Here is a 41,467-nt window from a genome sequence, read left to right on the forward strand (position 1 = left end):
GGCCAGCTCGGCACCGCACTGCGCGCCGCTTACCGTGGCCAAGAGCACGTGGAATTTTGCTCACGAGAAGAATTCGACATCACCAATCCCCCGGCGCGCGACTGGCGCCAGTACCAAGCAATCATCAATGCGGCTGCGTATAACGACGTCAATGGCGCTGAATCCGACCGCGCTGGCGCCTGGGAAGTCAACGCCACCGCCCCAGCAAGACTCGCTGCGATCGCCAACGAACATAACCTCACGTTGGTGCATGTCTCCTCGGATTATATTTTCGACGGCCAACACGAGGTGCACACCGAAGACGAAATCCCTTCGCCGCTGTCGGCTTATGGCGCCAGCAAGGCTGCTGGCGATACCGCCGCTCAGACCGCCCCGCGGCATTACGTGGTGCGCACCTCCTGGGTGTTCGGCGACGGGGCCAATTTCATCTCCACGATGGCCAAGCTTGCCAACGACGGCATGCAGCCCAAAGTCGTGTGTGATCAGCGCGGGCGGCCAACCTACGCCCAGGATTTGGCGCGCGGAATCGTGCATTTGCTAGACAGCCAGGCACCTTTTGGGGTCTACAATTTGAGCTCCGATGGCGATACGGCCTCGCGCGATGAGATTGCGATGGCTGTGTTCATCGGCTGCGGTGGCGATCCCGCAGATGTTACCCCGGTGACCAGCGAGGAATATGGCCAGGATCAGGCTGCGCGACCGGCGGAGTCCACCCTGGACTTGACCAAGATCAAAGCCGCCGGGTTTAGCCCCAGCAATTGGCGTGCCAGCCTCGCACTCTATTTGGCTTGATGCGCAGCTGCAGGCCAACCCTGCGGCGGCGGTGCGAAAACAGTGGCGCATGCGATCTAGCAACCTAGATCTGGCAACATAGATGACTATGAAAGGCATCATCCTCGCCGGCGGTTCCGGCACCCGGCTCTACCCCATTACCCAGGGGATTTCGAAGCAGCTCATGCCGATCTACGACAAGCCGATGATCTATTACCCTTTGTCGACACTCATCCAGGCCGGCATTCGGGAGATTTTGCTCATCACCACCCCGCAGGATGCTCCTGCTTTTCGACGTCTGCTTGGCGACGGTTCGCAGTGGGGCCTGCTGCTGGACTACGCGATTCAACCGCGCCCCGAAGGCCTGGCGCAGGCGTTTTTGATCGGCGAAGACTTCATCGGAGACGACGATGTGGCCTTGGTTCTCGGTGACAATATCTTCGACGGCCATGGGTTTTCCGGTGCGTTGCCACAATGCCATCACCCCGATGGTGGAATCATCTTCGCCTACGAGGTCGCTGACCCGCAGCGCTATGGCGTCGTCGAGTTCGCCTCCGACGGGCGTGCGCTGTCGATTGAGGAAAAGCCTGCCCATCCAGCTTCACCCTATGCGGTAGTGGGGCTGTATTTCTACGATAATTCCGTCATCGAGATCGCCAAGTCGATTACGCCTTCAGCGCGCGGCGAGCTCGAGATCACGGCGATTAATGAGGAATATTTGCACCGGGGGCAATTATCGGTGCAACGCATGCAACGCGGTGATGTGTGGTTGGACACAGGCACTGTTGATTCTATGTCTGAAGCCGCAGCGTATGTAGAGGTTTTACAAAAACGCACCGGTGCCATCATTGGTTCACCGGAAGTTTCTGCCTACCGCGAGGGATTTATTAGCGCCTCTGCGTTGTTAGAGTTAGCGCAACCATTAATCAAATCCGGCTATGGCACTTATTTAGAGCGCGCAGCCCAGGAAGATTAGTGTGCTCGCAGGCCCAACCCGCCTGTCAGACCCCGATAGACGAAGGTTGTTATGTCCTCTTCACGCAACGCTTTCCAGCGCAAACCCGCGCTGCTCTGGACGCTTATCGCCCTGGTAGTGGCGCTGGCAGTGCTTGTCGTTGTTGCTATCGTTCGTTCTGGCGACGACGATTCCACGAGCGCGAGTGACCAGGATGCAATGCACGGCCCTCAGGCTCCTGATTCTGCTAGCTCTGGCGATTCCGATGCCCAAAGTAGCCCCATGCACGGTGGCGAATACTCCCCCGAGAAAGCCCGCGAACTTGCCGAGCAGGTTGAGCCCGGCACGAACTTCGCTACCCCCGATTCCCCGAATGCCGAAATCGTCGGACCGGGAGCGGAAATCACCTCGAATGAAGACATCCTGAACGTGCACCGTCGTGATGCGCAGGATCCATTCGCCATGGGGGCACTCGATGCCCCGGTTGTGCTCTCAGAGTTTTCCGACTTTGAATGCCCATTCTGTACGCGTTTCGCCGTAGAGACCGCACCGAAGTTGAAAGAGAAATTCGTCGACACCGGTCTGCTGCGCGTCGAATGGAACGATCTGCCGGTCAATGGACCGCAGGCAGAAGTTGGCGCGCAAGCTGGCCGCGCTGCCGGTAAGCAAGGTAAGTTCTACGACTTCCACGACGTGCTCTACAACAACACCTACGAAAACCAGTCGGGTGGCCACCCCGGATACTCAGTCGACGATCTGGTGAAATTTGCCGAAGAAGCTGGCGTGAAAAATATTGCGCAGTTCCGCAAAGATCTTGAAGACGAAACCTACAAAGATGTGGTGCGCCAAGCGCGCAGTTACGCCACCTCGGTCGGACTCAACGGCACCCCGGCGTTTATCCTCGGCGACCGTTTCATTTCTGGCGCGCAGCCCTATGAGGTCTTCGAAGACGAGGTTTACCGCCAGCTGGCCAAGGTAGCCGACGGTACCGTGCCGCGCGCGGGTGCGCAGGCCGGACCACAGGCTCAATAGTGCAAGAAAGGTTCTTACGGATAAATGATTGAAGTAGGCCTTTTTGGTGCGCTCTTGGCAGGTGTGCTTTCGCTGATTAGCCCCTGTTCAGCGTTGCTTTTGCCTGCGTTTTTCGCTTATGCTTTTGATTCGCTACGCCACCTGGTGTGGAAAACTCTGATCTTTTTGGCCGGGCTGATTACCGTCCTCGTCCCTATCGGCGCTGGTGTGGGCAGCATCGGCGCGTTCATGGTTGATCACCGCTCAACGATCATTTTGGTCGGTGGAATCATTATCATCGCCCTGGGTATCTACACGTTTTTTGGCGGTGGGTTTAATCTGCCGTTTTCTAACCTGTCGTCGAAGGCGAAGGGCTCTGGCCCCGGCGCGGTGTTCTTTTTAGGCGCTGTCTATGGCTTCGCTGGCTTCTGTGCTGGGCCACTTCTCGGTGCGGTGCTCACGACGGCGGCGGTCTCTGCCTCTGCGTGGTACGGCGCGGCAATCATGGCCGCTTACGCCGTTGGCATGGCCATCCCGCTGTTTATTCTGGCGTTGCTGTGGGAAAAACTGGATTTGGGCTCCAAGATGCGCCCGAAGCCAATCACAATCGGCCCGTTTACCACGCACATGGTGTCCATGATCTCCGGTGCTCTGTTCGTCGGCATTGGCATTTTGTTCATCATCAGCCACGGCACCTCTGCCTGGGGCGGCCCGCTGAGCACCGATGCACAGGCGCGGGTGCAGGAATGGGTCATGCAATTCGCAGGCCTATCGGACCTCACCCTGGCGATCATCGCGCTGGTAGTAGCGATCATCATCGTGTTGATCGTCGGGCTACGCAAAAAAGACAACAACCACGAAAAAGACGCCAGCAAAGCTGAATCTTCAGCTGCTGACGCCTCTCAATAAGCGTCCTCTGGACGCGACCTGCGGCTTAGATTTAATTCTTAGTAACCGCGCTCGATATATTCGTCCAGGTGGGAGAATTCTTCTCCTACCGTGGTGAAATCACCGTGGCCGGGCAGGACTTCCGTCTCGTCCGGCAGGGTGAACACCTTAGATTTCAGCGAATCAATGATGGTGCCGAAATCCGAGTACTTTTTGTCGGTGGCACCCGGACCACCAGAAAACAGGGTATCGCCGGCGAAGATCTTTGCTTCGTCTTCGCAGTACAACACGCAGGATCCTGGAGAGTGCCCTGGGGTGTGCAGAACCTTCAGCGTGCTGCCTTCGACATCGAACGTGTCGCCGTCGGCAAGACGGGCGAATGAACGATCGCCGTTGGCTTCTTCCCACAGCATCTCGTCATCTGGGTGCATGTACATTTCCACCCCGAAATGATCCGCGACCTGCGGGGCAATATCGACGTGATCACTGTGGCCATGCGTCAAAATAATGCCTTTGACGTTGCGGTTTTCCACGGCACCGACGATGGTATCGAGTTCATGCGACGGGTCGATGATCCAGCAATCCTGGTCGCCGACGATAAAGACGTTGTTGTCGACGTCCCATTCATTGCCGTCGAGTTTGAACTTTCCAGAAGTCACTAGATGGTCAATACGCATGTGTGTTACACCTCTACTACGCTGCGCAGGACTTTGCCTGCCTTCATGGTTGAGAATGCTTTCTCTACATCATTCAGGGTAATGCGTTCGTCAACGAATTTGTCCAGCGGGAAGCGTCCCTGCTTAGCCAAATCAGCGTACAACGGGAAGTCACGCTCTGGCAGGCAATCGCCGTACCAGGATGGCTTCAACGCGCCGCCGCGAGAGAAGAAATCGATAGCTGGAATTTCGAATTTCGAATCTGGCCCAGGAACACCCACCATGACCATGCGTCCGGCGTGATCGCGCGAATAAAACGCTTGCCGGGTCGTTGCGGGGATAGCCACGGCATCGATGGTGACGTCGGCGCCGAAGCCGTCGGTGAGTTCACGCACTGCTTCGATAACTTCTTCTTCCGATTTGCCGCTCGCATCAATGGCGTGGGTGGCGCCGAATTCTTCCTTGGCGCGCTCTAGCTTCGACGCATCCAAGTCGACCGCGATAATCTTGTTTGCACCTGCCAACTGGGCACCGGCGATGGCCGACATGCCGACGCCACCGACGCCGAAGACAGCCACGGATTCACCGCGAGTAACTTCACCGGTATTCACGGCCGCTCCGAGGCCGGCCATAACGCCGCAGCCCAGCAAGCCAGAAGCAGCAGCGTCGGCCTCCGAATCAATCACGGTGCACTGCCCTTCGTGTACCAGTGTCTTTTCTGCCAAAGCGCCGATACCCAACGCTGCGGTGAGCTCGGTGCCGTCGGCAAGCGTCATTGGTTTGGAAGCATTGTGGGTATCGAAGCAGTAACGTGGCTGCCCCTTCTTGCAGGCCCGGCATTCGCCGCACACAGCGCGCCAGTTCAGTACGACGGTGTCGCCAACTTTAACGTGGGAAACTTCGCTGCCGACAGATTCGACGACTGCAGTGGCTTCATGGCCCAATAGGAATGGGTAGGCATCTTCGATATCGCCATCGCGGTAAGCCAGATCAGTATGGCAGATACCACAAGTTTTCACAGCAACAACGACGTCATGTGCGCCAGGAGCCGGGATGACAATGTCGACGGTTTCGACTTCGGCACCCTTGGAGCGAGCGATAACGCCCTTAACGGTTTGTTGTGCTTCATCTACAGAATATTGATTCTGATTTTCAATAAGCGTTTCTTTATATGACATGTCTACTATTATACCGTGAATGCTTGAATTTATCCGCGGCACAATTCGCACCGTGCAGCCCTGATCTGCACGATGTAACAAGAAGTAACGGGAGGGACGATAGTTACGATGGTTATGGTGTAAGTTTTTATACAGAAACTACCCTCCTGGCATTCCCACCTCCGGGAATTCAAGCAGATTCCTCTCGGTGAATTTTCTCAGTTCCACTCTTGTCCGATTTTTGTCCGATTATTAAAGGTGTGATTTTGTGCCCCTACGTGACCAGCTCGAATACCTCGGAGCCAACGGCAAAGGACTGGTGCGGCTGCTTCCAACTCTGTGGAAATCCGGCATCATTTCGCCCAAAGACGGCATTCGCGCCTTCGTGCACGCACCCGGCATTCTCGCGCGCTATTGGCTCAGCACCGCCCGCGAAGTAGAACAAGCCACCCTCATTGAGCCGGATCGCCCCGCGCTTATCGACGACGATGGCACCCTTACGTACCGCGAACTGCAACAACAAGCCACAAATTTCGCCCGCTATTTACACCAATTGCCGGTCAACGAGATCCGGCTAGGCATTATGGCTCGCAATGGCCGCGGTATCGTCACCCCACTGATTGCCAAGGGCTATGCCGGAGCAACACTGTTTTTGCTGAATATCGGCTCCTCGGCTGAACAACTTGCCGGGTGCATCGAAGAAAACGACATCAACGTGCTTGTCATTGATAGTGAATTCGCCGACCGTCTGCCAGAACCTGACTCCGCCGCTGCAACTGGCCTGCATGTGGTGATCGCCCATGAAGGTGGCGAAGCTACCGGCTCGCACCCAGTTTTATCTGAGATCACCACCCGCAAGATCGATCAGAAGCTGCCACGCTTTCCCAAGCACGGCAATATCGTGTTGATGTCCTCTGGAACCACAGGTGTGCCCAAAGGTATTGCTCGCCCAGAGCCGAAACTCCCCACGGTATTGAGCACCATCCTCGATGCTATTCCGTGGGAAGCCGGCTACAACGTGCAGATGACCGCCTCGATTTTCCACACTTGGGGCTGGGCGATGCTCAACATCGCCTTCGCGTTGCGCTCCACCGTAATCACGCGCCGCATTTTTGATGCCGAAGCCTGTCTCAACGACATCCAAGAACACCGCTGTGAGGTTTTGGTGTCCTCGCCAGTGTTCTACAAATCCATGGTCACGCTAGACAACACCTGGGACTACGACGCTTCGTCGTTGCAGGTCATCGCCTCATCCGGCCATGCACTTTCGCCCCAGATCGCTGCCGACACCATCGAACGCTTCGGCCCAATCTTGGCAAATATTTATGGCTCCACCGAGCTCACCTTGGCCAGCGCCGCGACCGCACAGCAAATTGCCGAGGACGCAACCATCGGCGGATCCATCGCTAATGGCACAGTGCTGAAGATTCTTGACGACGACGGCAAAGAAGTTCCTCGTGGCAAAGTCGGGAAAATCTATCTGCGCAACGCGACCACGATGGTTGGCTACACCAACCCGAAGCACAAGCTCGATCGCGTGGGCATGCTGCAGTCGATCGGAGATCTCGGATACATCGATAACGACGGCATGCTTCACGTGCTGGGCCGTGCCGATGAGATGATCATCGTCGGCGGCGAAAACGTCTATCCTTCGTCGGTCGACAACACGCTGGATACTATGCCAGGCATTGCCGATCACTATTGCAAAGGCGTCGACGACGACGCCACCTTCAGCCGCATCGCAGCATGGGTCGTGAAAGATCCAGAAGGGCCAGACATTACTGCCGATGATATTCGCCAATGGGTACGTACCCGCTTGGCAGAACACTCGGTGCCGCGCGATGTGCACTTCGTCGACGATTTGCCGCGCAACGCCACCGGCAAGGTGATCCCGCGCAAACTCACTGCTTAAACGCCGCTCACGGCTAGTACCAGGGCGCCGCTGGCGATGGGGCTTGCTAGCTAACTCCGCTAGCTAGAGGTTTCTGCTTGCTATAGCGGGCCCTGCCATCACGGCCGCGGCCCGTACCGAGCTCACACTGCGGAGCCACAGTGCAAATTCCAGAACGCAGTTTCCAGACTGCAATTTTCAGACTGTAATTTACAGTGTACGTTTTACAATGTAAGCCAGTTTTGCACTGTCGTTTTACACTGTGACCTGATTTTAGGGTCTATCGATGACATATTGTCACTCGCAAATCAGAATACTCACTTTCGCCGAAGACGCCTACAGTCACAAAAACACTGGTAAAAACACCAAGGTATCATCCCGGCATCAACACTGAAACACTACTGACTAACAGTGCACATCACAGTGCAAAAGCACCCTGAGAGTGCTAGACACTTTCACATTGTGACTGTATTCTTTACAGTGTGAAATGGGACAGTGGAACTTTAATTCAAACATTGCACGAGATGCGGGAGTTTGGCGACGACTTCCTGAATGTCGAAGCAAAACGCGGCTCCTCTGTCCCAGACAATCTGCCTACAACGATCTGTGCCTTTGCGAATATGCCTACTGGCGGCACAGTCCTGCTCGGTGTCGATGAAAGCACAAACTTCAGTGTCACTGGAGTAAATGAGCCAGCAAAAATAATCAAAGCTGTGACAACCCAAGCACGGAACAGTATCGAGCCAGCACCACAGATTTTCTCAGACGTTGTCCCTATCGATGGCAAAAACGTGGTAGCCATAACCGTAAATCCGCTATCACCTGAGCATAAGCCAGCCAGATACCGTGGCAAAGCATATCTGAGGCAAAGCGATGGCGATTATGAAATGAACGCGAACGATTTGCAGCTCATCCGGAATGCATCACTCATAGCAGCAAGAAGCCACGAAACAGATTCTGAACCGGTACCTGGCACTACTCGCGCTGATTTGAATAGTGAATTAACTGCACGATATATAGCAGAAGTTCGCCAGTATTCTCGGCGTTTGTCCCAGGTAGTTAATGACACGGATTTGCTACGTACCCTGAAAGTTATTCTTCCCGACGGTTCATTAAGTGTTTCTGGCCTGTACGGACTCGGATTTTTCCCACAAGCGGCTGAGCCGGCTTTACGAGTTACAGCCGCAGTGCGAATGCCAGAAGGATTTGGTGGACCACGAAACCGTAATATCGAAACTTTTGAGGGTGCTGTTCCAGATCTTTTGGAAGATGCAGTTGCGTGGGTAGCGCGCAATGCAGACACCATCGACGAATATCAACCCAGTGGACATATGAAAAAACGTAGCGAATTTCCACTGCGCGCAATAAGAGAAACGATAGCCAATGCGTTGGTTCACCGCGATCTCAGCGCTGCCTCGTTAGGTGGTGGTAAAAGCGTAGAAATCCGATTAACTCGTGAACGTCTCATCATCACCAACCCAGGTGGGCTTCATGGACTCAGCATCGAACAATTAACAAGCTCAGACCTGGCAAAATCTGCAGTCAACCAACGTTTGTATGACCTCATGCGCCACGTCAAGACTTCAGACGGCAGCTCGGTGATCGAAGGCGAAGGTGGTGGCATCGCCGAAATCTTGCGAGCTTGCCGAGATAGCAATCTCACTCGTCCACAATTTTTCGATAACGGCGCACAATTCAAAGTAATTTTCCGTAGACAGCCTCGATTATCCGCGGAACAACGCCAGCACGCGCAAAAACTCGCACATAACCAAGAACTCTCACTTATTCAAATGGAGTTACTGCTTTCGTTAGAGCAAGGCGCGACTTGGTCAATAGGACAAATGCGGAAGCAATTTGCCCCACTCGGGCAGTCCGAAGCAGATGATCTTCTCACAGAACTAAGCTCACTCAAGCTAGCTTCCTACCAAGACGGGGTACTTCGTCCGCGAGATACTTCACACGAGACACCACGGGATAAAGGTACGCAGCAGCGTAGAACGTCAGATTTTTCATCAGTGCACGGCACGAATACCGCAGCTATCATCGCTCAGCTAAACCAGGCACCAATGAGATTTCCCGAGTTGGTAGAGGCAATACCAGAACTCAGTCCTGGCCAAATTCGGTATGCACTCAAACAACTACAAACAGCCGGAGCCGTGCTGATGGAAGGTCGACAAGGACAGCGCTCTACGCGTTATCGCATAAATCGATCTCCCAAAGAATAACCCAGCTGCGCCCCATAAAGTACATTATGGGAATCAGTCCAAGGCTTCTACGACTCAGACTTGCCCCGTGAAGTAGTCGAAGAAGACGGCGAAAAATTTCATCGTCTACGAACTTGAAAACGGTGGTGAAATTGGAACGCCGACGTCACTTACGCACGGACAATCACGTATCCGGGTTGGACCTACAATTAAGGGTCCCTGGGCTGAATTAACTCCAACGGAGCAACGAATGCTTATTGCCGGACAAGAAGCAGCACTCGTTCGCCTCATTTGTAGAACAACCCCTCAAGGTAGGGGAATATGCAGCATATCAACGGTTATTGCTTCTACAATGTTCGTATACCTGCAAGAAAATGGAGCGTGCCCAAATGACCAACGCCTCCTGATTGAACTAAATTGGGCAGGACGACTACGAGGAGCACAATGCCGTTAAAAGCTCGCGACTTTATACCACCACTGATTTTTCTAGGAATAGCACTCTATTTTGCAATCGAATGGCAGGTAATTGCAACGGTTATCCTTGTTTGGTTCGGCCTAGTGATCATTGAATATTTGGTCTCCAGAAAAAACCCAAGCCGCAACAATAAACAAGACTCTACCCCGTGAGGTTACCCCACTCAGTCCTAGCCAAATTCGGTATGCACTCAAACAACTATAAACAGCCGGAACCGTGCTGATGGAAGGTCGACAAGGACAGCGCTCTACGCGTTATCGCATAAAATAGAAATAGCCAGAAAGGAATAAACTTATAGCCACCCGCACTGCCATTAATAAGATGGGATATGTATCCCACTAGGAATGCTAGCCCCACCGATGCTACCGTATCACAGCTGTTAGCAAGCTCACAAAAATATTTCGGCTTTTGGTTCCAGCCTTCACCTTATCTTCAATGGCCACGCTTCGGCTGAAAGGTGAAAAACTCATGTCACTGCGCCAACCCCTATGGCACATGCATCAACAAAATCACAAAGGAATAAGAGTTTAAGTAGTGGAGCCATCTAAGGTGTCTGATTCCATGACATCGTTCCGCTCTGTCTCACGACATCCTTCCGCCCCTCAAGGCTCTGATGTGCCACAACATCGTTCCGCTGTTCCCACACAACCACCCCAACAGGGACAATGAGGACACACGCACCACCTTAGGATGTAGCGAGACATACTTCCGCCCAAAATAGAGCATGGGCAAGAAACACACTTCCAACAAAGTCATCGTCGAAACCATCCTCGCGACCGGCATGAGTCATAAAGATGCCGCCGCACTCTTTAACGTCAGCACCCGCTGGATCCGCGAACTACTCCACCGCTATCGAGAAGGTGGCTACCAAGCACTACAACCACGCTCCCGGCGCCCGCACTCCAACCCCAGACAGGTACCAGAGAGCACAGTCAAAACCATCCTCGAAATCCGACAACACCTTGAAAACACCGGCCAAGACAACGGCGCCCACACCATCCGATGGCATCTTCAACAACAAAAAATAACCCCACTACCAGCAGCATCGACTATCCACCGCATACTCAAACGCCACGGCTACGTCATCGAACAACCTCACAAAAGGCCACGCAGTTCCTGGAAACGATTCGAAGCAGACCAACCAAACGAAACCTGGCAACTCGACTACAGCCACTGCTACCTCAACAACAACCAACGCGTAGCCATCCTGACCATCATCGACGACCACTCACGCTTTGTCATCGCTTGCAAAGCCTTCGAACACGAAACCGGCACCAACGTCATCGACACCTTCATATCCGCAGGTAACAAACATGGATTCCCCAAATCCACCCTCACCGACAACGGCAGCGTGTTCACCACAAAGCTCTACAGAAAAGCCGACACTCGCAACGGCTTCGAACAGCTACTCCTCCAAATGGGCATCCAACAAAAGAATGGAACTCCATACCATCCCCAAACCCAAGGAAAAGTCGAGCGCTTCCACCAAACACTCCAAAAAGCCCTGCACGCAAGGCCATTCGCCCACAACATCGGCGAGCTAAACCAACAACTCGATGACATCATCGACTACTACAACAACCACCGACCCCACCGAGCACTCAACAGACAAACACCAGCACAGGCCTACAACCGACTACCCAAAGCCCAACCACTCGACATCCCCATTGGCACCGACAATCGCCTACGGCGAGACAAAGTCGACAACGACGGAAAAGTAACCCTTCGCTGGGCCGGCAACATGCGCAAACTCTACGTCGGAAGAAAACACCGCACCAAAGAAATCATGCTCATCTGCATCAACAACGACATCACCGCCATTAACCCCCACACAGGCGAAATCTGGGGCCGATACCACTTAGACAAAACCAAAAAATACCACCGCAACCAACTCGGTGAAATCTAGAAAACGAACCCCCAAAACGAAGAAAATCTCGAGACACCGAAATAGGAACGATGTCTCGAGACTTCACAGTGGAGCCATCTAAGGGAATCGAACCCTTGACCTGCTCTTTACGAGGGAGCTGCTCTACCGACTGAGCTAAGATGGCACGTTGCAATACAGCAACACTCGCATTCTAACCGATAACACAACGGGAAGAAAAACCGGCTGCAATCCCGCGCTTTAATGCACGCGGTAGGCGCAGCGTAACCTGCCCACCAGCCCGTCGAACGCGATCTGCGGTGAGACGTTGAAGCCCAAAAGTTCGCGGTAATGGCTGATGGCATCTTGGCATTCCACCAGCCCCTCTTCGCTCAAATGCTCCGCCAGCTCAGAAGCTAAAGGTTGGAAATCCGGATGGGTTAGCTCCACGCCAGCGTCCAACTTGACCATCAGCGCATCACGGTAAATCCCCGCGAGATCAACCAATGCCAAATCTAAGACATCGCGCAGCCGACGCGTCTGCCGCTTTTTCTGCAACTTTTCTAGCTCGCGCACATCACCGGCGCCACCAGAGACAGATTTTTGCGTTCCTTTGCCTTTCGCCCCCATTCCCAAGGCGTTTTTCAGACGCGCTACCTCAGCCTCATCTGCTTCGGCATAGCTTTCTTTAGCCTCTTTTTCCACAGCTTTGACCAGCTGCCCGACGGCCTGGAAGCCACCGGATTCGTGAAAAATTGCCTCCGCCAGGTTGATCGCCTGCGCGCGGCGTTGCTGGATCGCCGGAGTTTTTACCAGCTTGCGCGCGCGACCGACGTGCCGCAGTGAGGTGTGTGCCGCCAAGCGGGCATGGTTTTCGCTCGCGCCTTCGTCGACAAGCATCTGCACGATGGTCTCGACGGGTAGCGCGGGAATGTACAGGTGTCGACAGCGAGAACGCAGCGTCTGCGGGAAGTCCTCTGGGTCTGTCGACGGCGCGCACAGAATGATGACGGTGTGCGCCGGTGGTTCCTCGATGGTCTTCAACAAAGCGTTGGCAGCACCGTCGGTAAGCCGGTCGGCGTCTTCGAAGATCACCACACGCCATGCCCCCACGGTGGGTCGTTTCGCCGCGGACGCGACGACCTTGTCGCGCACAAAATCCACGCCGATCGATAATTCTTGCGGAACGACGTGGACGACGTCAGTGTGCTTGCCAGACATTGCGGTACGGCATGCCTGACATTCACCGCAGCCATAGACGCCTGGGGTCTCACAGAGCAGTGCGGCCGCGAAATTCAACGCGGTTGTCGAGCGGCCCGCACCCGGTGGACCTGTAAACAGCCAGGCGTGGGACATTGCGTGGGCGTCGGCGTACATTGCGGATTCATCACTGGAGCCACTGGCGTCACTGCTACCGCTGTTTCCGTGGGCGCCGCTGTGCCCGTGCGCCGTGCTCGCCCCCAGCTGTTTCTGCGCCGCTGCACGCGCGGCAGCCATGATGGTTTTTTGCACCCGGGGGTGATCACGCAGGCGCTCAGCGATAGTAAGAGCAGATCCAGACGACGCATCCATTGGGGCCAATGGTGCAGGTGTGGCGGTTGTAGATGTGGCGTCGTCTGCCATCGAGGCTCGCGTATTACTCACGCCACTAGTCTAGCCGGGTGCTGCACCATTATTGTATTAAGTTATGAACAGATTTCTGCGTGGCATCAAGTGGCTCTGGGGCACCTCATGGCCGCTGTTTGCTACCGCAGTTCTGGGTGCAAACATCACGGGCGCCATCGCGGTGATGCTGTTCGTGCGATTTTTCATTCCGATGCCAGAAATCGCTGATTTCACCGACGAAGTCCCCAACTTGCTGTCGGTCGGCATCGCCTATTTGGTGTTCGCAGTGCTCGTCGGGATGGGCGCCACGTATTTGTTGTTCCGGCCGGTACTCGACTGGCAACGCCACCCCGAACAGCACGACAGAAATATGGTGCGTTATCTGGTCATGCGCATACCGGTCTACCAGGCCGGAGTGGCGGCCTTCGTCTGGCTGATCGGCATTTTGGTGGCCACGATTCTCACCGGCAATTTCGCCGGCCGGTTAGGCTTGGTCGTCGCTGTTTCCACGTCACTGACCGGCATGATCACCATCCTGATCACCTACCTGCAAGCCGAACGCCTCGTGCGCCCGGTCGCAGCAGAGGCGCTGGCGCGCCGGTTTGAAGACTCCACGCTGGAACCACCGATCAAGGTGCGTTTGCTCACCACCTGGGTGATGACAACCGGGGTTCCCATTCTGGGCATCGTGTTGCTGCTGTTCGCCCACCAGGCTGATTTTTTCACCGATAATGCGGCCGATCTCATCCCGCCGGTATTGATCATGGCAGCCACCGGAATCGTGACCGGATTGACCGGCACCATGTTCGCCATGATGAGCGTGATCGACCCGGTCAAGGAACTACAGGATGCGATCAACCGCGTGCGCCGCGGCGAATCCAACGTGGCGGTGGATATTTACGACGGCTCCGAAATGGGTGTTCTGCAAGCCGGTTTTAACGAGATGATGAAAGGCCTGCGCGAGCGCGAACGCGTACGCGATATTTTCGGCCGCTATGTCGGCACGGAAGTCGCCACCAAAGCTCTGGAAGAACGTCCCGAGCTCGGCGGCGAAGACCGTGAAGTCGCGGTACTTTTCGTCGACGTGATCGGCTCGACGACCTTTGCCGTCAGCCACACCCCGGAAGAAGTCGTCGGCGAGCTCAACCAGTTTTTTGAGCACGTCGTCGAGTGTGTGCACCGCAACCGGGGGATCATCAACAAGTTCCAGGGCGATGCTGCACTCGCGGTCTTTGGTGCTCCCCTGCAGCTCACCGATGCCAATTCCCTAGCCTTGCAAGCCGCGCGCGAGCTGCGCGAAGAGCTCAAAGGACTAGCCTTGCATGCCGGAATCGGGGTTGCCGCCGGCCACGTCGTCGCCGGGCACATTGGTGGTTCTGATCGTTTCGAATACACCGTCATCGGTGATGCGGTGAACCAGGCCGCGCGTCTAACTGAGCTGGCGAAAGATACTCCTGGTCAGATCCTGACCAATGCCGCCACATTACGCGGGGCCAACGAAGTCGAACGCGCTCGGTGGACTTTCATGAAATCCATCGAGCTGCGCGGGCGCGGGGAAATGACTCAGCTGGCACGGCCGGTACGGGCCACTCTCGCAGATCGTTCTTAGCGGTTTTCTGCTTGTCGGTGCCTCACACCGCTACACTTTACGGTTGACCGCCTCGGCTAATCGTAGTTTTGCTAACCTACCTTTAGCGCTTGGATGGCGCCGAAATACTCAACTTTGAAGTACCCACGCTGGGAGCCTTTATGCAGAATCAGCCTGCACCACACCCGCAAACAAGTACCCCACCGCCGGAAAACCCGGCACCACAGAACCAGCCATCGCCTACCCCACGCATGATCGCACCCGATTTCGCCCGCGGTATCGCACTGCTCGGCATCGCCTTGGCGAATATTCAGACGGCATGGACACTAGAGACCTCCAACAAACACGCTGAGGGCATCCACGATTCTTATTTCGGCGGCTACGCTGAAGGCTCACTGATTGATGCCGCAGCCACAATGTTTTCCGCCATGTTCGTGCATGTGCGTGGCCTGCCAATGTTTTCCACGCTGCTGGGCTTCGGCATCGGGCTGATCACCATGAGCCTGTGGAAGAAGTCTTTTCCCCTCGCCCGCGCCCGCCAGGTTATTCTTCGCCGATATTTCTTCCTCGCAGTCTTCGGCTTGCTGCACATGGTGTTGCTGTTTTTCGGTGACATCATGTTGCCTTACGGCGTTGCAGGCATGCTGGTCGCAGCCATGTTGTCACTGCGCAATAAGACTTTGGGGTGGATCATCACTGGGCTTTTCGCATTCCATGCCGTGACTGGCATAGCCATGGTATTCTCCAGCATCGGCTCCTTTTTCGGTGATACAGTCTCGTTCACCACTGGATTCCCGGAAGGCACCACGCACACCGGCGATTACGGCCAATATGTATTAGAAAACTTTTTTATCGCCCTATTCTCGCCATTCATAGCTATATTTGTGGCTTTCACGCTGCTTCCGGTGATTCTGCTGGGCTTTGTGTGGGCGCGTCGTGGGGTGCTTGCCGACGTCGATGCGCACCGAAAAGAACTCGTAATTTGGGCAGTGGTCGCTGCTGCAATCTGCGTCGGCATTGGCGTGCCGTGGGGCTTGGCAGAACTGGAAATCATCAACCCAGATTTGGCTAATCAGCTGATGGCTGCCAATTCTTTCCTCGGCATTTTTACTGGCCCGGGCATCCTCGCTGCCATCGCGTTGGGTTGCAACCGCGTGCAGAAGCAATACGACAAAACCCAGCGGCTACCGATCTGGCTGCGCCCATTCATCGCGCTGGGCAAACGCTCCATGTCGGGCTATGTCGCCCAATCAGTGTTCTTTGTGCTCTTAGTACTGCCATCCACTCTGAACTTGGCAGAAGGCCGTACCGTCACCGGGTTAAGCGTGATCGCATTCTTGGTTTGGTTGGCTACCTTGCTGCTGGCTTGGCTTTGGGAGGCACTGGGCTGGAATGGCCCGCTCGAAATCGCCCACCGACGCTTGGGCTATGGCCCCGGCTCGCGCCCGCGCATTGAGTCCAAGCGCGACGAACGCAAACGGATTGCCGCTGCGTCGTCTACCTCTGCGAAGACTGCGGCGCCTGTTGCCTCTGCGAAGTCTGCTGACGCTCCTGACGCTCCCGGGGGTTTCGCAGCTCCCGGGAATTCTGGCTCCGCAAGCTAACTAGCTCCGGAACACTAGCCCCTCCCGGAGGGCTAGCTCCGGCGTGATCCTGCCTTCACCACGTTTTTCGTCCCTGGTGAAGGCTTTTTGGTTGCCTTCTTCGCCGATTTCTTAGCGGTCTTTTTCGCGGTCGATTTTTTGGCAGTTTTCTTCGCCGCAGTTTTCTTGGCGCTCTTTTTCGCCGCCGTCTTCTTCCCGGCTTTCTTGGTGGTCTTCTTGCCCACCTCACCGGCTGCCTCTTTCGCACGCCGCTCAGAGAGCAACTCATTGGCCCGCGCGTCAGTCATCGCTTCTGGCTTATCGCCCTTGCGCAGCGAAGCGTTGGTCTCGCCGTCGGTGACATACGGCCCAAACCGACCGTCTTTCACCGTCATCGGCTTACCGGAAACGTCGTTATCGCCCAACTTCTTCAGCGGCGGCTGCGCGGCAGCACGACCGCGGCGCTTCGGCTCCGCATAAATGCGGCGTGCCTCATCCAAGCTCACGGTGAAGATCTGCTCTTCTTCCGCCAACGAGCGCGAGTCCGAGCCCTTCTTCAGGTAGGGACCATAGCGGCCGTTTTGCGCGGTGATCATCTCGCCATCAGAAGGGTCAACGCCAACTTCGCGCGGCAGCGACAGCAACCGTAGCGCCTGCTCGAGAGTCACCGAAGCTGGCTCCATCGACTGGAACAGCGAGGCCGTCGCCGGCTTCAGCTTGGCTTCCACCAACTCACCGATGCGTTTTTCTTTTTGCTTCTCCGCAGTCTTGGTATCCCAGTTCTTAGCGCGCTTGCCTTCTTCTTTGCGCTGCGCGTCCTCGGCGGCGCGCTCTTCGCGGATGATTTCTTCGGCCTCAGCTGCGGCCTTTTCTTGCTCGTCGTCACGCACCTGCTCGGTGACGTAGGGGCCAAACCGGCCTTCCTTCGCGACGATCACCCTGCCGTTTTCTGGGTTTTCGCCCAGTTCACGGCCACCCTGTGGGGTTGCAAACAGCTTTTCTGCCATCTGCAGGTTGAGCTCATCCGGGGTGGTGGACTCCGACAAGTTCGCGCGCTGGTACTCCGGCTCGCCGTCGGCATCTGTGCCGATGCGGCGCTCCAGGTACGGGCCATAACGGCCCACCCGGACGACGACGGCACGGCCTTGTTCGTCGTCGAAAAGGTGCAGCGAGTTCACCGCACGCGCGTCAATCTTTTCCAGGTTGACGTCGATCAGCGATTTCAGGCCACCGTGGCGCGCAATGGATTCCGCCGTGTTCTTATCGTCATCATCCTGGGCATCGTTGCCGAAGTAGAAGCCGGTGAGCCACTCGGTGCGGTCTTGCTCGCCGGTCGCGATCTGGTCGAGTTCGTCTTCCATCGAGGACGTGAAATCGTAATCAACCAGCGGCGCGAAGTTGTTTTCCAGCAAACCAACCACGGCAAATGCCACCCACGATGGCACCAGCGCATTACCGCGAGCATGCACATAGCCGCGGTCCTTGATGGTTTTGATGATCGAGGCATATGTCGACGGACGACCAATACCTTGTTCTTCCATCTTCTTCACCAGCGACGCCTCGGTGTAGCGTGCCGGTGGGTTCGTGGAGTGTCCTTCGGCGCTGACCTTGTCGACGGACAGCTCATCGCCTTTATCCAGCTGCGGCAGGCGCTTTTCGCTGCTATCAGCCGAATCATCGTCGTAAGCACGCAAGAATCCAGGGAAAGTAATGGTGCGCCCGTTGGCTTGGAACTCGGTCTTTTCGCCTGTCGAGGCAGCCCCGGCCATGGTGACTTTCATCGACGTACCCTTGGCATCGGCCATCTGCGAGGCGATGGTGCGCTTCCAGATCAGCTCGTAGAGCTTGAATTCCTCGGTATCCAGCTGATTGTGCAGCGCACCTGGCGTCGCAAAAGACTCACCAGCGGGGCGGATGGCCTCGTGAGCTTCCTGCGAGTTTTTCACTTTCCGGTCATAGCGACGCGGCGCATCGGCCACAAAATCACTGCCATAAAGCTCAGTGGCTTGGTTCCGCGCGGCGGTCAGGCCCTGCTGCGACAGCGAGGTGGAGTCGGTACGCATATACGTAATGTGGCCGTTTTCGTACAGCCGCTGGGCAATACGCATGGTGCGCTCAGAGCTGTAGTGCAGTTTCCGGCCTGCTTCTTGCTGCAGCGTCGAGGTCATAAACGGCGCGTATGGCCGCCGCGTGTACGGCTTGTGTTCCACGGCGGTGACGCTGAGCTTTGCCTGCTGCAAACCGTCGGCAAGCCGGGTGGCTTGTTGCTTGTCGACGACGGTCGCCGAACCTTTCAACTGGCCGCGGTCGTCGAAATCGCGCCCCTGGGCTACGCGCAGGCCGTCGACGGTGGCCAAGCGGGCCGGGAACGTCGCGGGGTTTTCTGCGCTGTCGCGCCCACCGGTGTTGAGCGTGGCGGATAGATCCCAGTAGTCGGCAGAGATAAACGCCATGCGTTCGCGTTCGCGCTCGACAATCACGCGAGTGGCCACAGATTGCACACGGCCTGCCGAAAGCCGCGGCATGACCTTCTTCCACAGCACCGGCGAGACCTCGTAGCCATACAGGCGGTCCAAGATGCGGCGGGTTTCCTGCGCATCAATCAGGTCTTCGTCCAGCTCGCGGGTGTTGTTCGCAGCATCCAGAATCGCGGACTTGGTGATCTCGTTGAACACCATTCGACGCACTGGCACCTTGGGCTTGAGCACCTCTAACAAGTGCCATGCGATAGCTTCGCCTTCGCGGTCCGGGTCTGTTGCCAGGTACAGCTCAGAGCAATCCTTGAGCTTGGTTTTTAAGTCCGTGACTTTTTTCTTTTTATCCGGGCTGACCACATATAACGCGCCGAATCCGTTGTCGGTGTCCACGCCGAGCCGCGCCCACGGCTCTTTTTTGTACTTCGCGGGAACATCAGCGGCTCCACGTGGCAGATCGCGAATGTGCCCCACAGAGGCTTCGACCACGTAGTCGTTGCCTAGGTAAGGCTGGATCTTTTTTGCTTTGGTTTGTGACTCGACGATAACGAGCGTCTTGCCTGCCACGGGATCACGTCTCTTTCGTGCTTTATTAGCGTGCAGAGTATGTAGTGTGCGAAGTGCTTAGCGTGTACAGTACTGCAGCTTGCGGGAGTACTGCTGCGCTAGTTCATTTACACAGTAATATAGGGCGCTTCTACGCTAAAGCAAAAACCCAGCATGCCGGGTGGCGATGCTGGGTTAATGTTTTTACGCTTCTGGACGCTTTATTCAGCGACCAGTGTGGTTTTACAAACCGACGACCTGCTGAGCCTGTGGGCCCTTAGCGCCTTCGCCGATTTCGAATTCCACCTGCTGGTTTTCTTCCAGGCTACGGAAGCCGTTGCCCTGGATTTCGGAGTAGTGCACGAAGACATCCTTCGAGCCATCTTCTGGAGCGATGAAGCCGAAACCTTTTTCAGCGTTAAACCATTTAACGGTTCCTCTTGCCATGTTAAAACCTTTTCTTTTGGCGACGGATCTGCAAAGTGTCCGCGAATCTAACCTTGCTGCGAGCACTTCTCGAACTAACCTAGAAACCGCGTTCAGTGCTTAAGTCTCGCACGAATTAGGCAAAGAAGATACTCTAGCGAAAATATATTCACTTTTAACCGGCCTAACACACCCACAAGGGGGTAGAAATGGGCGTTTTGAGCCAACCAGATGCAGTTTTTGGCCAAGAGCTTCTCGACGAACTCACCGCAACCTTCCCCAATTCCACCCTCACCCACCACCAGATAATCCCGGCGCGCGCTGCCCGCTACGCCGAATGGCCGGAGTGGGTCAGTGCCTCGCTACGCGCCGGACTAGAACAACGCGGAATCTCGCAGTTATTTAGCCATCAGGCACAGGCGGCGGCAGCGATTCATGCTGGCCGCAACACGGTGATTTCAACCGGAACCTCGTCGGGAAAATCTCTGGGTTATCAGCTGCCCGTGCTCACGCGCTTGGGTTCTGCCGCGACACCGTGCGCGTTGTACCTCACCCCTACCAAAGCTCTGGGCTCCGACCAGTTGTTGTCGATCCAGCAGCTGTTGCGTGATGTGCAGGCGCATGAGTCGGAGGCTGCGCGGGAGACTTCTCATTTGGCTTCGATCGTGCCGGCTCCTTACGATGGTGACACCCCTAACGAATCCCGCGCAGGTATCCGCGAAAATTCTCGGTTTATTTTTTCCAATCCGGATATGGTGCATGCTTCCTTGTTGGGCGCACACCAGCGCTGGGCTCGCGTGCTGCGGCACCTGGAATTCATCATCATCGACGAATGCCATACCTATCGCGGGGTTTTTGGTTCTCACGTCGCCCTGGTTTTACGCCGCTTGCTGCGCATCTGCGCCCATTATGGTTCCGAGCCGACGATTATCTGTGCTTCGGCAACCTCAGCAGATCCGGTCAACCAGGCGCAGCGGCTCACAGGTCGCGCAATGCACGGGGTCACCGACGATGGCTCCCCACAGGGTGCACGCACCGCTGCGCTGTGGGAGCCGGGTTTTCGCGAGGATGTAGAAGGGCACAACGGCGCACCGGTGCGTCGCGCGGCGTCCACCGAAGCCGCTGCCATCATGGCGCACCTGGTGGCAGCGGGTGCGCGCACGCTGACGTTTGTGCGTTCGCGTCGGCAAGCCGAAACCACGGCGTTGCGCTGCGCCGAAGAGCTCAGCTCCCGCGGCCGGATGGATTTTGCTGCACGCATCGCTTCGTACCGGGCTGGATATTTAGCAGAAGACCGGCGAGCACTAGAACGCGATCTAGATAGCGGTGCTTTGCTCGGTGTGGCCACCACCTCCGCCTTGGAGCTCGGTATTGATGTCGGAGGCTTGGATGCCGTTGTCAGTGCTGGTTTTCCAGGGACCGTGGCGTCGTTTTGGCAGCAAGCCGGCCGGGCAGGCAGGCGGGGACAAGGCTCGCTTGTCGTCTTGGTCGCCCGCGATGATCCCATGGACACCTATTTGGTGCACCACCCTCCCGCTTTGCTGGATCGGCCCATTGAAGCCAGCGTGTTTAATCCGGCCAACCCCTATGTTTTGGAGGGGCATATCTACTGCGCTGCGGTAGAAAAACCTCTCACCTCCTTCGATATTGAGCAGTGGCAAGCCCACGACGTCGTCAAGCGCTTAACCGATGCTGGTTTATTACGTGCCCGGGCACACGGTTGGTTCGCCGCCCCGCTGCCCGATGGTCCCGTGCGCCCAGATACCGCCCACGCACAGGTCGATATCCGTGGCGGTTCGGGCCAGCAGGTGATGATTGTCGATTCTTCCGACGGGCGCTTGCTCGGCACGGTGGATTCTGCGCGCGCTGCCAGCCAATTGCACCCCGGCGCGGTGTATTTGCATCAGGGCGAAAGCTTTCTTGTCGACGAGCTCAATTTCGACGACTACATCGCCTTGGCACACCCCGAGCAGCCGGATTATTCCACCCAGGCGCTTTCCGATACACAGATCCGAATCGTCACCGCCCCGCCACAGCATCGTGTGCGACAGCTTTCTCCGGATATATCGGTGGCGTTGGTTGATGTTGAAGTTATCGATCAGGTCACTGGCTTTATGGTGCGGCTTCCCGACGGTTCGATCGCAGAGCAAGTGCCGCTTGATCTGCCACGGCAACGGTTGTTTACCCAGGCTGCGGCCTATACCATCAGCCCGCGCGCATTGGCAGCAGCCGGGGTTGACGAAGCCGATATTCCTGGCAGTTTGCACGCTGCGGAACACGCCGCGATTGGTCTGCTGCCGCTGTTGGCAACCTGTGATCGCTGGGATATCGGTGGAGTCTCCACCGCTTTGCACGTGGATACTGAACTGCCGACGGTGTTCGTCTATGACGGTTACCCCGGCGGTGCTGGTTTCGCAGAAGAAGGTTTCCGCCGTTTTCGCGATTGGATCGCAGCCACCCTCCAGGCAGTTTCTTCCTGTGGCTGTGATGCCGGCTGCCCATCGTGTGTGCAATCGCCGAAATGCGGCAACGGCAATGAACCACTCAACAAAGCGGGGGCTATCAAAGTGCTCGATGCTTTGTTGATCACGATCGATGCCAGCGTTGCTGGTTCCGACGTCGAGACCAGTGCTGATGACAGCACCGGCCCGAGCATCGAAAACGGCATGCCGCAGTGATAAACCACTAGAGAGGCCCGGCGCGCGCTTTCGCGTGTGCGCTCGCGGCTGAGACACCAGCTGTGACTTCCACCAACACATCACGGTGCTCGATCCGACAAAACGATACGCGCGCATGGTTCGCTGCGGCGATCCGTTCTGCTTCCGGGCAGGCGGGATGACCACGCGCCAGGCTTTCTGCCCCGGCAACCGCTGCCATATCCGCCGCTAATTGCCCTTGGTGCCGGGCGACCACGTGGCTGGCTACCCCAATGAGAGATAAAGCTACCGCCACGATGGCCACGATGATTCCGGCCGCAGCAAGGGTGGCATAGCCCTCGTCGTTACGGATTTTCATCGCGTCTCCACGGGGTAGACAGCGCTAGCACTGCGGGTGCCGAACACCGCGGGCACTTCTGCGGTCACGGTCACCAGACCAGACGATTCCGCGATCGTTATTTCCGCATCTCCAGTCGGCTGGTAATCAACACCAATCGCATGCGCCCGGGCCGCGGCGCTCGCGGCATCAATGGCCGCGATATGTGCGCTGACCGTCGCGATCGCACCGATGATCAGCGCGGTCACGATCACCAACGCTGCGAGTGCAAACGAGGCTTCGATGGTGACAGACCCCCGATCATCGCCTATCGCGTGTGTAAACCGTCGCCGTCGCGGTTGCAGGCACCAGATGGGAGATCCCCGGCGCGTTTTAGGACGGGGTATTAGACAGTGCATCGGTGATGATCGATTCAATAGCGTCGGTGACTCCCCCGCTGCTGACCACCAAATAGAGTGCTGCGGCTAGAGCTGCAGCAGCCAGCGACCCCATGGCGTATTCAATGGTGCTCATACCGGAATCGTCGGCAAGAATGCCCCAGCCACGACGCTTGGTGGCACCAGCGGTATCTGGTGCGGTGGGGTCTGTCGCGAGGGCATCTGGTGCCGTGACATCTGGTGAGGTGGCATCTGACGAGGTGATGTCATGCCCAGCACTGTGGTGCTGAGCGGTCTCGGATGTGTGAATTGCAGTGGCCATGATGAAACTCCTTGGTCGTTTCTCGGTTTTCTCTTGACTTGAGAGCCTTAAGAAGGTTGAGAAGGTTGAAAAGATTGTGATGGTTGCGATGTGAATGTGATGATTACGCTGCGTAGCGCATTCCCCGACTGTCTTAGCCAGGGGTCGCAGCCAGCAGGTCAGTTGCCAAACTGATCACCACCGGGGCAAGCCCCAGCAGGATGAACGCTGGCAAAAAGCACACCGCAAGCGGCAGGGCGATCAATACCCCGGCGCGTTCGGCTGCTGCACGAGCATGGTCGCTCGCATCGGCTCGCACGCTGTTTGCCAGCTCGCGACACCGCGGTGCGATACGTGCCCCTGATTCGCGGGCTGATTCAATAATCGATGCCAACTCAGAAAAACCGTCGTACGTGTGCATTTCCCGGAACACTTCCCGGTCGGCGATGCCAACGGCACTCAGTTGGTGCACCGATTGCCACAGGCGTGCGGTCTCACCCGTCGCTGCTTCGGCGACCACGCTGGTCGCGGTGTTCACGGCAAGTCCTGCCTCCACACAAGCAGCGAAAAGCTCGATATCAGCGGCGATGTGCAATGGATGTGGCACTGCTGGGGGCTCCCGCGGGTTTTTCGACGTGTTCATCGACGTTGTTGGGCTAGCTAATCTGCCGACCGCAGACACGCCGGGGATGCACACCGCTGCAGCAACGATGAGTAATGCGGTGGCGATGATGCCGTAGTCAGCCATTACTGCTCACCCACCGCTTTGTTGGTGATGCGCTGCGACCATACGAAACCAGCACACGACAGCCCTACTCCCGCAACCAGGCATATGCCTCCGAGCGAGGTCGTCAACAAAAATGTAATCGGTTGTGCCCCCATCGCCATCCCCATGACGATTCCTGCCAGCGGCAAGCACGTCAGGATGACCGCGGTCGCTTGTGGTCCTTGCAAACTGGCTGCGGTCGCGCTGCGGTGTCGCAAGCCACCGTCGATGCTGCGATGTAGCGAATCGAGCAATCCAGCCAGCGCGATGCCGTGACGTCCGGCTGCTGACCACAACACCGCCAGTCGGTGCAATTGCGGAAGATCGACCTGGGCACCGTGCTTGTTGTCACTATCGTGGCTGCCGCGGCTGTGCGCACCGACGTGGCTGCCGCGGCTGTACTGGGCAAAAGCGTGTGCCGGGCTGTGCCCAAACCGAGCTTGCGCCGCTGCCGATTCTGCGAGCATGCGCACCCGCGGTGAACTATCGGCATCCATCTGGACCGCCGCGGTTTGCACCGCCCGAAAATGGTGAGCACCAGAATCAATATCAGCTGCTAGCTGCCCGATATAGCTTCCCAGTGCCTTCGTATCGGCAATCCTTGTTCGACGACGTAAATACTGGCGCACGGTAATCACGATCGTCGCTGCCGCCATTGCGCCAGCGACAGCCAGCGCTACCGTGCCAACCGCTAATAACACGCTGACCACACAAAACACCACTGCGATGGTCAGCAAAAATTCCTTCGGCACGCGAGTTTTCTGCTCGACACCAATGCGAGCGCTCGCCGCAACCGGGTGGACCACGAGCGCCAGAGCTAGTACGCATAACGCAGTGCTCATGCTGCACCTCCTGCAGATACTTCCTGCGCGCCGTATTCCCAGATGGTGTCGATCCTGAGAGGGTCGGCGTGCAACGTCCCAATTTGAGAAAGCCGACGACTACCATCGGATTGCCGTTGCATCACCAGCACGACGTCCACCGCTGCTGTCAGCTGCGAATGCAACGCCGCGCGTTCTAAACCTCCCAAGGCACCGAGTGCTTCCAGCCGTGCTGGCACCTCTGTGAGTCGGTTCGCATGTAACGTTCCACCGCCGCCGTCGTGTCCGGTATTCAACGCAGCCAGCAGGTCAACGACTTCGGCTCCACGAATTTCGCCGACGATGATGCGATCTGGGCGCATGCGCAGTGCTTGTTTCAACAAATCAGAAATGCTGATCGCACCGCCTCCCTCACTGTTGGCACCGCGCGCAGTCAGGTTCACCACGTGCGGATGGTTCGGCGTCAGCTCTGGGGTGTCTTCGATGCACACCAATCGTTGCCCAGGGTCGATCTCACTGAGCATCGCAGACAGTAACGTCGTTTTTCCGCTACCCGTGCCGCCGACAATGAGAAAGGAACGACGCTGGTGGATGAGATCGGCGAGAAAGCTGCGCGAATAATCATCCAGGCTTCCCCGACGGTGCAACGAATCTAGGCTCGCGCTGTGCGAACGCAAAACACGCAGGCTAATGCATGTGCCTTGCTGCGCTGGTGGGCTGAGCACTGCATGAAAGCGCAGAGCAACATCACCATTGCTATCGTGAGCGCGCGATATTCTGCCATCGACGCATGGTTGGGCATCATCGAGGCGTCTGCCGCACAATCCAGCCAGGCGTACTGCCAACCGGCGCACTTCTTCGTCGTCACGAAACCGGATGTCAGCCTTTTCCAATCCGTCGCCGCGGTCGAAAAACACAGCCTCTGCGCCGTTGACGACGATGTCAGTGATTCCGGAAACTGACAGCAGCGGTTCTAAAACACCGATACCAGCGGTATCGTTTTTGAGCGCCCGCAGGATTTCTAGCACGTCATAATCACTGATAACCCCGGCTTCTTCCCGGATCAGACTGGCAAGTTGCGCAGGCTCGGAGGCGAGGTCGGGTTGCGCAGCGACCTGGCGCTGAACATTTTCTAATACGTGTGCGGCAATGGTCATGGTGTCTCTTTCTGCTGGTGATTCTTTGGTTTTCGTGCGTTTTCGACGGGTTTCGTCCGCTTTTTGACGGGTTTCGTGTGGCTAGCGGTATTCCGCGAGTACGGCATGGCTGATAATCGACAACGGCTTCGGCATGTGGCTAGGCAGGCCACCGCTTTCAGTAGTTTTGGTCAGCCCGCGAATAGTGCCGATTTCGGCGATAACATCACTGCGCACCAGGTTTTCAATGTCTTCCACGCTCAACGACGACCACTGGCGGTGTCGAACCACCAGGCAGCTCGGGATCTGCTCGGCCGAAAGCTGCGCACTGAGGTGTTCTGCTCTCGCCGCGCACCTCAGTTCGGCAGGGCAGACCAGCACTGCCGCATCGATTGCTCGCGGTATATGGCTGGGATGGGCATCAACCACGCTCAAACCTGGTTCGCCTTGGAGTGCAGACAACACGGTTTCGATGATCTCGTGGTCACGAAAGCTGGTGGTTCCTTCGCTGGATCGTCGTTCTGTGAGCACGGCGATACCGTCGTCGGTAGTAGGCAGGCATGAGCGCAAATCGCTGGCTGCAATGTGGCCTTCGCCCAAGTTAAGGTCAGGCCAGCGCAGTCCGTCGTGTTTTTCAACGCCGAGTAGTAAATCAATTCCGCCGGAATAGGCCACCGTATCGATCAACGTGACTGCCCCGGCGTATTCTTGGGCGGCAACGCGAGCGATTGCGGCCGCGAGGGTGGACGCACCAGCGCCTCCGCCAGTGGCAATGACAGCGATGGTTAGATGCGGTGGCGCGGATGCTGCCGCTGCCGTGGGAACCGGTTGTGGAGATCGTGCTGCCGGGTTAAGCCTCCGGGTTGGAGGACGCACCGGGCCCGGGGCAACGCGGTGTGGATCGCGCAATGCTGCTGCCGGCGCATCCGTTTCACGTCGCCGAGCATCAGCACCCAGTTGCTTCAGCAGATTTTTATTCTGTGCGGGAATGACGAAGCACTCATCGGCATCGCATGTCTCGATAAGCTCATCGACGAAGTCGTCCTCGCTGGGCCCAGGGTCTAAAAAGAGGAGATAAGTCGAGTTCGTCCAACGTGCCGGACGGGTAGACGTCGACAAGCCTGCTAGCCGCTGGGCGTAGACAGAGTCGATAAAGAGCACGGCAGCGCGGGTCGCTAACCGGGAGATATCGCGTTCATCGTTGGCGGTGAGCACGCGATGCCCGGTGGCGGCCGCGATATGTGTGGCCTCGGTTCGCAAGGTGGGATCGGCGACGGCGATGAGGATGGACGGATCGGTTGCGTTCATGGCTTCTAGCCAAGCCGCTAACAACGACCAGCTCAACGGCCCGCAGTGCTTCTGTGGATAACACGCAGATTTTGTTGTCGAATCAACTAAGCAACTGTGAATAACTTTCCCTTTTTCTGCCGAAGCCATCGAATTCGTAACAATTCGGCACATCATGCGGATAGACCAATTAAGATGGCGACCACACCAGTAGTCAACATTGGCCTACACAAATAACACGCGTTACACACGGCAGGTCTTTATGCACGATTCCACCAGCACCGCAGCTGACCATCCCGAACAACAATCAGGTCGGGTCGCAGCCTTTTTCGACCTGGACAAAACGATTATCGCCACCTCGTCTGCCTTCGCCTACGGGCGCGAATTCCTCCACAACGGCCTGATCACCCCACAAGACGCCATGAGCCTGTCTCTGGCCAAAGCCAGTTATATGCTCGCCGGCCAATCCAGCGCACAGATGGATTCGACACGCGACCAACTGACCTCAATGGTTGCGGGTTGGTCAGAAAAACAGGTCCGTGAAATCGTCCACGACACCATGCACACCGTGCTCGTCCCCGCGATTTATAGCGAAGCACGCGAGCTTATCCAGGCTCACCAAGCCGCCGGCCACGAAGTCATCATCATCTCGGCCTCTGCGCGCCAACTCGTCGAACCAATCGCCGCAGAACTTGGCGTCGATAAGGTCATCAGCACCGAGCTGGAAATTGTCGATGGCAAGTTCACCGGGACCGTCGAATTTTATTGCAAGGGCAGCGCAAAAGCCGACGCCATCACCGGGCTTGTCGACGAATGCGGCTACAACCTGCAGGACAGTTTTGCTTATTCTGACTCGGCAACCGACGCCCCCATGTTGGAACTGGTTGGCCACCCGGTGGCAGTCAACCCGGACAGAGCGCTGAAGAAAATCGCGTTAGAAAGCGGCTGGGAAATCCGCAGTTTCAAAGACCCTGCCCCGCTGTTCCAGATGCCCGGCGCGAAAGAAATCGGAATCGGGGCCAGCCTGCTCGCTGGAATCATCGCCTTGGTCACAGCCGGCACCGTGCTGAGCAAGCTGTACACCAACGACAAACTGCCAACCAGCAAGGCCGCAGCGAACACCCCTGCTTTGGTTGTGCCAAAAGCACTGGATTGGAAAGTCGTAGAATCCTGGTTCAAAAAATCCAGCGCCTAGCCCGATCACAACACCACGGCGTTGCCTAAGCGCCACAGGTGAGGGCATACGACGTACAATTATTGACTAGCGCTCAGTCTCTGCGATAATTCTCAGAGAGATCGAGCACACTTAAACGCAAGATTCATAGATGATAACCATAGGCACTGCTAGCTGGGTTCGCTCCAACAGGAACCACGCAGGGCACAAAGGGAAGGTATAGCGTGAGTAAGCCAGGACTTTTCACCGACGGCGCGGATGATTTTAACCCAAAAGTAGATTCTATCCCCTTGAGCGATGCTGATACCGCCAAACCAGGCGAGACTTCCATCGGAGATTTAGTATCGAATGCTTCTACCCAAATCTCTAGCCTGGTCCGCGCCGAAATTGAGCTCGCCAAGACTGAGCTGGCTGGCGAGGCGAAAAAGGGAGCTATCGGTGGTGGATTGTTCGCCGTCGCAGGTACCGTCGCTTTGTACAGCTCATTCTTCTTGTTCTTCTTCCTCGCCGAATTGCTGGCACACCTGTGGCTGCAGCGCTGGGCCGCTTTCCTCATCGTCTTCCTCGTGATGCTGGTCATCGCGGCTGTTGTCGCACTGGTTGGCGTAAAGAAAATGAAGAAGATTCAGGCACCAAAGGCCACGATCGAATCTGTCAGTGAGCTGAAAAAACTTCGCCCAGGCTCTGCCAAGAAGTCGCTGGAAGGCCCTTCCGGCATGTACACCTAAGAATTTGTTGCGGATTTAATTCCGATTCCCTGGCTATGCCACCACCCCAGGCCCCTGTGCCTGGGGTACAGTGTGTGCATGCCCAAACGTTCCGCCAAGCTTTCACCATCCATCGTCGAATTGGATGGTCCTTTCCAGCACGGACACGTTCATACTTGCGGCCTGAGATTGCACACTGTCAGTGCGGGTTCCGTTTCTGACCCACTGATCGTGTTGTTGCACGGGGCCTTTGGCGGTTGGTTTGAATACCGCCACATCATCGCTGATCTTGCCGACGCTGGCTATCACGTCGTCGCGGTTGATCTGCGTGGTTACGGCATGTCCGATCACCCGCCGGTCACCGCAGGCCAGGACATTCGCAGTGATTCCCGCCAAATCTCTGGCCTTATCACCGCTCTCGGCTACGAGTCTGCTTATATCATCGGCTACGACATCGGTGGAGCGCTCGGCTGGGCGCTAGCAAGCAAATCCCCGCAACAAGTCGACGGCTTCATTGCGGTGGCCAGCGCACACCCAGTGGACCTACGAAAAACGGTACAAACCCAGCCGTGGAATTTTTTGTGGATTCTGCTACGCGCTGCGCTCATGCGCCTGCCATCTTGTGTTTATTTGCCTTTCCCCCGTCGTTTCGAGTGGCTGTATCGGCGAAATTTATCCAGTGAAACCACAGCGGAATTCACCGATTCCCAGGCTTTTGCCGACGAGCTTCATTTGCGCGTGCAAGCCTCCAAGATTGGCCGTTCTCGGGCTGTCGCGCTACAGCACAACCGGCACTTGCTCAGTTTCGCTCCCGGCAGCTGGCTGGATCAGCCAATTTCTGTCCCGGTGACACTGCTGCACGCAGAGCAAAGCCTATGGAAGCGCCTCACCGCCCGTAGCGCTCAACGCATGCACGCACCATGGAAGGCACTAACCTTGCAGGGCTCCAAAAACATGCCCCATATTGAAAAGCCGCAGGCTTTCGCCCGCATGGTCATCCAGCAAATCGAAGAATGGCGCAGCGCGAAAAACGCTGCCAGCCGCGCCAGTGTTTCGGCAGCCTCAGCCGCCCACGATAACCGCTAATAACGTGCCGGCTACTAGGTAGTGCTAGTAGTCAGCCAGAGCTGCTGAGTGCCCCACCAGCTCCAGTAAGCCCACCAGCTCCGTAGGCTCCGGCTACTGTGCGACGCACGCTCCGGTTTCTACGGGCCCCACCAGTGCTCCCAGCTCGCCGACTTGGTGGCGTACTTCTTCGGCGGTCAAAGCATAGCCGGTATCTGAGTTGTCGACAGCGGCACCAAAGACCATGCCGATCACGCGCCCGTCGTCAGTCGTCACCGGGCCGCCGGAATTACCCTGCCGGATATTGCCCCGCAGAGTATAGACCTCACGCTCTACCCTGCCCTGTGCATAAATATCTGGTCCAGAGATACGGATCTGATCGCGCACACGCGCAGGCGAGGCATCAAACGGCCCAGATTGCGGGAAGCCCATGACGACGGCATCGTCACCACTCACGGCTGGCTGTTCAGCCCATGGCAGTGCAGGAAGCCCCAGGTTCGGCACGTGCAGCACCGCGATGTCGATATCCGGGTTGTAATAAACTACTTCTGCTTCGCGCACCCCGACGACGGTATCTGCACGCACGCTGTGTGTACCGGCAACGACGTGTGCATTCGTCAGAATGTAATCATCTTGCGTGACAAACCCAGTGCCCATCAACCGGCGGCGACACTGATCTGACTCACCCATCACGTGAATGATCGATGGCCGTGCGTCGTGAACCATCTGCTCGTTATCGACGTTGATGCGCGGGGCTTCGACCTGCTGAGATTTGTGGTGATCCTCGAAAGGCGAGACCAGTGGCGGCAGCCCGGATTCGTTGAGCATCGCCGAGATCTGGGCTGGCAGTTGTGCTGCGCGGTCCGGGGCCAGTGAATTCATCGTCGACAGCACCGCAGAGCTACGCAGCAGCTGGCTAAACGAACCTGAGGTGCCGGTCACAATCGGAATGGAGACCAGCCAAATCAAAACTGAGACCGCGACCGCTTGCGCGACCGAGCCAATGGCAGAATCCACGGTTTGCAGCGACTTCAGCCGCATGGCATCGCGAAGTTTTAAACCCAACGAAATACCTACGAGGTGGCCCAGGCCGGCACTGATAATCAGCACCCCGATGGCCAACATGAACCGCGCAAAGGTTTTTTCTGTCAGCCCCATCAGCAGCGGCGCGGCGGCACCGCCAATGATCAAGCCAGATACCACGCCAATAAACGCGAGTATCGACGCGATTGCACCTTGCCGCCAACCAACACCAATGCTGGTCAATATCACCAGGATGATGATGAGGTCAACGAAAATTGATTCAGTCACGGGAGAATTCTACTCGCTTCCAGTGCTAGCAAGTTCTAACGCAGCGCCTCATTATTGCGCGATTTTTCTAGTGCTGCCCGCAGATCAACTTCCTTGCCGTGATCCCATTCCTGCTCCCAATCCGAAAGTTGAAAAACGGCATTGAGCAGTCCTGCGGTAAAGCCCCAGACGACGTAATCGCGCACGTGAAAAGCAGGTCCGACCCATTTGCCGTGCCTGATGGAAAAACGATTTTCGGGTGCCAGCAATTCGGCCACCGGCACAGTAAACACGTCGTCGGCCTCGTCAGGGCTGGTGACATCCACTGCGGACGGCTGATCCCAGTAGCTCAAAACCGGGTGCACCTGGTTTCCGGTGACGGGAATGGCCAGTTCGCGAAACTGCTTCAACGGGGTGACATTCTGCCGGTTCAGCCCGGTTTCTTCCCATGCTTCACGTAACGCAGCATCGACCGGGGAAATATCGGTGGCATCGATGCGCCCACCAGGAAATGCTATCTGCCCAGAATGGCTACGCATTCCGGGGTGCCGGTGCGTGAGCAACACCGTGGCATCATCCGGCACGCTTCCCGCCTGGCTTGGCGACGAATCTCCGCCAAACAGCACCAATACGGCGGCGCGTTTCGTCAGTTTGGGTTGCGGCAGGTTAAATTCTTCCGGCTTGCGGTTGGGCAAAAACCGCTGCAGCCGATCGTCGTGCAGCGCAGTAAGTTTCTGTAACCACTGCGGAGCTCGTTCGGGTTGCACGGCAATGTTCTGCCCAGGACTATCAGTCTGTGCAACCACTACAAAACACCTTCTATGCTTTCAATAATCTCGTCTGCTGAGCGAAACGGTTGCGCAAAAACTTTTTTCTGCTGCTCACCGACATACACAATGGTAATCGGAATCACTCCAGGCAGCGCGAGCTGGCTGGCAAACGTATTGTGCGAATCTTGGTAACTCACAAAATCCGCGCCCATTTCTTCCAACATACCCGCGCCACGCTTCGCGTCCTGGTCCGCATGCACGCCAACGATTTCCCATTCCGGGTGCTTCTGTTGCACTTCCTCAAGGTACGGGATCTCCTCCCGGCACGGTTGGCACCACCAAGCCCACATATTGACCACGGTCACAGCATTGCTATCACTATCTGCATCACTCGCCGCAGCGTCCGCGTGCGCGTCGTCAGTCTGGCCTTCCGCAGTTTGCTTGTCGACGGCTGTCGCTTCTTCCGATAAACACGGCAGTACAACACCAGCGCCCGGTACCGCAGCACTCGGACATGCCGGACGAGAAATACCGGCTAGATTTAGCTTTTCTTCTGCTCCAGCTGCAGTGCCGTTTGCGCCTGCCTCCGTCGAACCCGCACTCGCCGTAGTGTCTGCATTGGCTTCCCCCTGCTGGGCTTGACTGGCAGCATCATTCGACGCTCCCGGGGCACTCTGAAACATCACATACGCGCCAAAGCCCACGACGACTGTGAGCGCAAGGGTGATAATGCTAATCAGTGCAATCTGCTTATTCATTAGCACTTAGGTTAATACAGCGATGAATCCAGCCAGAAACGTTGACGACGGCTATCACCACAACCACGGCCGTGAACGTGTCTTCTTTCACCACCTGCCACCCCAAAAATTGCGGGTAGACTATATCGACGCGCTCATACACAGACCGATCGAAAGTATGGTCATGGAAGTCTATTATGATGGTGCCATGATTGCTCTTACTGTCATCGTTCCCATCGCCCTGGCGATCTTCGCCATGGGAATGGAAAAGTTGGAAGCAAGTGTTTTAGCAAGTACTGCGGAAAGCCCTGGCGCCAACTCCGAAGCCTAAATATAATCAGTCTTCAGATTTGTGCCCATTCAAGCAGGCTCCCTACTAAAGTGGGATATATAACAACAGCAATCAGAGCTGAACGAGCTTAGTCCAAGGAGTTAGAAGTGGAAGACGTACACGATATCCTTTCGCGTGCAGGAATTTTCCAGGGCGTAGACCCGGAAGCAGTCGACAACCTCATCGAGCAGATGGAAACCGTGAAATATCCACGCGGTACCACCATCTTCGAAGAAGGCGAACCAGGCGATCGTCTCTACATCATCACTGCCGGCAAGATTAAACTTGCCCGCCATGCCCCCGACGGACGCGAAAACCTACTGACCGTCATGGGACCATCCGATATGTTCGGCGAGCTGTCCATCTTCGATCCAGGCCCACGTACTTCCTCGGCAGTCTGCGTGACTGAAGTCCGCGCAGCCACCATGAACTCGGAAATGCTGCAAAAATGGGTATCTGATCACCCACTGATTGCACAGCAGTTGCTGCGCGTGCTGGCACGTCGCCTGCGCCGCACTAATGCTTCGTTGGCTGATTTGATCTTCACCGATGTGCCTGGCCGCGTCGCCAAGACCCTGCTGCAGTTGGCTAACCGCTTCGGCGTCCAAGAAGGCGGAGCACTCCGCGTAAATCACGACCTCACCCAGGAAGAAATCGCCCAACTGGTCGGTGCCTCCCGTGAGACCGTCAACAAGGCCCTGGCTACGTTCGCGCACCGCGGTTGGATCCGCCTCGAGGGCAAGTCGGTGCTCATCGTCGACACCGAGCACCTGGCACGCCGCGCCCGCTAAAGCTCATTGCTGGTCATCGCCCGGCTTCGCGCTCTGCCGGGCCGGAACGATCGCAGATAGTACAAAGCGCTAACAGGAATTATTTTCCTGCTAGCGCTTCTTTTTGTCGCCGCTGCAAACTTCAGCTGCTCACACCGCGGTTGGGCAGCTAAGCAGTCTGGCTCTGCTCATCCAAATATCGCAATGCCACGCGCGTTGATTGTTCAGCGGCATGGCGCAGCACCGGATCAACGTCTTGATACATTGCGTCGATCAGTGTTTGCAGGTCAACATCGTCGCCGTGTTCTGCCCGTAGTTCCCGGATTTGTTCCAGGCGGTACTGACGCCGCTCTAAGTATTTTTCGGCCCATTCGGCAACATTGTCTTGATCTGGACCGTGCCCAGGAAGCAGCGGCACCCCTTGGCCGCGTTGCTGCAGCATGCGCAGGGTGTCTAAATATTGTCCGAGGTCACCATCAGTCTCAGAGATCATGGTGGTGTGGCGCCCGGCAATGGTATCGCCAGTGATGATGCCTTCGAGTTGTGACTCATGCGGGGTCGATGACCACACAAAAAAACACACACAGTCCGAGGTGTGCCCGGGAGTGTGTACGACCTCCACTTGTGGGGTCACGCCGGGAATGGAAATAATCTCGCCGTCCTGCAGTGCTTCGCCACCGACGCAATAGCCGGGGTCAAAGGCGCGTACCGGCGCAGAGGTTAATTGCCGGAAACGATCCGCACTATCGGCGTGATCATAGTGCCGATGAGTCAGGAGGGTAAGCCCGACTTCCCGAGCATTGCCCCGAACCACGTTGAGGTGGCCTTCGTCTTCCGGGCCGGGGTCAACAACGATTGCTCGGTCGTCTTCGCCCGCCCGGATGATCCACGTGTTCGTGCCTTCTAAGGCCGCGTAGCTGGGGTTGGCACAGAGCACCACTCCTACCGACGGAGTTACGGGGCGAAGCTGACTATAAGCAGGATGCTTCATGTTTTCTACCGTACTAGAATTTTCTGTTTTTCCGGTTAGGCTACGGTGTGCACCGCAGCTGATGTGGACCGCAGCTCAACAACCATTTCCACTTCCACCGGTGCGTTCTTCGGCAAAACGGCCACGCCCACGGCAGACCGGACGTGCACGCCAGCATCACCAAAAATCTCGCCGACCAGCTCGGAAGCACCATTGACGACGGCAGGCTGCTCATAGAAGCCCGGCGCGCTAGCAACAAAGCCAACCAGCTTGGAGATGCTAGCGACGTTGTCCAGGCCGACTTCGGCATCGACCGCAGCCAGCGCGTTGAGTGCGCAGGTGCGCGCGAGCGCGTACGCCTCATCGGCAGAAACCTCTGCCCCAACCAAGCCGGTGGCGGCGAGTTCGCCGTCGACAAGCGGCAGTTGGCCAGAAGTCCACACCTGGTTGCCGACCTGTTTGGCTGGAACGTAAGCGGCCAGCGGCTTGGCTACGCCCGGAAGCTCGATGCCGAGCTCCTGCAGGCGCTCTGAGATCGTGACAGTCGCAGCCTGGTTGTCGTTGTTATTCGCCATAGCCATGGTTTATGCCAACTCGCGTTTGAAGTAGGCGACCAGGTTTTCTGGGTTTGGCCCAGGGATGATGGTCACCAGCTCCCAGCCGTCTTCACCCCAAGAGTTGAGGATCTGCTGTGTGGCGTGAACAAGGACAGGTGCAGTTGCGTATTCCCATTTTTTCATGGCCCTGATTCTACCGTTTTGGCCACGGCCCGACTAACAGTTGTGACGCGTAGCCTAACTAGAAGCCACGGTTACTAGCAGCAGCCGCAGCGCGCCGCGACATTGTGGGCAACCAACATCGGCACAGCGCTGGCTTAAATTTCGCCGCCGTTAGACAAATAGCTCGCCCAATCGGTCACGTGCGGGTGCTTGCGCAGGATCGCGCGCCGCTGCCGCTCGGTTAATCCGCCCCAAACTCCGAATTCGACCTCATTATCTAATGCGTCTGCACAGCACTCGATCACGACGGGACAATGCTGACAGATCACGGCAGCCTTGCGCTGCTCGGCACCACGTACGAACAAGGCGTCGGGGTCGCCGTTGCGGCATTTGGCTTGGGCCACCCACTCACCTCGCTCGACGGTTGCTGCAGAAATTTTCGTAGTTTTCCGGCTATAAGCACCGCGATAGGCTGAATTGTGCTGGTATTTGCCGGGTGTGGCGGACATGGAATGACTCCTCAATGTCGGCAGCGAGGGTTTGTTTTCCGCTGAGATGTTCCGAGTAGTTTAGGCCCCAACATGAATTTTGTCGAATGTGTCACACATATAGGGGGAGTGAGTAGTTTTGTCACACACCTTTACTGCGTAAAGTATCTATCGTGTCTTATTCCAAATCGATGATCACCATTTTGCTGGCGACGCTCGGTGTATCTGCGGTGATTGCCGCGGCCATCGCACCGGTTGCTGGCATCACTGGTGCGACTGCAGCGCGCGCCGAACAGGCGATGGAATCTGACCTCACCGATATCCAGGAGGGCGGCGCCCCCGGCGTGTCCACCATGTATGACAGTGAGGGCAATGTGTTGGCGAATTTTTTCAGCCAGCGTCGCCATGAAGTCCCACCGGAAGCCATCTCGCAGACTATGAAAGACGCCATCGTCGCGATCGAGGACAACCGCTTTTACGAGCACGAAGGCGTGGACTTCCACGGCTACCTGCGCGCGTTGGCCACCAATATCGCAGCCGGTGGGGTGCAACAAGGCGCATCGACGATCCACCAGCAGTACGCCAAGAACTGGGCGTTGCTTGTCGATGCCGACACCGACGAAGAACGTCGCGAAGCCATCGAACAAACCGTGACGCGTAAACTGCGGGAAATTCGCGTTGCCGCCGATTTGGATGATCGACTGAGCAAGGAAGATATTCTCGCCGGATATTTGAACCTAGTGCCGTTCGGAAACCACGCTTATGGCATCGAAGCTGCCGCGCAGACGTATTTCGCTATCCCAGCGGCAGAGCTGTCCGTCCCGCAGTCCGCGATGCTGGCGGGAATGGTGCAATCTTCGGAATACCTCAACCCGTATACCAACCCGGATGGCGCCACCGACCGCCGCAATACGGTGCTGCAGGCAATGGTTGATCACGGTTATCTGGAGCAAGAAGCCGCGGACGGTTTTAAAACCGAACCGCTCGGAGTACTTGAATCGCCAGCCATGCTCACGAATGGCTGCATCGGCGCCGGCGATGCCGGTTTCTTCTGTGATTTCGCTCTGCAATACCTCGAAGAACGCGGCATCACCACCGATGAGCTCGTCGCTGGCAAATACGATATTCACACCACCCTGGAACCAGCAGTGCAGTATGAAGCACGGCGTGCGGTATCAACCTACACCGACCCACATGCAGGTGGCGTTGCAGAAGTACTCAACGTCATCGAGCCAAGCCCGGATTCCCGACGCATTTTGGCGATGACGTCATCGCGCAACTATGGCCTGGACCAGGAAGCCGATGAAACCATTTTGCCGCAGCCATATTCGCTGGTCGGGCACGGCGCTGGCTCGGTTTTCAAAGTTTTCGCTGCCGCTGCCGCCATCGAGGACGGCATGGGCATCGAGCAGACCTTATCCGTTCCCCAGCGGTACGAGGCCGAAGGGCTGGGCCACGGTGGCGCACCGAACTGCCCGGCCAACCGCTATTGCGTGGAAAACTTCGGTGAATTCGCTGCTTCCATGACGCTGCGCGACGCGCTGGCACACTCGCCGAACACCCCATTCGTGCAGCTCATGGAGCGCGTTGGCGTTCCCGCCGTAGTGGATCTTTCTGTCGCTCTGGGATTGCGCAGCTACGCCGAAGAAGGCACACACGACGGCGAGCGTTCCATCGCGCAGTTCCAAAAAGACGCCAACTTGGGCTCATACGTGCTGGGATCCACCCCGGTCAACGCGCTGGAGCTGTCCAACGTCGGCGCTTCCTTGGCTTCGGGCGGCACCTGGTGCGAACCGAATCCAATCGATGCCATCTATGACCGCAACGGCCAAGAGGTTTATCTGGAGCGCACCCCGTGTGAAAACGTCATGGACCACAACGCGGCCGATGCGTTGTCACAGGCGATGACCGAAGATGGCATATCGGGCACCGCTGCGAATGCGAAAAGCGCCGAAGGCTTCCCGGGCACTATGGCTGCGAAAACGGGTACCACCAACGAAAACTTCTCCGCTGCATTCTTAGCGTTCAATTCCGGCATCGCTGCTGCACCGTATGTGTTTAACGACAGCACCACCACGATGTCGCTGTGCACCAGCCCGGTACGCCAGTGCCCGAATGGCAACCTCTTTGGTGGTACTGAACCGGCTCGTTCGTTCTACAACATGGCGAATAGTCTGCCGCGCGCGCTCAACGGCGGCATCGGGGATTACGATCCAGTTTTTAACCAAGGCCTCGACGCCGCCAAACTTGACGACGTGCGTGGGCTGCGAGAGGCCGACGCACGGAGCCGCTTGGCCGAGGCTGGCTTAGAAGTGCGTACCGAACGGGTGGCCGGCAACGGCATGCCTGCTGGCCGGGTTGTTAATGCAGTATTCGATGGCCCTGCGAATAGTGTCGTGGTTTTGCGGATTTCCGATGGATCTTCCCGCCCGGCACCACCGCCGAGTGATTCGGGCGGTTCCGCTGGCACCGGTGGCGGGGGAGGCCGCGGTGGACAAGATAACCCACCGCCGGCATTCAACTTTGAGCAGGAACTAGAAAACGCAGCCGAAGAGCTGCGTAACCTGTTCAATTTCTAGCCAGAGGCCACCGGCTCTAGAAATCCGGTTCTAGGCAGCCGACTCTAGAAATCCGATTCTACCCGGCTAGTTTCCACCGGCTAGTGTTCCCCGGATAGCTTTAACCGGCTGGTTCTAACCGGCCAGCTTTAACCGGCCAGACGAGCTTTCACAGCCTCCGAGATGCGCTTACCATCAGCGCGTCCGGAGGCTTTCGCGTTAGCGACCTTCATCACTTGCCCCATGTGCTTCATGCTCAGCTCTTCGCCTGCTTCAGCAGAAATTTCGCTGACGACACCGTCGACAAGCTGGCCGAGCTCGTCGTCGTCAAGCTGGCGAGGTTGGTAGTTTTCAAAGACAGATGCCTCGGACTCTTCGGCCTCGGCGAGCTCTTCGCGACCGTTTTCGTGGTAGATCTCGGCAGACTCGCGACGCTTTTTAATCTCGCGTGCAATGACCTTCAGAGTCTGCTCGTCGGTCAGAGAAGTGCGCGTGCCGGTGGATGTCTCTTCGGCCTGGATAGCAGCCAGCAGCATCCGCAGCGCGGAGGTGGTTGCCTTGTCCTTAGATTTCATTGCCGTGGTGAGATCCTGGCGGATGCGTTCTTTCAGCGAACCGGCAGAGCCGTTCGCAGCATTGCCGTTGTTTGCAGCATTGGTGTTGTTGTCACTCATAGGCACAAACATACCCGCCAAGCGCGCATGACTGTTCTGGGGAATCGAGTCTGACTACACTCGAGCGGGTGAATATTTCGTGGAAGACAGCACTTGCCACTACAACCGCAGCCACCTTGAGTGCAGGCGTCGGCACGCTTGCCTGGGCGGTTTCGGAGCTCAATCGTTTCGAACTCAAGGAATACACTCTGCCGCTGCTTCCGAAGGGCACGCTGAGCAAAAAGCGGGGCGCGCACGGGCAGGCTGAATTTCGGCTGCTGCATGTCTCCGATCTGCACATGATCCCGGGCCAAGAAAAAAAGATTGCGTGGGTGCAGGATTTAGCGCGACTACAGCCAGATTTGGTGGTCAACACCGGCGATAATCTTTCCGACGAGCATGCCGTGCCCCACGTGCTGCGCGCGTTGGATCCGCTGCTGAATACGCCGGGGCTGTTCGTCTGGGGCACAAATGACTATTGGGCTCCACAACCGGTCAACCCTTTCCAGTACTTGACGGGCAAAAAGCGCACGCCGTCGTATGTGGATCTGCCGTGGCGGGGAATGCGGGCTGCGTTCATTGAGCGCGGTTGGCAAGATGCGAACCAAAAGCGCCTGGAATTCCGGGTGGGCAATGTGCGATTGGCGGTCGCAGGTGTGGATGATCCGCACCATGACTTCGATGATTACGACGAGATTGCCGGAGCCCCCAACGCCGATGCGGACCTTGCCTTGGCATTGCTACACGCCCCAGAACCGCGCGTGCTGCAGCGTTTTGCGAACGACGGTTACCAGCTTTCGTTGTCTGGCCACACGCACGGCGGGCAGGTGTGCCTGCCTGGTTCCAAGGCATTGGTGACGAACTGCGGTATCGACCGTGAACGCGTGCAGGGCTTACATGAATTCGACGGCATGGCCATGCATGTCTCGAATGGTTTGGGCACCTCCAAATATGCACCGGTGCGCTTGTTCTGCCGGCCTTCGGCGACGCTGCTGCGGCTTACGGAAAAAGATGATTAACGTTCGTCGCTAAGACCTATTTCCTCGCCCGTTTTTAGCGCTGTAGGCTGCAGTTTCCTTGGCGCTAAAACCACGATTTGTGTTCTTGTATGACGCTATAATAAGATATCCAAGTCGCAGAAATTAATACTTCAACGCGATGGCGGGGCGTAGCGCAGCTTGGTAGCGCATCTGCTTTGGGAGCAGAGGGTCGCAGGTTCAAATCCTGTCGCCCCGACAACAGAAAAGACCGGAAAGCTTTTGCTTTCCGGTCTTTTTGCTTGCGCTGTGACTGCTTAGGGCTAGGGCGGGTTATGGGGTTAGGGTTAAGTAGCAAAAGGGGATGCGGACGAAATCTTGGAGAGATTTTCCGCATGACTAATATTCGATACACGAATGCGCAACGACTTAAAGCGTTAGAAGTATTCGACAGGACTCAATCTGCCACCAAGACCGTCCGC

General features: G+C 56.9%; 37 protein-coding genes and 2 tRNA genes. 18 read left to right on the forward strand and 21 right to left on the reverse strand.

From position 1 onward, the window contains the following. The 4 genes from U1140_RS09230 to U1140_RS09245 all read left to right on the forward strand — a co-directional run. Positions 1-792 (forward strand): SDR family oxidoreductase (locus U1140_RS09230; protein WP_369847381.1); only part of this gene is annotated, 792 nt, incomplete at its 5' end. An 88-nt stretch (positions 793-880) separates the two neighbouring features. Next, positions 881-1,747, forward strand: a complete 867-nt coding sequence (gene rfbA, locus U1140_RS09235; RefSeq protein WP_369847423.1) for a glucose-1-phosphate thymidylyltransferase RfbA — start codon at positions 881-883, stop codon at positions 1,745-1,747. A 51-nt stretch (positions 1,748-1,798) separates the two neighbouring features. After that, a complete protein-coding gene (locus U1140_RS09240) occupies positions 1,799-2,758 on the forward strand; it encodes a DsbA family protein (protein WP_369847382.1) in 960 nt (319 codons plus the stop codon). 24 nt (positions 2,759-2,782) lie between these two features. Further along, positions 2,783-3,646 carry a cytochrome c biogenesis CcdA family protein gene (locus U1140_RS09245; protein WP_369847383.1) on the forward strand — a complete coding sequence of 288 codons (864 nt, stop codon included), beginning with the start codon at positions 2,783-2,785 and terminating at the stop codon, positions 3,644-3,646. A gap of 38 nt (positions 3,647-3,684) precedes the next feature. On the opposite strand, the gene U1140_RS09250 is transcribed toward U1140_RS09245, so the two are convergent. Next, a complete protein-coding gene (locus U1140_RS09250) occupies positions 3,685-4,302 on the reverse strand; it encodes an MBL fold metallo-hydrolase (protein WP_369847385.1) in 618 nt (205 codons plus the stop codon). Between the two features lie 5 nt (positions 4,303-4,307). Further along, positions 4,308-5,459: an S-(hydroxymethyl)mycothiol dehydrogenase gene (locus tag U1140_RS09255; RefSeq protein ID WP_369847386.1), complete on the reverse strand. Its 1,152-nt coding sequence runs from the start codon at positions 5,457-5,459 to the stop codon at positions 4,308-4,310. Positions 5,460-5,706: 247 nt separating this feature from the next. On the opposite strand from U1140_RS09255, the gene U1140_RS09260 reads away from it, so the two are divergent. The 3 genes from U1140_RS09260 (at position 5,707) to U1140_RS09270 (ending at position 11,914) form a co-directional block, all read left to right on the forward strand. Beyond that, on the forward strand, positions 5,707-7,350 hold the full coding sequence (locus tag U1140_RS09260; RefSeq protein ID WP_369847387.1) for an AMP-binding protein: 1,644 nt from the start codon (positions 5,707-5,709) through the stop codon (positions 7,348-7,350). A 461-nt stretch (positions 7,351-7,811) separates the two neighbouring features. Beyond that, positions 7,812-9,554: an ATP-binding protein gene (locus U1140_RS09265; protein WP_369847388.1), complete on the forward strand. Its 1,743-nt coding sequence runs from the start codon at positions 7,812-7,814 to the stop codon at positions 9,552-9,554. 1,178 nt (positions 9,555-10,732) lie between these two features. Then, the gene (locus U1140_RS09270; RefSeq protein WP_021353152.1) at positions 10,733-11,914 is read left to right on the forward strand and encodes an IS481 family transposase; all 1,182 of its coding nucleotides are present in this window, start codon (positions 10,733-10,735) and stop codon (positions 11,912-11,914) included. Between the two features lie 69 nt (positions 11,915-11,983). Here the strand turns inward: U1140_RS09270 and U1140_RS09275 are convergent. Continuing rightward, positions 11,984-12,059: transfer RNA gene (locus tag U1140_RS09275), tRNA-Thr, on the reverse strand. Between the two features lie 74 nt (positions 12,060-12,133). Beyond that, positions 12,134-13,516 carry a DNA polymerase III subunit delta' gene (locus U1140_RS09280; RefSeq protein ID WP_369847389.1) on the reverse strand — a complete coding sequence of 461 codons (1,383 nt, stop codon included), beginning with the start codon at positions 13,514-13,516 and terminating at the stop codon, positions 12,134-12,136. A 43-nt stretch (positions 13,517-13,559) separates the two neighbouring features. Here U1140_RS09280 and U1140_RS09285 point away from each other — a divergent pair, with 43 nt between their 5' ends. Continuing rightward, positions 13,560-15,086 (forward strand): adenylate/guanylate cyclase domain-containing protein, encoded by a 1,527-nt coding sequence (locus tag U1140_RS09285; RefSeq protein ID WP_369847391.1) that lies wholly within the window; start codon positions 13,560-13,562, stop codon positions 15,084-15,086. A 140-nt stretch (positions 15,087-15,226) separates the two neighbouring features. Next, a complete protein-coding gene (locus U1140_RS09290) occupies positions 15,227-16,669 on the forward strand; it encodes a DUF418 domain-containing protein (protein WP_369847392.1) in 1,443 nt (480 codons plus the stop codon). A 32-nt stretch (positions 16,670-16,701) separates the two neighbouring features. Here the strand turns inward: U1140_RS09290 and topA are convergent, their stop codons facing one another. Both topA and U1140_RS09300 read right to left on the reverse strand, forming a co-directional pair. Further along, positions 16,702-19,689 (reverse strand): type I DNA topoisomerase, encoded by a 2,988-nt coding sequence (gene topA, locus U1140_RS09295; protein ID WP_369847394.1) that lies wholly within the window; start codon positions 19,687-19,689, stop codon positions 16,702-16,704. A 222-nt stretch (positions 19,690-19,911) separates the two neighbouring features. Beyond that, a complete protein-coding gene (locus tag U1140_RS09300) occupies positions 19,912-20,115 on the reverse strand; it encodes a cold-shock protein (RefSeq protein WP_369847396.1) in 204 nt (67 codons plus the stop codon). A gap of 188 nt (positions 20,116-20,303) precedes the next feature. On the opposite strand from U1140_RS09300, the gene U1140_RS09305 reads away from it, so the two are divergent. Further along, on the forward strand, positions 20,304-22,772 hold the full coding sequence (locus U1140_RS09305; RefSeq protein ID WP_369847398.1) for a DEAD/DEAH box helicase: 2,469 nt from the start codon (positions 20,304-20,306) through the stop codon (positions 22,770-22,772). 7 nt (positions 22,773-22,779) lie between these two features. Here the strand turns inward: U1140_RS09305 and U1140_RS09310 are convergent, their stop codons facing one another. The 7 genes from U1140_RS09310 to U1140_RS09340 form a co-directional block, all read right to left on the reverse strand. Next, complete coding sequence (locus U1140_RS09310; protein WP_369847399.1) at positions 22,780-23,109, reverse strand: Rv3654c family TadE-like protein; 330 nt, start codon at positions 23,107-23,109, stop codon at positions 22,780-22,782. Next, complete coding sequence (locus tag U1140_RS09315; RefSeq protein WP_369847424.1) at positions 23,106-23,399, reverse strand: hypothetical protein; 294 nt, start codon at positions 23,397-23,399, stop codon at positions 23,106-23,108. Before U1140_RS09315 ends, U1140_RS09310 begins: the two co-directional genes overlap by 4 nt. Before the next feature lie 61 nt (positions 23,400-23,460). Continuing rightward, positions 23,461-23,622, reverse strand: coding sequence for a DUF4244 domain-containing protein (locus tag U1140_RS09320; protein WP_369847426.1), 162 nt, complete (start codon positions 23,620-23,622; stop codon positions 23,461-23,463). Positions 23,623-23,920: 298 nt separating this feature from the next. Beyond that, the gene (locus U1140_RS09325) at positions 23,921-24,514 is read right to left on the reverse strand and encodes a type II secretion system F family protein (protein ID WP_369847400.1); all 594 of its coding nucleotides are present in this window, start codon (positions 24,512-24,514) and stop codon (positions 23,921-23,923) included. Beyond that, positions 24,514-25,374 carry a type II secretion system F family protein gene (locus tag U1140_RS09330; RefSeq protein WP_369847401.1) on the reverse strand — a complete coding sequence of 287 codons (861 nt, stop codon included), beginning with the start codon at positions 25,372-25,374 and terminating at the stop codon, positions 24,514-24,516. The genes U1140_RS09325 and U1140_RS09330 overlap by 1 nt, the downstream gene beginning before the upstream one ends. After that, positions 25,371-26,510 (reverse strand): TadA family conjugal transfer-associated ATPase, encoded by a 1,140-nt coding sequence (locus U1140_RS09335; protein ID WP_369847403.1) that lies wholly within the window; start codon positions 26,508-26,510, stop codon positions 25,371-25,373. The genes U1140_RS09330 and U1140_RS09335 overlap by 4 nt, the downstream gene beginning before the upstream one ends. An 81-nt stretch (positions 26,511-26,591) precedes the next feature. Continuing rightward, positions 26,592-27,797 (reverse strand): CpaE-like family protein, encoded by a 1,206-nt coding sequence (locus tag U1140_RS09340; protein WP_369847404.1) that lies wholly within the window; start codon positions 27,795-27,797, stop codon positions 26,592-26,594. A 241-nt stretch (positions 27,798-28,038) separates the two neighbouring features. Here U1140_RS09340 and U1140_RS09345 point away from each other — a divergent pair, with 241 nt between their 5' ends. From U1140_RS09345 to U1140_RS09355, 3 genes are all read left to right on the forward strand, one after another. Next, positions 28,039-28,971 (forward strand): HAD family hydrolase, encoded by a 933-nt coding sequence (locus tag U1140_RS09345; protein ID WP_369847405.1) that lies wholly within the window; start codon positions 28,039-28,041, stop codon positions 28,969-28,971. Between the two features lie 203 nt (positions 28,972-29,174). Continuing rightward, on the forward strand, positions 29,175-29,678 hold the full coding sequence (locus U1140_RS09350; protein WP_369847406.1) for a phage holin family protein: 504 nt from the start codon (positions 29,175-29,177) through the stop codon (positions 29,676-29,678). A 78-nt stretch (positions 29,679-29,756) separates the two neighbouring features. Continuing rightward, complete coding sequence (locus tag U1140_RS09355; RefSeq protein ID WP_369847407.1) at positions 29,757-30,743, forward strand: alpha/beta fold hydrolase; 987 nt, start codon at positions 29,757-29,759, stop codon at positions 30,741-30,743. A gap of 93 nt (positions 30,744-30,836) precedes the next feature. Here the strand turns inward: U1140_RS09355 and U1140_RS09360 are convergent, their stop codons facing one another. From U1140_RS09360 to U1140_RS09370, 3 genes are read right to left on the reverse strand one after another with little or no spacing between them, the layout of a single operon-like run. Beyond that, complete coding sequence (locus U1140_RS09360; RefSeq protein ID WP_369847408.1) at positions 30,837-32,033, reverse strand: MarP family serine protease; 1,197 nt, start codon at positions 32,031-32,033, stop codon at positions 30,837-30,839. A gap of 35 nt (positions 32,034-32,068) precedes the next feature. Further along, positions 32,069-32,818, reverse strand: a complete 750-nt coding sequence (locus tag U1140_RS09365; protein WP_369847410.1) for an NUDIX hydrolase — start codon at positions 32,816-32,818, stop codon at positions 32,069-32,071. Then, positions 32,818-33,540, reverse strand: a complete 723-nt coding sequence (locus U1140_RS09370; RefSeq protein ID WP_369847411.1) for a TlpA family protein disulfide reductase — start codon at positions 33,538-33,540, stop codon at positions 32,818-32,820. Before U1140_RS09370 ends, U1140_RS09365 begins: the two co-directional genes overlap by 1 nt. Positions 33,541-33,562: 22 nt before the next feature. On the opposite strand from U1140_RS09370, the gene U1140_RS09375 reads away from it, so the two are divergent. Next, a complete protein-coding gene (locus tag U1140_RS09375) occupies positions 33,563-33,850 on the forward strand; it encodes a hypothetical protein (RefSeq protein WP_369847412.1) in 288 nt (95 codons plus the stop codon). Between the two features lie 107 nt (positions 33,851-33,957). Beyond that, positions 33,958-34,641, forward strand: coding sequence for a CRP-like cAMP-activated global transcriptional regulator GlxR (gene glxR / locus U1140_RS09380; protein WP_369847413.1), 684 nt, complete (start codon positions 33,958-33,960; stop codon positions 34,639-34,641). A 148-nt stretch (positions 34,642-34,789) separates the two neighbouring features. On the opposite strand, the gene U1140_RS09385 is transcribed toward glxR, so the two are convergent. From U1140_RS09385 to U1140_RS09400, 4 genes are all read right to left on the reverse strand, one after another. Continuing rightward, positions 34,790-35,611, reverse strand: a complete 822-nt coding sequence (locus tag U1140_RS09385; protein WP_369847415.1) for an MBL fold metallo-hydrolase — start codon at positions 35,609-35,611, stop codon at positions 34,790-34,792. Between the two features lie 35 nt (positions 35,612-35,646). Continuing rightward, on the reverse strand, positions 35,647-36,165 hold the full coding sequence (locus U1140_RS09390) for a RidA family protein (protein WP_369847417.1): 519 nt from the start codon (positions 36,163-36,165) through the stop codon (positions 35,647-35,649). Between the two features lie 9 nt (positions 36,166-36,174). Beyond that, entirely contained in the window at positions 36,175-36,330 is a 156-nt protein-coding gene (locus tag U1140_RS09395) for a Sp36 family protein (protein WP_306514721.1), read from the reverse strand. Between the two features lie 134 nt (positions 36,331-36,464). Further along, entirely contained in the window at positions 36,465-36,818 is a 354-nt protein-coding gene (locus U1140_RS09400) for a WhiB family transcriptional regulator (protein WP_369847418.1), read from the reverse strand. 152 nt (positions 36,819-36,970) lie between these two features. On the opposite strand from U1140_RS09400, the gene U1140_RS09405 reads away from it, so the two are divergent. Continuing rightward, the gene (locus U1140_RS09405; protein ID WP_369847420.1) at positions 36,971-39,376 is read left to right on the forward strand and encodes a transglycosylase domain-containing protein; all 2,406 of its coding nucleotides are present in this window, start codon (positions 36,971-36,973) and stop codon (positions 39,374-39,376) included. Between the two features lie 128 nt (positions 39,377-39,504). Here the strand turns inward: U1140_RS09405 and U1140_RS09410 are convergent, their stop codons facing one another. Continuing rightward, the gene (locus U1140_RS09410) at positions 39,505-39,930 is read right to left on the reverse strand and encodes a GatB/YqeY domain-containing protein (RefSeq protein ID WP_369847427.1); all 426 of its coding nucleotides are present in this window, start codon (positions 39,928-39,930) and stop codon (positions 39,505-39,507) included. 167 nt (positions 39,931-40,097) lie between these two features. Here U1140_RS09410 and U1140_RS09415 point away from each other — a divergent pair, with 167 nt between their 5' ends. Both U1140_RS09415 and U1140_RS09420 read left to right on the forward strand, forming a co-directional pair. Next, entirely contained in the window at positions 40,098-41,027 is a 930-nt protein-coding gene (locus tag U1140_RS09415; RefSeq protein ID WP_369847421.1) for a metallophosphoesterase, read from the forward strand. Between the two features lie 143 nt (positions 41,028-41,170). Then, positions 41,171-41,244 (forward strand) — tRNA-Pro (locus U1140_RS09420). Positions 41,245-41,467 lie beyond the last annotated feature (223 nt).

The sequence above is a fragment of the Corynebacterium drakensteinense genome (assembly GCF_041224285.1).
In the GTDB taxonomy this organism is placed as follows: domain Bacteria; phylum Actinomycetota; class Actinomycetes; order Mycobacteriales; family Mycobacteriaceae; genus Corynebacterium.

Coding starts and splice junctions, on each gene's coding strand:
- rfbA (WP_369847423.1), top strand. CDS start 881: ATGAAAGGCATCATCCTCGCCGGCGGTTCCGGCACCCGGCTCTACCCC.
- U1140_RS09240 (WP_369847382.1), top strand. CDS start 1,799: ATGTCCTCTTCACGCAACGCTTTCCAGCGCAAACCCGCGCTGCTCTGG.
- U1140_RS09245 (WP_369847383.1), top strand. CDS start 2,783: ATGATTGAAGTAGGCCTTTTTGGTGCGCTCTTGGCAGGTGTGCTTTCG.
- U1140_RS09250 (WP_369847385.1), bottom strand. CDS start 4,302: ATGCGTATTGACCATCTAGTGACTTCTGGAAAGTTCAAACTCGACGGC.
- U1140_RS09255 (WP_369847386.1), bottom strand. CDS start 5,459: ATGTCATATAAAGAAACGCTTATTGAAAATCAGAATCAATATTCTGTA.
- U1140_RS09270 (WP_021353152.1), top strand. CDS start 10,733: ATGGGCAAGAAACACACTTCCAACAAAGTCATCGTCGAAACCATCCTC.
- U1140_RS09285 (WP_369847391.1), top strand. CDS start 13,560: ATGAACAGATTTCTGCGTGGCATCAAGTGGCTCTGGGGCACCTCATGG.
- U1140_RS09290 (WP_369847392.1), top strand. CDS start 15,227: ATGCAGAATCAGCCTGCACCACACCCGCAAACAAGTACCCCACCGCCG.
- U1140_RS09300 (WP_369847396.1), bottom strand. CDS start 20,115: ATGGCAAGAGGAACCGTTAAATGGTTTAACGCTGAAAAAGGTTTCGGC.
- U1140_RS09305 (WP_369847398.1), top strand. CDS start 20,304: ATGGGCGTTTTGAGCCAACCAGATGCAGTTTTTGGCCAAGAGCTTCTC.
- U1140_RS09310 (WP_369847399.1), bottom strand. CDS start 23,109: ATGAAAATCCGTAACGACGAGGGCTATGCCACCCTTGCTGCGGCCGGA.
- U1140_RS09325 (WP_369847400.1), bottom strand. CDS start 24,514: ATGGCTGACTACGGCATCATCGCCACCGCATTACTCATCGTTGCTGCA.
- U1140_RS09330 (WP_369847401.1), bottom strand. CDS start 25,374: ATGAGCACTGCGTTATGCGTACTAGCTCTGGCGCTCGTGGTCCACCCG.
- U1140_RS09335 (WP_369847403.1), bottom strand. CDS start 26,510: ATGACCATTGCCGCACACGTATTAGAAAATGTTCAGCGCCAGGTCGCT.
- U1140_RS09340 (WP_369847404.1), bottom strand. CDS start 27,797: ATGAACGCAACCGATCCGTCCATCCTCATCGCCGTCGCCGATCCCACC.
- U1140_RS09345 (WP_369847405.1), top strand. CDS start 28,039: ATGCACGATTCCACCAGCACCGCAGCTGACCATCCCGAACAACAATCA.
- U1140_RS09355 (WP_369847407.1), top strand. CDS start 29,757: ATGCCCAAACGTTCCGCCAAGCTTTCACCATCCATCGTCGAATTGGAT.
- U1140_RS09370 (WP_369847411.1), bottom strand. CDS start 33,540: ATGAATAAGCAGATTGCACTGATTAGCATTATCACCCTTGCGCTCACA.
- U1140_RS09375 (WP_369847412.1), top strand. CDS start 33,563: ATGAATCCAGCCAGAAACGTTGACGACGGCTATCACCACAACCACGGC.
- U1140_RS09385 (WP_369847415.1), bottom strand. CDS start 35,611: ATGAAGCATCCTGCTTATAGTCAGCTTCGCCCCGTAACTCCGTCGGTA.
- U1140_RS09390 (WP_369847417.1), bottom strand. CDS start 36,165: ATGGCGAATAACAACGACAACCAGGCTGCGACTGTCACGATCTCAGAG.
- U1140_RS09395 (WP_306514721.1), bottom strand. CDS start 36,330: ATGAAAAAATGGGAATACGCAACTGCACCTGTCCTTGTTCACGCCACA.
- U1140_RS09400 (WP_369847418.1), bottom strand. CDS start 36,818: ATGTCCGCCACACCCGGCAAATACCAGCACAATTCAGCCTATCGCGGT.
- U1140_RS09410 (WP_369847427.1), bottom strand. CDS start 39,930: ATGAAATCTAAGGACAAGGCAACCACCTCCGCGCTGCGGATGCTGCTG.